Below are 57671 nucleotides of genomic sequence, written 5' to 3'. Positions count from 1 at the left end.
CAGCTCGAGTCGTTGAGCCACCCCGAACAGGAACTACTGCTGCGCTTCCGCGAAATGAGTCGTCGCCAGCAAAACGCCCTACTCGCGCTATTGGTAAGCGAAGCATCCTGACAGTAAACCTGTGAGTACCAGGCAAAAAAACCCGCTCAGAGAGCGGGTTTTTTTATGGCTGAGATAATTAACCTACGAAGGTCAACAACACACCCGCAGCCACTGCCGAACCGATTACGCCTGCTACGTTCGGTCCCATGGCATGCATGAGCAGGAAGTTATGAGGATTCGATTCCAGCCCAACGCGGTTGGAAACTCGAGCAGCCATAGGTACAGCGGAAACGCCTGCCGACCCGATTAAAGGATTGATGGCCGTCTTGCTAACGGCGTTCATCAGCTTGGCCATCAACACCCCGGCAGCAGTACCGACGCAGAAAGCAACCATACCCAGCACCAGAATGCCCAAGGTCGTCAGCTGCAGGAAAGCCTCTGATGACAACTTCGCGCCCACCGACAAGCCCAGACCAATGGTGACGATGTTGATCAAGGCGTTGCGACTGGTATCAGCCAGACGCTCCACGACGCCGGATTCGCGCATCAGGTTACCCAGGCAGAACATACCGATCAACGGCGCCGCATCCGGGAGCAATAGGCCGACCAGCATGACCAGCGCCAACGGGAAGATGATCTTCTCGGCTTTGCTGACTACGCGCAGCTGAGTCATGACGATTGACCGTTCTTTCTCTGTGGTCAAAGCGCGCATGATCGGCGGTTGCAGCAGCGGCACCAGCGCCATGTAGGAATACGCCGCAACGGCAATCGGACCCAATAGCTCAGGCGCAAGCTTGGAGGTAACGAAGATCGATGTCGGACCGTCCGCGCCCCCGATGATGGCAATTGAAGCAGCCTGTTGCAGGGTGAACTCGAAACCCGGGATGCCCCAAGCCGTCAGCGCCAATGCGCCCAACAAGGTACCAAAGATACCGAATTGCGCAGCGGCACCCAGCAGCAGCGTGCGTGGATTGGCCAGCATCGGACCGAAATCCGTCATGGCACCGACACCCATGAAGATCAGGAGCGGAAACACGGAGGTTGGAATACCCACGTCGTAGATCAGCTTGAGGATGCCCATGCCTTCCGACATGTTCGCAACGGGGATGTTGGCCAACAAACCGCCAAAACCGATTGGTATCAACAGCAACGGCTCAAAGCCTTTCTTGATCGCCAGGTAGATCAGACCGAAGCAAATGAAGATCATGAACAACTGGCCCGGCTCTATATGATAGAGACCGGTTGAGTGCCAGAGGGTGAGAAGCTTATCCATTCACGGTTCTCCTTAACCGATGGTCAGCAAAGTGTCGCCGACGTTGACCGCGTCGCCCACTTTTACATTGACCGTACCCACAGTCCCCGCCTTGCGGGCGCAGACCTCGGTTTCCATCTTCATGGCTTCGAGGATCATTACTACCTCGCCGTCCTCTACCGCGTCGCCAGGGCTGACAAGTACCTTGAAGATATTCCCGGCCAACGGAGCAGGTTGCGGCTCGCCAGCGCCAGCTGCCGGAGCAGGTGCTGATCCTGACGTTGCGGCGGCAGGCGCAGCGCCGTCCACCGGCTTGATGCCAGTGATGTCACCGCCGTCGGCGACCTGAACCACGAACTCCTTACCGTTCACCGTGACGGTGTAAACGTCCGGCTCGCCCGGCTTGGTGGTTTTGGCGACCATTTCCTGCCCAGTCGGTACCGGCTCGAAGGCGTCCGGGTTACCGCGGTTTTCCAGGAATTTCAGGCCAATCTGCGGGAACAGTGCATAGGTCAGCACATCGTCAATTTCGTTAGCGGCGAGCTTGATTCCTTTCTCCTGAGCGATGCCCTTCAGCTCAGCAGTGAGCTTATCCATCTCTGGCTCAAGCAGGTCGGCCGGACGGCAGGTGATGGCCTCAGCACCAGCCAATACACGCTGCTGCAATTCGGTATTGAATGGCGCCGGCGCTGCACCGTATTCGCCCTTGAGAATGCCCGAGGTTTCCTTGGTAATCGACTTGTAGCGCTCACCGGTCAGAACGTTGATAACAGCCTGAGTCCCGACAATCTGCGAGGTCGGTGTAACCAGGGGGATAAAGCCCAAGTCCTCACGCACGCGAGGGATCTCGGCCAGTACCTCATCGAATTTGTCGCCAGCGCCCTGCTCTTTCAACTGACTTTCCATGTTGGTGAGCATGCCGCCAGGAACCTGGGCGACCAGGATGCGCGAATCAACACCTTTCAGGTTGCCTTCAAACTTGGCGTACTTTTTCCGCACTTCGCGGAAATACGCAGCAACTTCCTCAAGCAGCAGCAGATCCAGGCCGGTATCGTGCTCAGTGTTCTGGAAGATCGCCACCACCGACTCGGTCGGCGAATGGCCGTAGGTCATCGACATCGAGGAGATAGCGGTATCGACATTATCGATGCCCGCCTCGACTGCCTTGAGAATAGCGGCAGTCGACAGGCCAGCGGTCGCGTGGCACTGCATGTGTACAGGAATGCTCAAGGAAGCCTTGAGGCGTGAAACCAGATCAAAGCCAACGTAAGGATTCAGGATACCCGCCATATCCTTGATCGCAATGGAATCAGCGCCCATGTCTTCAATGGTTTTGGCCAGATCAACCCACATGTCTACGGTATGGACCGGGCTGGTGGTATATGAAATGGTGCCCTGGGCGTGCTTGCCCTGAGCCTTGACAGCTTTAAGCGCAGTCTCGAGGTTACGCGGGTCGTTCATTGCGTCGAATACACGGAACACGTCGACGCCATTGGTAGCGGCACGCTCAACAAACCGCTCCACAACGTCATCGGCGTAATGACGATACCCGAGCAGGTTCTGCCCACGCAGCAGCATCTGCTGGCGCGTGTTGGGCATTGCTTTTTTCAGTTCACGGATGCGTTCCCATGGATCTTCACCCAGATACCGGATACAGGCGTCAAAAGTCGCTCCGCCCCAGGATTCAACTGACCAGAAGCCTACCTGGTCCAGCTTGCCGGCAATCGGCAGCATGTCCTCGAGGCGCATGCGCGTGGCCAGGATGGATTGGTGGGCGTCTCGCAGAATGACATCAGTAATGCCCAAGGGCTTCTTGGTATCGGTCATAGTTTTATGGCCTTTTGGATTTTTAGGATGAAGTTTTTCGTAAAGGTGTCAGGAAGCGCGTGAACGATGCTGGCGTATGGCAGTACTGATCACGGCAATGAGTTCGGGATCGACCGCGTCTGGAGCTGGTTTCGGCCGAGATGGTGCCTTTGGCGTGGGGATGGCATCCGGGAAATATTTACCCAGCAGCTTCGACATCAGCGTAACGATGATCACCAGCGAGATGAGGAACGTAAAGACCGCCCCCATGCCCATGACCATCAGATCAACGCCTTCCATCAGCACTTCGGTTGAATTCATTCTTGTCTCCCGCCCTCGCACGCTCGCGAAGCGAGCTGTTGAAAATTCGGTTTTATTGTTCAGAAAAAGCGACACCGGCCAGTCGAATTGACCGGTTCTGCTCGCGCAAAACCGGTGTAATGTATCCTGATGTGACATTCTTGGCAATCCAGGCGACATCGAAAGCCGCGCAGTCCGGGACGCTCAGCGGTTGCTTGTTCGTGATTCTCTGTGGGACGCATGATTCTCCCGCAGCGCGCTGGCCTAACGGGACGGGCCCAGACGGAAAGCCTGGATGCCGGGGTATTAAAGCAGGAAAATTGTAGCCAGCCCGAGGAAGATAAAGAACCCGCCACTGTCGGTTATTGCGGTGATCATCACACTCGCGCCAAGTGCCGGATCATTACCCATGCGCATCCTTGCCAGCGGAATAACCACCCCCATGATTGAAGCTAGCAGCATGTTAAGGGTCATGGCTGCGAGCAGGACGATGGCCAGCGCTACGCTTGCATATAGCCAATAGGCGATAACGGAAAGCACCACCCCCCAGAACATCCCATTGATCATGGCTACAGACGCCTCCTTGCGGATCAGACGTCGACCATGGGCAACCTGGACCTGCCCGGTGGCAATGCCGCGCACGATCATGGTAATGGTTTGGTTTCCTGAATTGCCGCCGATTCCGGCGACGATTGGCATCAATGCCGCGAGCGCGACCAATTGTTCAATTGCGTTCTCGAACAGACCGATTACCCGAGACGCGATCAAAGCGGTACATAGGTTGACAGCCAACCACGCCCAACGGTTGCGGACTGACTTCCACACTGAGGCGAAAATATCCTCTTCCTCGCGCAGACCGGCCGCGTTAAGCGCCTCTGTTTCGCTTTCTTCCCGGATATAGTCGACCATTACGCCAATGGTTAGTCGTCCTTGCAGCTCGCCCTGCACATCGACCACGGGTGCCGATACCAGATCGTAGCGTTCAAACGCCTGCGCGGCCTCCCCCGCATCATCCGTTGGCCCAAAAACGACCGGCTCGACGGCCATCGCGTCGCGCACCAGCTCATCAGGCAAGCCGACCAACAAGCGCTTGATCGGTAACACACCTTTCAGAACGCCATCCATGTCCACCACAAACAGCTTGTCGGTATGGTCAGGTAGCGCATCGAAACGGCGCAGATAACGGATCACCACCTCGAGCGATACATCATCCCTGATGGTGACCATGTCGAAATCCATCAATGCCCCGACCTGGTCCGCATCGTAGGATAACGCCGAGCGCAACCGCTCGCGCTGTTGGGCATCAAGTGTATCCATCAGCTCGCGCACTACATCACGCGGCAGATCCGGCGCCAGGTCGGCGAGCTCATCGGCGTCCAGCGTGTTGGCCGCGGCGATGATCTCGTGATCATCCATGTCCGCGATGAGGGTTTCACGCACCGCATCCGACACCTCTAGAAGGATCTCACCATCTCGCTCGGACCGTACACGCCGCCAGACCGTTAAACGCTCTTCAAACGGGAGGGACTCGAGGATATAGGCGATATCGGCCGGGTGAAGCTCATCCAGCAGAGCCTGTAAATCGACAAGCGTCTGGCGATAGGTCTCGGCATCCTCGTCATGCTCGGCACCACGGTGATCGCCGACACCAAGCCGCTCAAGCATTACCACGACCTGGTCGAGTCGATCCTGAAGGCTGTCCGGCAGATTGAGGCTGGGATCTGACATGAATACTTCCCGATGGTCTGGCGATGCGTCAGCGAGCGGGCCAAGCGAGGCGGCGCATGGCAAGCCTGGTTTCAGCCTAGCAGGAGCCTGGCAGGTTGTGGTACCCGTCTCGCCAGGGTTTGGCCGACTAAACGAGAGGCAAAAAAAAACCCACCGGGATTAACCAGTGGGCTTTTCGTTTGGTGCACTCGGAAGGATTCGAACCTTCGACCGCTCGGTTCGTAGCCGAGTACTCTATCCAGCTGAGCTACGAGTGCATTGTGGGGCGTATTATAGGGCGTTAATTTTAACTGTCAAACATTTTTTTCTTTAAAATTCAGAAGCTAACGTCTGACCACCACTACAACCACAAAGTGGCGGAGAGGGCGGGATTCGAACCCGCGATACCCTTTTGAGATATACTCCCTTAGCAGGGGAGCGCCTTCAGCCACTCGGCCACCTCTCCGTAACGCGCTGAATATTACCGATGCGCTCCGCCCAATGCAATAAAAACTTTAAGAAATTTAAACGCTTGGCTCTTCACCTTTCTCTTTTTGTATACGCTGATAAATTTCTTCGCGATGAACCGCCACTTCTTTGGGCGCATTCACCCCGATGCGAACCTGGTTACCCTTCACACCCAGCACGGTCACCGTTACTTCATCACCTACCATCAGGGTTTCACCAACCCGACGAGTCAAAATTAGCATTCCTTTCTCCTTGATTTTGATCAGCACACAGCAGTCTGCAAAAACCGGCTAGTTGCCTGTTGGCCGCCTTGCTGGCATGGATGTTGACCACACGATGCATCAGGGGTTCGATACATATACGGGGTTAACTCACACCGGGAAGCCAAGAGGGGCACGTCAGCCAAAGGAACGCGCCCTCGCAAGCGTCGCAGAGACGCTTGCGGTCAGTTTGGGAAGGGCTCAGAGATGATCGGCACCCGGTACTTCGGTATCCAGATCAAAGGCGGAGTGCAGCGAACGCACCGCCAGCTCCAGGTATTTTTCGTCAATCACCACGGAGATCTTGATCTCTGATGTCGAGATCATCTGGATATTGATCCCTTCACGCGATAATGCTTCGAACATTCGGCTCGCCACACCCGCATGGGAACGCATACCGACGCCAACAATCGACACCTTCGCTATCTTGCTGTCGCCGGCGACTTCCCGCGCGCCGATCTCGGTGGCGATCTTACGCAGAATCTCTTCGGTTTTGCGGATATCGTTACGATTGATGGTGAAAGTAAAATCGGTCGTATTATCCTTCGACACGTTCTGCACGATCATGTCGATCTCGATATTGGCCGCGCTTACCGGTCCGAGGATCTTGAATGCCACGCCGGGGGTGTCGGGCACACCACGAATAGTCAGCTTGGCTTCGTCACGATTGAACGCGATGCCGGAAATGACGGGTTGTTCCATGGATGAGGCTTCCTCAAGGGTAATTAGCGTTCCGGGACCTTCTTTGAAACTATGCAGCACCCGTAGCGGGACGCTGTACTTGCCGGCGAATTCTACTGCGCGAATCTGCAGCACCTTCGAGCCGAGGCTGGCCATCTCGAGCATTTCCTCGAAGGTAATCTTGTCCAGCCGGCGAGCGCTTTCGACAACACGCGGATCAGTGGTATAGACGCCGTCGACGTCAGTATAGATCTGACATTCGTCTGCCTTGAGGGCTGCCGCCAGGGCAACACCGGTGGTATCAGAACCGCCTCGGCCCAGGGTAGTGATATTGCCCTGCTCGTCCACGCCCTGGAATCCGGCAACGATCACGACCCTGCCAGCGTCCAGGTCAGCCCGCACCCTGGCCTCGTCGATGTGTTGAATACGCGCTTTGTTGAAGGCGTTATCGGTCACGATGCGAACCTGGGAGCCTGTATAGGAAATCGCTGGCACATCAATTTCTTTAAGCGCCATAGCTAACAGGCCGATCGTCACCTGCTCGCCAGTTGAAAGGATAACGTCCAGCTCTCGGGCGTCCGGGTAGGCCTGGACCTGGCGCGCCAGATCTATCAGACGGTTGGTCTCGCCGCTCATGGCCGATACCACAACCACAAGATCATCTCCGCGTGCCCTGAAACTCTTAATCTTCTCGGCTACCTGGCAAATGCGCTCGACACTGCCGACCGAGGTACCGCCAAACTTCTGGACAATAAGCGCCATCGTGTTGCACCAACCCTCATAGCGAAATCGGATATCCGATCAATCTCCAGGCATCAACGATGCCTGGGCCTGTACTACCGTTACTGCGTCAGCAAACCGTTTAGCGTTTCAGCCAGCGCCTCATCCAGCGCAGCAACATCGGTACCGCCACCCTGGGCCATGTCCGGACGTCCGCCACCCTTGCCGCCTACCCGGGCCGCTGTATTACGAATCAGGTCACCTGCTTTGACACGACCGGTAAGGTCCTTGGTCACACCCGCCACCAGGATCACCTTGCCGTCCAGCTCTCCGCCCAGCAGAACAACTGCCGAACCGAGTTTGTTCTTCAGCTGATCAATCAATCCCAGCAACGCCTTCCCGTCCTGTCCATCAACTCGCTTGACCAGTACTCGCCTGTCACCGACCTGCTGAGCCTCGGCAGCCATATCCGCGCCCGCCGCGCTGGCAGCCTTGGCCTTGAGCTGTTCGAGATCTTTTTCCAGCTGGCGATTGCGCTCGATGAGCCCTGCGAGCTTATCAAGCAGATTCTCGCGACTGCCTTTTACCAGCTGAGCGGCCTGCTGAAGCTGCTGTTCTGCTTCCACCATATGCTCAAAAGCCGCCTTGCCTGTTACTGCCTCGATCCGGCGGATGCCCGCTGCAATACCGCTTTCGTTGGTAATGCGCAGCAAGCCGATGTCGCCGGTGCGATTCACGTGTGTGCCGCCACAGAGTTCCACCGAAAAGCCGTCGCCCATCGTCAACACACGGACTTCATTGCCGTACTTCTCACCGAACAGCGCCATGGCGCCCTTGCGTTTGGCGGTCTCGACATCAGTCAGCTCGATTTTTACCTCGGTATTCAGACGGATCTGCTCGTTGACGATGTCTTCCAGTTGCTGCAACTGCTCAGGCGTAATCGCCTCGAAGTGACTGAAATCGAAGCGCAGACGCTGGCTATCCACCAATGAGCCCTTCTGCTGCACATGCTCACCGAGGACCTGACGCAGCGCGGCGTGCAGCAGATGCGTGGCGGAGTGGTTGAGTTTGGTTGCCTGACGCACGCCCTCCTCGACCACCGCCTTGATTGAAGCGCCGACGGTCAGGCTGCCGCTGGCAACGATACCGTGGTGCAAATGCGCACTCCCAGCCTTGGTGGTATCGCGAACATCGAAACGAACACCCGCGCTTTCCAGATAACCGGTATCGCCAATCTGGCCCCCGGACTCTGCATAAAAAGGAGTCTGGTCCAGGACCACTACGCCCTTCTCACCCTCAGCCAGCGTGTCGACTGATTGACCGTCACGGTATAGCGCCAGGATCTCGCCAGAGCCGGTAGTGCCTTCGTAACCCTGGAAACGGGTTTCAGCACTGACCTTCACCAGGCTGTTGTAATCCATACCGAACTGGCTGGCGGAACGGGCGCGTTGACGCTGGGCGTCCATAGCGGCTTCGAAACCGGCTTCATCCAGCGTTAAACCGCGCTCCCGCGCGATATCACCGGTCAGGTCCATGGGGAAGCCGTAGGTGTCGTACAGCTTGAACACCACTTCGCCAGGTACTTCGCTGCCCTGCAGACCGGCCAGATCCTGCTCGAGAATCCGCAAACCCTGCTCCAACGTTTTGGCGAACTGCTCTTCCTCGGCCTTCAGTACGCGCTCGATATGCGCCTGCTGCGCCTTGAGTTCAGGAAAGGCTTCACCCATCTCGGTAACCAGGGCGGCGACGATTTTATAGAAGAAGGCTCCCGAGGCCCCCAGCTTGTTGCCGTGGCGGCATGCGCGGCGGATGATCCGGCGCAACACGTATCCGCGTCCTTCGTTCGATGGCAGCACACCATCGGCGACCAGAAAACTGCATGAACGGATGTGATCGGCCACCACTTTCAGGGAGGCAGCGTTATCCTGCTCACACCCAATCGCAGCGGCGGCAGCGGTCAACAGGTTCTGGAACAGGTCGATATCGTAGTTGGTATGCACCTTCTGCATGACCGCGCTCACACGCTCCAGCCCCATACCGGTGTCCACGCTGGGTGCCGGCAGCGGATGCATCACGCCGTCGGCAGTCCGGTTGAACTGCATGAAAACCAGGTTCCAGATTTCTATGTATCGGTCACCGTCTTCTTCAGGGCTACCCGGCGGGCCGCCCCAGATGTGCTCACCGTGGTCGAAGAAGATTTCAGTGCAGGGGCCGCACGGACCGGTATCACCCATGGCCCAGAAGTTATCCGAGGCATAGGGAGCGCCCTTGTTGTCACCGATACGAACCATCCGCTCAACCGGCACGCCGATCTCCTTGGTCCAGATATCGTAGGCCTCGTCGTCATCGGCATAGACCGTAACCCAGAGCTTTTCAGACGGCAGGTTCAGCCACTGTTCAGAGGTCAGGAAGGTCCAGGCGTACACAATCGCATCGCGTTTGAAATAATCGCCAAAGCTGAAATTACCCAGCATCTCGAAGAAGGTGTGGTGCCGTGCGGTATAACCGACGTTCTCCAGATCGTTATGCTTGCCGCCAGCGCGTACACATTTCTGACTACTGGTGGCGCGGGTGTAGGCACGCTTGTCCAGCCCCAGGAAACAGTCCTTGAACTGGTTCATGCCGGCATTGGTGAACAGCAATGTCGGGTCGTCCGCTGGCACCAGCGAACTTGAGGCGACACGGGTGTGTCCCTGGCCTTCAAAGAAGCGAAGGAAGGCTTCACGAATTTGTGCGCTTTTCATAATCCCCTTACCGTAACAGGTCAGCCGGACAGTGAAGACGTCTACGTCTGCTCACCGGGGCAAAGCGCGCATTATATAGGTATCCGCGCCGGGCTTGCATCAGCAGCACGCTTGATAATCGCTATAGCTCTGATAGCGTTTTATTCGGCCCGCTGCGGCCAGACCCAACTGCAGCGGAACCTGTCAGGATGGGCTGGCGTATAGCGAGACTGCCCGCACAGGCGTACCTGCCCGCACACCCAGTCGCGCAGCCGTTTCGGGCGCAACCACCAGTGTCCCTGCCGCCACGCGGGCAGGCGCGCACGTGATGCGGCAGTCTTCGCGTCCACGGTTATGGATAAGAAAAGGCTCGGCGGTTTCACCAGGAGTACCGGTCGCCAGCACCAGAACACGGCTTTCGTGAATAGCCCGAATCTGCTCAAGTGGCGATTCGAGTGTTGCACCGCCATCAAAGATATCGATATAGCCCTGATAGCTCATGCCCTCTTCCTGGGCCATTTCCAGATTCGATTCCGATTCAGGGTGCACCTTGCCCATTGCATTCCGTGCTTCCTCACTGAGAAAGCATGCGTATAAGGGAAATTTGGGCATCATCTCGGCGATAAAAGCCTTGCTACCGATACCGGTAAGGTAGTTCGCCCGGGAAAACTCCATGCGGAAGAAATGCCGCCCGAGGCTCTCCCAGAAAGGCGACCGATCCTGCTCGTCGGCAATGCCGCGCATTTCAACGATCACCCGCGGGGAGAACGACTGCGGAAACTCGGCCATGAACATGAACCGCGCCTTGGATAGCAGCCTTCCGACCATGCCCTCACGGAACTGCGGTTCGAGGTACAGCGAACATAGCGCCGTCGCGCCGGTCAGATCGTTGACCAGGAACAACGTCGGGTGCTGGCGATAGACCTGCAACTCCCGGCTGGCCGTAACGGTGAGCCCGAGACGGTAGCTGTACCAGGGGTCGCGCAGACCCGCAGCGGCAAGCATGCCGGTGGTGCCGATGATATTGCCTTCCTCATCCTCAAGCACGAGCAGGTAGTCAGCGTCGGCCTTTTCCACTTCGCCACGGAAACTCGCTTCGACATTCAGCAAACGCCGTTGCAGGTCTTCCTCGCTGGCGGGCAATGTAGTCAGGACCGCGCCGGCAGTAACCGCCAGCTGGGTCAAGCTCGCCAGATCACTGACGCGTGCAGCACGAACCAGCATATCAGGCCTCCCTGACCAGTCTGAGAGTATCGCCCGCTTCCACTCTGAGCAGCTCCGACTGCTCGGGAGAAAGCACCAGGGATTGATCGGCACTGCACGCCAGACGCAGCGCGCATGCGCGATAGTCCGCCACCTTGGTATTGGCAACCAGCCACAAACCATCGGCTGGTTCAGGAATACCGATATCCACCTTTACAGTCTGGCTTTCGCCGACCGTACGCAGCGTAGCGGTGCGGGCTTGAACAACCGGTCCGCCATCAAAAATGTCCACGTAGTTGTCCGTTTCGAAACCTTCACGCATCAAAATATCGAACACCGCCTGAGCGGACGGATGTACCTGTCCGATCACCTCCTGCGCTTCGTCCGACAGCATTGGCACGTAGATGGGATAACCCGGCATCAGCTCCGCCAGAAAATTGCGGCCGCGACTGCTGCCCATCTGCTCTGCTTCGCTATAACTCACTGCAAAGAAATGTCGACCGACCGCATCCCAGAAGGGTGCGTTGCCCTGCTCATCGCTGATCCCGACAATCTCGGCAGCGGTGGCCTCGGCGAAGCGCTGCGGGTGATTTGCCATGAACAACAGGCGTCCCAGAGCGTTCAGTTCGCGTGCAGTGGATTGCGACCTGGCCGCGGGCTCCAGATGAAAGCCCGTCAGCAGACTATGCCCGGTCAGATCATGGCACAGCGACAGAACATGTATCCGGTTATGCAGGCCCAGCTCGCCCGACGCGTGCACAAAGGTCTCGTTACGAAACGTATAAAACGGCTGACTGAAACCCGCCGCCGCGATAACACTGCTGCAGCCTGCCAGGCGCCCGGACGCCTTGTCTTCCAGCACAAACAGGTAGCGCTCTTCACCGCTGAAGACCACCTCCTCCGCCATCGAAGCCTCTGACGCCTCGATGATTTCGACCAGGCGTTGGCGATCGGCCGGCAGCGCGGTAACGCCAACCGGACTGGCGCTGGCAAGACGCTCTATTTCAGGCAGGTCTGCCATGGTGCATAGACGTTGAACGAGCATTGACGACGCTCCGGCTCAGCCAACCAGATCGGTTAACGCATTGCGCAACCGCTCCAGCGCTTCCTGTATATCCTGCTGCGCGATGATCAGGCTCGGCGCAATCCGCACCACATCGGGACCCGCCTGCAGCACCAACAGACCTTCCCGCTGCGCAGCCTCCTGTATCTGCCTGGCCTGGCCCTTCCACGAGGGAGACAGCACAGCCCCGATCAACAGCCCCCTGCCACGCACCGATTCGAATACATCCAGATCATCAGCAATGGCCATCAGCCCATCGACCAACATCTGATTGCGCGCAACCACGCCGTCCAGTACCTCAGCAGTGTTGACGATATCCAGAACCCGCTCGGCGACTGCGCACCCCAGCGGATTACCGCCGTAGGTACTGCCGTGCGTACCGACGCCAAAGTGTTGGGCAATGCGATCGAAGGTCAACATGGCCGCGATGGGAAACCCACCCCCCAAGCTCTTGGCGCTGGTGAGGATGTCCGGTTGGACACTGCTGTGCATGTAGGCGAACAATTTTCCTGTACGTCCCATGCCGGTCTGGACCTCATCAAAGATCAGCAAGGCATCGTGCTCATCACACAACTGCCGGGCAGCTTCAAGGTATTCATCGCTGGCAAGAATGACCCCGCCCTCACCCTGAATGGGTTCGATAACGACCGCACAGGTACGCTCAGATATCTGTGCACGCAGCGCATCGATGTCGTTGTAGGGTACGTGGCTGATCCCCTCGATAGCAGGACCGAAACCCTCTGAATATTTCGGCTGACCTCCAACACTCACGGTGAACAGGGTACGACCATGAAAACTGTTGGTGCAGGCGATGATTTCGTGTTTCTGCGGCCCCACAATTTCATGCGCGCGCCGCCGCGCCAGCTTGAACGCAGCCTCGTTGGCCTCGGCGCCGGAGTTGGCGAAGAACACCTTTTCCGCAAACGTCGCTGCGATCAGCTTGGATGCAAGACGCAGCGCAGGCTCATTGGTCAGCACATTGGACACATGCCACAGCTTAGCGGCCTGTTCGGTCAGCGCCTCAACCAGGCCGGGATGCGCGTGGCCCAGCGCGTTGACAGCAATACCGCCCGCCAGGTCGACGTATTCTCGGCCCTGCTGATCCCAAACGCGGGAACCCGCCCCCCGTACCGGGATCATGTCCACCGGAGAATAATTTGGCACCATGACCCGATCGAAATCGGACCGGCTGACCTGCGTCGACTCTGTCATTCCGTTCTCTCCTGCTGCCGTTAGGTACGGCGTGAACACCTAGGTGATGAATCCGCCACCACACCGGGCGGCGGTCAAGATTTACTTGGCAGCCACGTCGGCCGCCTGCTGTGCCCGGCGCTGATTGCGATCCTCCCGGGGCGTGACACCAAAACAATTACGGTAGGCGCTTGAGAAATGCGGACCGGAAGAGAAACCGCAGGACAAACCAACCTGGATGATCGACTTACTGGTTTGCAACAGCATTTGCCGCGCCCGGTTCAAGCGCAGCTCCAGATAATACTGGGACGGTACGCTATTGAGATATTGCTTGAAGATGCGCTCCAGCTGACGCCGCGATACGCACACATGCCGGGCGATCTCATCGGTCGTGAGCGGCTCCTCGATATTCGACTCCATCAGGATCACCGCCTGCGTCAGCTTCGGATGCGTGCTCCCTAACCGGTTACGGAGCGGCACGCGTTGGCGCTCACTGCCATCACGGATGCGCTCGACTACCAGATCCTCGGCAACCAGCGCGGCCAGCTCAGCGCCGTGGTCCTCGGCGACCAATGTCAGGAACAGATCAGCAGTAGCCTGCCCCCCGCTACTGGTGAGTCGGCCACTGTCCTGCTCGAACAGCTGGGTGGTCGCCTGTACCGCAGGGAACCGTTCGCGAAACTCATCGATAACCCGCCAATGCACAGCGCATCGGTGCTCGTCCATCAATCCGGCCAAAGCCAGCGGAAACACCCCGCCTTCTATCCCGCCAAGCACCACGCCTTCGCGAATCATCTCGCGCCAGCGCAAAATCATGGAGGGAGCCAGGGATTCCGGCGGAACAAACAGGTCGGCGACGATCCAGAAGCGATCAAACACCATATCTTCGGACCAGGGCGCCGCGGGCAGCTGCCAGCCTTCTTCGCTGACAATCGGCTCTTCATTCAGCGTCAGGCATTGCGCGGTATAGCACTCGAATCCGGCCATCCTGTTTGCGGACCGCAAAACCGACAGACCAGCCATCATCGCCGCAGGGTGGCTACCCGGCCACATCAGAAAGGCGATTTTCCGCTGCTCAGATGACATCAGCCGACCTGCGCGCACTCGTCAACACGAATAAACTCCGCTCGAATCTCAAGCAACGCATTGTGCCACAAGCGCTTGAAACTGGCACAGCGCAGGCAACGAAAAAAGGCGCACCCGCGCGGGTACGCCTGCCGTTGAACCGCTGTGCGAAACCCTCAAGAGGAAGCTGCTAATCGCTTTTCCATCAACCGGGTCATTTCAGCGTAAACAGCCTCCGGATTGGCTTGCTTCAATGCCCAGGCCTGTCGGCCACTTTCGTGCGGCAGGATCATGAATTGTCCTGCTTCGCTCTGGGTATAGATGTTGTCCGCCACCTCTGCAGCCGAAATCGGCGAGCTCTGCAGCAGTTTGGCGATCTGATCTCTGGATGCCTGGTCCGGCCCACGGTATGAGTCCAGCAGGTTCGTCTGAAAGAAGGAAGGGCAGGCTACGCTGACCTCAACTCCCAGGGGCTTGAGCTCCGCGAGCAGGCTTTCAGATAGCGCCACCACCCCTGCTTTCGCCACGTTATAGTTGCTCATGCCCGGCGACTGCATCAGCGCCGCCATCGACGCAATATTGATGATGCGACCGCTGCGCTGCTTGCTGAACATCGGAACGAATGCCTTGCATCCCTTCACTACCCCCATCAGGTTGATACTCAGCTGCCATTCCCAATCTTCCAGGGTGAGATCCCAGAACAACCCTCCGGAGGCCACGCCAGCATTATTGATGAGGACATCGAGACCCTCCATGCGCTCCTGACAGCTCTGCGCCAGCGCCGCCAACTGGCTGAAATCACGCACATCGCAACGCTGGGTGAATGCCCACCCACCTGCCTCACGTATCATTGCAAGTGTTTCAGCCAGGCCGTCGTCGTGAATATCCGCAAGCGCCAGCTGTGCGCCTTCCCGCGAATAGCGCAGCGCCAGCTCGCGCCCCAGACCGCTACCCGCCCCAGTTATGACTACCCGTTGCCCTGCATTCTGCATAATTGCTCCCGGTTCCAGGCGGCGCTGCGCCAGAACGCTCCGTTGCCCTGTTGTTGTTATTTGCTGCAGGTTCAGTTTAGCGTCACGTGGCCCGGGAACTCCTGCCAAGTGACCCAAAATAAACGCGGCGAATAGGCGGCACGCAGTCAGACGCTAGAACGGTAGTTCCTGTTGAAACGCTCATCGCCCATCGCCTCGATCTGACCCTCGATCAATGCCTCGAATGGCGTGAGCAGCAGACTGAAGTCGCTCCCCGGCTCGATGATACCCAGCGCCGTTACGCCTGCCTCGATAGTCGATAACGCGCCCTCCATCGGCGCCTTGCGTATGCGATAGCGGCTGTGCAACCCGGCCGGCAGCGCTACCCGCGGCAACTGCTGCAGTATCGGATTCAGATGCAGAATCCTGCGTGCCTTGCGCCAGGTCCCGTCCAGCAACACCAGCCGGCGGGGCCGGTTGTCGGCTGGAGCAGCGAGGAGCAACGTCGAGTCAGCGCCGGGAAATAACAGTTCAGTGCGCCACGCAGAATCCTGCAGTTGTTGATACACGTCGCTTTGCTCGGACAGTTGCTCAGCAATCAGCAGCTGCGCATTCCTCAAACCGCGAACCAGCAACCGTGCAGTATTGAGCGGATGCCGTCGTTCACTCGGATGCTGAATGACCAAAAGGTGGGTGCGCGAATCCAGGTCAGGGATCAGTTGGCACAAACAATGGCTGACCGGCCGTTCACAGGCTCGACACCAGGGTCTTCGATCGGATTGGCTGTGCGTCATGAGTGTAACCGGCGTCATGAGGGGAATTGATGGTAACCCGGCCCAGCCTATAGCAGAGCCATTTGTGATCCGGGCGGTGCGAACAGACTGCAGTCAAGGTCCATGTTCAACTCGGAGCGATTCAGCCCAAGCCGCTTGACCGCCAGGGCGAACCGCTGCGACAGCAGCGTGGCGAACACGCCTTCACCTCTGTAACGTTTGCCAAAGCTCGCGTCATACAGTTCGCCACCCCGGCACTGGCGGATCAGGCTGAGCACGTGCTCCGCCCGTAACGGCATATGCGTATCCAGCCATTCTTCGAAGAGCGGACCGACCTCCCGGGGCAACCGCAACAATATATAGGAAGCACTGCTTGCTCCGGCATCGCTGGCCACCTCAAGCAATCGCTCCAACTCGACGTCATTGACCATCGGGATAATAGGTGCGAGGAGCACGCCTACTGGCACGCCACGTGACGACAGCGCGCGGATGATTCTGAGTCGGGCGGCCGGGGCCGCGGCGCGCGGCTCAAGCGTGCATTTCACTTCGTTATCCAGGGTCGTCAGGCTGATCATGACCCGAACGAGCCGGTGGCGAGCCAACTCTTCAAGCAGATCCAGGTCGCGGAGGATCAGAGCCCCTTTGGTTACCAGCGTCACCGGGTGCCGGTACCGCAACAGCACCTCAAGGCATTCCCGCGTCAGCCTGTACTCCCGCTCCACAGGTTGGTACGGATCGGTATTAGCGCCAATATTAATAGGCGCACATTGATAACCCGGCTTGCTGAGCTCCCGCTCGAGCAGGCTGGCAGCGTTGACGCGGGCTATCAACCGGGTCTCGAAGTCCAGCCCCGGTGACATATCCCAATAGGCGTGACTGGGCCGGGCATAACAATACACACAGCCATGCTCACAACCGCGATAGGGATTGATCGAGCGGTCAAATGGAAGATCGGGCGACTGGTTACGGGTGATGATGCTTTTAGATTGTTCGATACGCACTTCGGTCGCTGCGGTCAGCGGCGCATCCTCCGTCCAGCCGTCATGGTCTGCTTCGCTGACTGTACGGGCGAAGCGATTGGCCGGATTGGTTAGCGTACCGCGTCCACGCAGACTGCGAACGGGTATAAGGCTGGCGTCTTTACTGTTCATGCATACAGTATATCCACCCAGCCAGGTTTCAGCGAACCACCGATCAGGCAAAAAAAAGCGATCTGTCCGAAGAAAGATCGCTAAAAGGCCTTGCGAGCCATGCTCTTGCCGGGCCGAGCGCACTCGACCCTCAATTCGATAAATCCGTTACAGCGCTTCAGGGACGTTTGATCGTCCGCGCTGGCTTACGGCTGTCGCGCCAGATAAACAAACCCACTCCCCCCAGAAACACGACCATCAGACCAACAGTCAAAATTCCTGCGATTACGGCTTCGTCGATAAACATGATAGGTGCTCCTGAACCTGATCCAGACTCAAGAATACACAGAGGTAGTAGAGGAACTATTGACCCGGATCAAGATTGGGTCGGTTATGCAAGTGCGGTAGGCGTGGAGCTATCCAGGACTCAGCGTTTCGGCTTTTTCTTGCGGGCTTTCCTGGACTTGGGTTTGCCGGATCCGGAAGATAACGGCAGAGCCTGCTCGAACCGGGCCCGCATGTTGTTGAGCCGCGCCTCATACAGGTCATGCCGGCGGCGCTGACGCGCCTCGACGAGGTCTATTACAGGAGTAGGGTCTGGTTCATTCGACATGGCGAATACGATATCAGATTTCGATATCGATCAGCAGTCCCTTGGCGGGCAGCTCAGGGGCCATCTCAGGCACGCCCTCCACTGAATACTCGGTCGGCTCAGTAAAACTGGCGCGCTTACGGCCGCGGCGGCGATCAGGCACCCGCTTTTTGTTGCGACGACGACGCTCCACCGGCTCGGCCAGCGTTTCATGCACCACTGGTGATTTTTCAGTGGGCGTAACGCCGCGCTTTGGCCTGGTAACCTCGGGTTGTGCGCCAAGGGGCGGGAGCCCTGGAATAAGCATGCTGTACCTCACGTGACCCTGATCAGGGATAGCCATGTCCATATTGAAGCTATTGACCATCGGATACCGCAGCTGATTCCCTGATATGAGAAATCGTTCACGCTTAAGTTATACGCCGCATCGGAACCATTCGCACGCCTGCCCTTCAGAGCGGCTTACGGCAACGACCCGCTGGCCTCGCTCGGACGGCTCAGGCGGCCCCATCCAAACCGTGGCCGGGCGGAGCCCGCCCGCTTACCGGTCAGCTCACCAAAATTTAATCCTGACCGGGAAAACGGAGCCGTTTTCCCGGCTGCTTGAGGTTTGTGAGGACTGCTGCATCAGTTAATATAGCGGCCTTTTTCAGCACGGCAGGAGTAAGGCATGACGGTATTCACCCCAGGACAACGCTGGGTCAGCGATAGCGAATCAGAACTCGGCCTGGGTACGGTGCTGTCGCAGGACGACAGACTGGTCATCATCCTGTTTCCTGCCAGCGGCGAAACGCGCCACTACGCACTGCGCAACGCGCCCCTTACCCGGGTGCGCTTCACCCCCGGCGACAGTATCAGCCATCACGAGGGCTGGGTTCTGACCGTCAGCGACGTGGTGGAAGAGAACGGGCTGCTGTTGTATCGCGGCCTGCGCGAGGACGGCACCCCTGCCGAATTCTCCGAAACCATGCTTGATAACTTCATCCAGTTCCGTCTGGCCAGTGATCGCTTGTTTGCCAGCCAGATTGATCCGCTACCCTGGTTCGGCCTGCGCTATGAAAGTCTGCGTCATTATTGCCGCATTCAGCGCTCTCCCCTGCTCGGCCTGGCCGGTGTCAGGACCCAGCCGATTCCCCATCAGCTGCATATTGCCCGCGATGTGGCCGACCGCATCGCTCCCCGTGTCCTGCTGGCAGATGAAGTCGGCCTGGGCAAAACCATCGAAGCGGGCCTGGTCATCCATCGGCAGATCCGTACCGGCCGCGTGCGCCGCGTGCTGATCGTGGTGCCGGAAAACCTGCAGCACCAGTGGCTGGTCGAGATGCGTCGTCGATTCAATCTGCGTTTTGCATTGTTCAATCAGGAACGCTGCGCCGGCGCCGAGGACAATCCCTTCGAAGAAGAGCAACTCGCCCTGGTCTCGCTGGAAATACTGCTCGAAGATGACAAGGTCCGCGACTATCTGCTTGCCTCCGATTGGGACATGCTGGTGGTTGATGAGGCGCACCATCTCGTCTGGCAGGAAGACGCTCCCAGTCCGGAATACGCGCTGGTTGAACAGCTAGCAACCCGGATACCCGCGATACTCTTGCTGACCGCCACGCCGGAGCAGCTCGGACAGGCCAGCCATTTCGCCCGCTTGCGCCTGCTCGACCCCGACCGCTTCCATGATCTGCAAGCCTTCCGCGAAGAAACCGTCCGCTATCAGCCGGTCGCCGAAGCGGTGCAGCAATTGATGGACGGTGGCGCACTGGCCCAGGCTGACCGCCAGGCAATCAGCGATTGGCTGGGCGGTAGCGCAGAGCAACTGCTTGATGCACTCGGACAACCCGGCGCACAAGCCGAGCAAGCGCGGTCCAGCCTGATCCGTCAGTTGCTCGACCGTCATGGAACCGGCCGCGTACTGTATCGCAATACCCGCGCCGCGATTGCCGGCTTTCCCGAGCGCGAGCTGCATCCTCATCCCCTACCCTGCCCGGACATTTATGCGGACCTGGAAGGCCGCACCGCGCTATATCCCGAAGTGGGGCTACAGGACGAATTCGAGCCGGTCGAAACGGCCTGGTGGCAGGACGACCCGCGCGTCGACTGGTTGATCGACACTCTGAAACTGCTCAAACGCAGCAAGGTGCTGGTGATTTGTGCCCACGCCGAAACGGCGCTGGATCTGGATGATGCGTTGCGCGTGCGCAGCGGCATACCCGCCACCGTGTTTCATGAGGGTATGAGCATTGTTGAACGGGACCGGGCTGCCGCCTTCTTCGCCGATGAAGAGTTTGGCGCCCAGGTAATGATCTGTTCGGAAATTGGCAGCGAGGGCCGCAACTTCCAGTTTGCCCATCACCTGGTGATGTTCGATCTGCCGACCCACCCCGACCTGCTTGAACAACGCATCGGGCGACTCGATCGTATCGGTCAGCGCGAAGTGATCCAGTTGCACATTCCCTACCTTGAAGGCACTGCCCAGGAAGGCTTGTTCCACTGGTATCACGATGCGCTCAATGCGTTCCAGGCCACCTCGCCGACTGGCAGTGCGATCCAGCATGAATTTGGCGCCCAGCTGCTGCACCTGCTGGATCACCCTGACGACGCCGCCTGGTCAAGCCTGATCGAGCAGGCGCTGGCGCGTCGCATGGCGCTGGAAGAAGAGATGCACAACGGTCGCGATCGCCTGCTGGAGCTGCATTCGCGCGGTCACGGCGACGCTGAAGAAATGATCGAAACCATTGAGCAGCAGGACAACGATTTTCAGCTGCCTATCTATATGGAGCGGTTGTTCGATGTCTTCGGCGTGGACAGCGAAGACCATTCGGATAATGCGCTGGTTCTGCGACCGGGCGAGCGGATGCTGGATGCCGGCTTCCCGCTGGGCGACGATGAAGGCGTCACCATCACCTACGATCGCGAAACCGCGCTGACCCGTGAGGACATGCAGTTCATCACCTGGGAGCATCCAATGCTCGAAGGCGGAATGGATCTGGTGCTGTCCGGCAGCATGGGTAACAGCTCAGTCGCGTTGCTGAAGAACAAGGCCTTGAAGCCAGGGACCATGCTGCTTGAATGCCTGTTTGTCAGCGAGGCTATTGCACCGCGCGCGCTGCAGATGCAACGGTACCTGCCGCCAACACCGATCCGCTGTCTGCTGGATATCAACGGCACCGACCTCGGCGCCAAGGTTGCCTTCGAGACACTGGAGGCGCAGGTGGAAAACCTGCCCAAGCACCTGGCGAGCAAGATTGCCAAGAGCCAGCGCGACGTCGTCGAACGGCTGCTGGACCGCGCCGAAGCATTGGCCGACGTGCAGCATGCCGAACTGGTTGAGCAAGCCAGCCAGCGCTTTGCTTCCGATCTGGATGAGGAGATCAATCGACTCAAGGCGCTACAGCAGGTTAATCCGCTGGTACGCGACAGCGAGATCGAGACCCTGGAGAAACACAAGGTCGAAGGCAGCGTCGCGTTGCAGCATGCCAAGGTCCGACTGGACGCACTGCGGATGCTGGTGGCTGGGTAATAAAGAGGAAGTACTGACGCTTGGTTGCTGCGACGAAGCGTCAGTTATTCTGAATCGGGCAAACCAGTCCGAGAAAGCGTTGCAACGCGTCACGTTTGGCCAGCGCGTCCCGCCGGCCAAGAGCGATCAGCTCATTGCAGTATTCCGCTTCGAACAGCAAGTAGCTGACCACGCTGCCACCCGAGGCACGGGTGACGCCGCTACCGCGCAGAAACAGCTTCAAACCCGCAGGTAATGCCTTGCGGTGACGGCTTGCAATCAAGTCCAGCGGCTCGCTGGGAGATATCGTCAACACCTCAACCGGGCGGATTCCCTTGCCGGATATCCCTGAAGCGTGGGGCATCAGCGCTGTCAGGCGGTTCATGCGCTCGATCTGCTCCATGTCTGCCTCGAGGTTATCGACGAAGGTGCTATTGAGCAGATGCCCGCCGATTTGCGCCAGACTGGGCGGCGGCGGAGTCCGTCTTCGCCCGGGCCTGCTGGTAGCAGGCTCATTGACCGGATTGTCCGACACGCCAATCACCAATACCCGGTTTGCGCCGAGATGCAGCGCCGGGCTGATCGGCGTCCGCTGCCGCACGGCGCCGTCGCCGTACCAGTTGCAGTCCAACAGGACCGGCTCGAACAACAGCGGTATCGCCGCGGACGCAACCAGGTGATCAAGCGTCAATGGCGTCTGGATGCCGATACGACGGTGACGATTCCAGGGCTCGATGCGTTGATGCCCCTGATAGAAACAGACCGACTCGGCTGCCTGATAATTGAATGCACTCACCGATACCGCGCGCAACTGGCCCATCATCAGCGCCTCGTCGATCTTGCCAAACTGCAGGAGATTCCCCAACAGCTGCCGCAGGGGGCGGCTGTCGAGCAGCGAGGTCGGCTGCGCCCGGCCCAGTCCCAACAGATTGACGCGGGTCCAGCGCCAGGCCTGGGCAACCAGCCCGGGCCAATCGGTCCGGTACACCTGGTTGCAGCGAAATCCGCCCCAGACTTCGCGCATGCGCTCGACCCCGGCGTTGAAGTCCGAAGCGTTTGTGGCAAGCGCCACCGCGTTGATGGCGCCGGCAGAGGTGCCGCAGATAATCGGAAAGGGATTTTGCGAATGATCAGGCAGCAGCTCGGCAATAGCACTCAACACACCGACCTGATAGGCCGCCCTCGCCCCACCGCCAGAGAGAATCAGCGCAGTGCAGTCGGCTGGCCTGGTCCATGGCTGCGCCGTCATCAGCCGGACCTGGCAGTACGGCGGCGTTTGCGGCGCTGCCGCTTCGGGTATGGCCGCTCCTCACCTTCCGGACGCGTTTTGAATCGGCGATGAACCCACATATATTGCTCGGGCTGCTCGAGGATCGCCTGCTCAACCCATTGATTGATGCGCAGCGCGTCGGCCTCTTCATCGCCCACCGGAAAGCCTTCAAGCGGGGGATGGACCGTCAAACGGTAACCCCGGGCGTTAGGTAAGCGGGTCTGGGTAAAGGGAATGACCTCCGCTTTTCCCAGGCGGGCAAAGGTGGCGGTTGCGGTAACCGTGGCGGCCTGGACACCGAAGAAAGGGACGAACACGCTCGCCTTGCGGCCATAATCCTGGTCCGGGGCATACCAGATGGCGCGGCCTGATCGCATGGACTTGAGCATGCTGCGAACATCCTCCCGCTCTATTGCAAGCGCATCGGCGTTGTGACGCTCACGGCCGCGGCGCTGGATGAAATCGAAGGTGGGATTGGCGTGCTCGCGGTACATCCCGTCAATGGTCGCCTGCTGACCAAGCAGCGCTGCGCCGATTTCCAGCGTGGTGAAGTGCAACGACATCAGCAAAACACCCTGCCCTTGCGCTGCGGCATTCTGCAGATGCTCCAACCCTTCGATGCTAGCCAGCTTCGCCAGCCTGCGCGGCGGCCACCACCAGGCCATCGCCATCTCGAACAGCGCTATTCCGTTCGAGGCGAAGTTTTCCCGCAGCACCTGCTCGCGCCGCTCCGCCGTCCAGTCGGGGAAACACAGCTCAAGATTGGTCGCGGCAATCAGCCGGCGCTCGGGCATCAAGTGATACATGGCTCGACCAACCAGCCGCCCAACTGAGAGAATAGCCGGATAGGGAAGTTGAACCAGTAGCCATAACAGACCCATGCCCATCCATAGCAACCAGAAACGAGGGTGCAGCATGGCGCTGCTGAAACCGGGACGTTGCATACACCAACCATAACGGCGAAAACCGCATTCTACCTAAGCCGGGCGCGGCTTGCGATCAACGCGGCCAATCTATATAAGTGTGCCCACTAAACTGTGCTCCTGGATCCCACATGACTGCTGAAACTCACTCCGACAAGCTCGATAATGATCTCGCGTTCAATCTGAAGGGCGGCATGCTCACCATGACCGTGATTGAACTGATACGGCAGGAGCCTGAACGTTTTGCCCGTCAACTGGCGGAAAAGGTCAGGCAGGCGCCGAATTTCTTCAAGGACACCCCGGTCGTCTTCAGCCTGGACAAGCTGAGCGACAAACTGGACGCCAGCACGCTGTCCGAATTGCTCCAGATCTGCCGTGACAGCGGCATGCAGCCCATGGCACTACGGGGCAACGAATCCTTCAGACCACTGGCACAACACTGCGGGCTTGTATTGATGCTGCCCGGCCGTGTGCGCGACAAGAGCGGCGACGGTGAGCGGCGCGCATCGCCTCCCCCGAAAAAACCAGAGCCGGCCAGACACGAGGCACCCGCCGCCACGGCTCCCGCACCGGCGGCTGCCGAGGGCATGCCCAGCAAGGTCATCACCCAACCGGTTCGCTCCGGCCAACAGGTGTATGCGCGCGGTGGGGACTTGGTGGTGCTGGCCTCCGTAAGCCCGGGGTCGGAACTTCTAGCCGATGGCAACATCCATGTTTATGGCCCGCTACGTGGCCGTGCCTTGGCAGGCGTAAGGGGGAATACCGAGGCACGTATCTTCTGTCAGTCGCTAGAAGCTGAACTGGTGTCGATTGCCGGACAGTACAAGGTCGCGGAGGATCTGCGTCGCCATCTTTGGAAAGAGTCCACACAAATTAGCCTTGACGGGGATAGCTTGAAGATAGTGCCCCTTTAACCGATACTGTCTAGCCATCCGAGGAAGCCCGATATCCGTGCTCTATGGCCGTTTCAGGCTCCTCAATAATTAGGTCTCGAATACGCCGGAATTCACTCCCGGAGTGTTCTTTTTTTTACTCATCTGCGCTCCGACGGGAAGGTCATCTTGGCAAAGATCATAGTCATTACATCAGGCAAAGGCGGCGTCGGCAAAACGACTACCAGCGCTGCCATCGGTACCGGGCTCGCCCTTCGCGGGTTCAAAACAGTGATTGTCGACTTTGACGTCGGCCTGCGTAACCTGGATCTGATCATGGGCTGCGAACGCCGCGTCGTTTATGACTTCGTTAACCTTATCAACGGCGATTCCAATCTCAATCAGACGCTGATCAAAGACAAGCGCTCTGACAACCTCTACATCCTTCCCGCTTCCCAGACCCGGGACAAGGATGCGCTGACTCTTGAGGGCGTCGAAAAGGTACTCGAAGAGCTGAAACAGACCTTCGACTACATCGTCTGTGACTCCCCGGCGGGCATCGAGAAAGGCGCTCACCTGGCCATGTATTTCGCGGATGAAGCCGTGGTTGTGACCAACCCGGAAGTGTCTTCAGTACGTGACTCCGACCGCATCCTGGGTCTGCTCTCAAGCAAGTCCCGCCGTGCCGAAAGTGGCGAGCGCATCAAGGAGCACCTGTTGCTGACCCGCTACAACCCTGTTCGGGCAGAGTCTGGTGAAATGCTGACCGTAAGCGACGTAGAGGACATTCTCTCGATTCCGCTACTGGGCGTTATTCCTGAATCGCAGGCGGTACTTAAGGCGTCCAACCAGGGCGTGCCTGTGATCATGGATGAAATCAGCGATGCCGGGCAGGCATACGGCGATGCCGTAGACCGTCTGCTGGGCGAATCCAAACCGCACCGTTTCCTCGAAGCCCAGAAGAAATCATTGCTGCAGCGACTGTTCGGAGGTCGATAATGAGCCTGTTCGACTATTTCCGAGACCGGAAAAAGCCTGCAAAAACCGCTTCGGTCGCTAAAGAGCGTCTTCAGATCATCGTTGCTCATGAACGCGGTCAGCGTTCACAGCCCGATTACCTGCCGAAGTTGCAGCAGGAAATCATCGATGTGATCAGCAAATACGTTCAGATCGACCGGGATCAGGTGCATGTCGCGCTGGATAACCAGAACGACTGTTCCATCCTGGAACTGAACGTAACCCTTCCCGAGCGTCCCTGACCCGACCGGCGCCCCTGTTCGGGGGGCGCCATGGAATTCGAATGCCATTAACCGATATCGGCATCCTCCATGAGGATCCGACCTTTCTGATCGTCAACAAACCTACGCTGCTTCTATCGGTCCCCGGCCGCGCCGAGGACAACAAGGATTGCCTGATTACGCGTCTCCAGGATAACGGCTACCCTGAAGCCCGTATCGTGCACCGTCTCGACTGGGAAACCTCAGGCCTGCTGGTTATCGCCCGCAACCCGGACAGCCACCGCGAGCTGTCGCGGCAGTTCCACGACCGCGAAACCGAGAAGACATACATAGCCCTGTGCTGGGGTCAGCCTGATCACGACTCGGGACACATCGATCTGCCTTTGCGCTACGATCCTCCGAACAAACCGCGGCATATCGTCGATCATGAGCTGGGAAAGTCCGCGCAAACCTTCTGGCGCGTACTTGAACGTCTTGACGACCACTGCCGTGTCGAGCTGACTCCGATTACCGGTCGATCACACCAGTTGCGGGTGCATATGCTTGCTATCGGGCATCCGCTGCTCGGCGACCGACTCTACGCCGAGGACGAGGCGCTTGCAGCCTGCCCGCGGTTGGCTCTGCATGCGGCCCGTCTGGGATTGAAGCATCCGTTGAACGGCGAGCGCATGGTATTCGAGAGCCCCGCACCCTTCTGACAGCCGCGGGATCAGCACAGGATTCCTTACAGGAGTTTTTTTCATGCATCAGCATTCACTCAATCAAGCCCTTGCCGATTTTATTCAGGCTTCGCCGACGCCCTTTCACGCAACCGAAAACCTGACCCGGCAATTGCTGGCAGACGGATTCCAGCAGCTGGATGAACGTGACGAATGGACGCTACAGCCCGGCGGCAAATATCTGATCACTCGCAACAGCTCGTCTCTGATTGCATTCAATTTGGGCGACAGCGGCTCCTTTGATCAAGGCATACGGATAGTCGGGGCCCACACTGACAGTCCCTGCCTGCGTGTCAAACCGCAACCCGAACTGAACCAGCTTGGACTCTGGCAACTGGCCGTTGAAGTCTACGGCGGCGCTCTGCTGGCGCCCTGGTTCGACCGCGACCTGTCCATAGCCGGCAGGGTTACCTTCCGCACCCGCGAAGGCCGGCTCGACAGCCGTCTGATCAATTTCGAACGCCCGATAGCAGTGATCCCCAGCCTAGCAATCCACCTCAATCGCGGCGTTAACGACGGGCTGGCTATCAATGCCCAGACGGATCTGCCGCCGATTCTTGCGATGGCGCTCGAGCCGCAACGTGATTTCCGTGCGCTGCTTGGCGCTCAGCTGGCACAGGAACATCCCGACTGCCAGGCGGATCAGGTACTGGATTACGAACTGAGCTTCTTTGATACCCAAGCGCCCGCCACTATCGGGCTGGAGAACGACTTTTTCGCTTCGGCACGCCTTGATAATCTTCTGTCTTGTCACGCAGGCCTGCAGGCGCTGCTGAAAAGCAGCGGCAAGCAGCCTTCGCTGCTGATATGCACCGATCATGAGGAAGTGGGTTCGACCTCAGCCTCCGGCGCCGACGGACCCTTCCTGGAAGACGTATTGAGCCGGCTGATTCCGGACGCGAGCAAGCGCATCCAGGTGATTCAGCGGTCGATGATGGTTTCCGCAGATAATGCCCACGCCGTGCACCCGAATTTCGCTGATCGTCACGACACCAATCATGGCCCCAGACTGAATGCCGGGCCGGTCATCAAGATCAACAGCAACCAGCGCTACGCCACCAGCAGCGAGACCGCCGCCTATTTCCGTCATCTGTGTAACGAAGCCGATGTACCGGTACAGAGTTTTGTGGTGCGTAGCGACATGGGGTGCGGCAGCACCATCGGGCCGATTACTGCCAGCCGGCTCGGCGTGCGGACAGTGGACGTGGGCGTGCCTACGTTTGCCATGCATTCCATTCGTGAGCTGGCCGGCAGCCGGGACGCCGAGTATCTGATTACTGTGCTGACCCGCTTTTACGAGAGCGAGCAGCTGTTCTAGGCGCGCCCCGCGACACCAGGGCCCAGTCATGGACTGGGCCCGTTTGCTTACTGGTTGACCAGAATGATCTTGCCGATCACCTTGTCCGATGCCAGCTCGGCGAAGGCCGATTCTGCGTCCTCAAAGGGGAAGGTTCTTGCCATTAGCGGCTTCAGCTCTCCTTTGGCGAACAAGGGCCACAGGCGCTGCTCCATACGGCTCAATAGCTCCGCCTTGAAATCGGCGTCCCTGCTACGCAGCGTTGAACCAATCAATTTGATGCGCTTGGCCAGTATCTTGGCCAGATCCAATGTCGCCTCGCGTCCCCCCAAAAGCCCGATCAGCACCCAGCGCCCGTCCCCTGCCAGCAAGTCGAGATGATCTTTGGCGTAGTTTGCGCCGACTGGATCCAGCGCCACATTGAACGGCCCGCTTTCTTTCAGACTGGCAATCCCATCATGACGCAACGCGCCACCGCTGGCACCGAGCTCCCGGCAAGCCCTCAGTTTTTCCTCGCTGCCTAGCGTAACCCAGCAAGGATTACCCATGGCCTTGCACAGCTGGATCGCTGCGGTTCCGACGCCACTGGCACCGGCATGTATCAATATCTTCTCACCTGGCTGAGCGGCACCCAGCTCGAAGATGTTCAACCAGGCAGTGCTGAACACTTCCGGTATGGCCGCAGCCTGCGCCCAATCCAGCCCGTCCGGGACCGGCAAGGCATGCCGGCCATCCACCACCACCTCTTCTGCCATGCCGCCTCCGGCCAGCAGCGCGCAGACCCGGTCGCCAACGTTCCATCGGCTTTCGCCCTTTGTCTCGCAAACTTCGCCTGCGCATTCAAGGCCCAACACGTCGGTCACACCAGGGGGCGGCGGATACATTCCGGCCTTCTGCAACAAATCGGCACGATTCAACCCGGCCGCCTTGACGCGGATTCGAATCTGACCCTCCAACAGCTCTGCGCTGGGCTGTTCGGCCCAGGTAAGGGCCTTCCCCTCAACTTGCAATCCTCTCATGCTGCCTCCATAGTGCATTTGTCAACAATTGAAAAGGGAACCCATGATCCCTTATAAGACCTAACAGCATACTTCCTATCTATCTCTCCGGACACGATACCTACATGAGACTCCCTCAACCCCTGCGCAATACCTGCCTGGTTGCACTGCTGACCCTCGGCGGCAGTGTATACGCGGCCGAGAAACTCCCGGTTCTTGACGTGGAGAGCCTGCAACCCACCCGCGAGCAGCGCATCGCCAGCCTGAATACTGTCGAACTGCTCCGTCGCCATCATTACAACAAGATCGAACTGAATGATGCACTGTCCAGTGAGATATTCGACACCTATCTGAAGCAGCTTGATCCGCAACGCAGCCTGTTTACCGCAGAGGATGTCCAGGCGTTTGAAAAGCACAGAGTGAATCTCGACGACCTGCTTCTCAGCGGCGATCTCAGCGTTGGTTTTGATATACACCGCACGCAGATCCAGCGCGCCAACGAGCGTGTGATTTATGCTTTGAGCCTGCTGCACCAAGGGCTTGAAGATATGGACTTCGAAAGCGACCAGCAGATTCGCCTGGACCGTGAAGATGCAGAGTGGGCGGCTAACAAGACTGCACTCGAGGAGCTCTGGTACCGCCAGATCAAGGATGAAGTCCTTCGACTGAAACTCGCCGGACGCGATACCGATGCGATCGCAGAGCTGCTTGAGAAACGCTACAGAAGTCAGCAGACCCGCCTGTCCCAAACTCGCAGCGAAGACATTTTCCAGAATTACATCAACGCGTTCGCCCAGGTATTCGACCCGCATACACAGTACATGTCGCCCGAGAACGCGGAAAACTTCGACATCAATATGAGTCTGTCACTGGAGGGAATCGGTGCGGTACTGCAGAGTGATGATGAATACACCAAGATCGTTCGGCTGGTGCCGGCCGGCCCCGCCGAGAAAAGCAAGCAGCTTTCGCCCGCTGACCGTATCGTCGGCGTCGCGCAGGAAAAAGGTGAAATGGTGGACGTCGTAGGATGGCGTCTGGATGAGGTTGTAAAACTCATTCGCGGACCGAAGGGCTCCAGCCTGACTCTTGAAGTGATACCGGCCAGCAACCCGACTACCGATCTGACCAGCCGCCAGGTCAAGCTGACCCGCGAAGCTGTGAAACTCGAAGACCAAGCGGCCAAAGCCGAGGTGCTGGATGTCCGGGAAGGCACCAAGGACTACCGCATCGGAGTCATCGAGGTTCCCGGCTTCTATATCGACTTCAAAGCCTATCGCCGTGGCGACCCGGACTACCGCAGCACGACACGGGACGTCCGTCGATTACTGGGTGAGCTGGCAGAGAAAGAAGTCGACGGCATCGTACTTGATCTGCGCAACAACGGTGGCGGCTCCCTGCAGGAGGCTACCGAGCTGACCGGCCTGTTCATCGATCAGGGCCCGACCGTACTGGTGCGCGATGCGCAGGGACAGGTGCAGGTGCTGGATGATCCGGAATCCGGCTCGACCTACACCGGCCCGCTGGCGGTGATGGTCAACCGGTTATCCGCATCGGCCTCTGAGATTTTTGCAGGCGCCATGCAAGATTATGGTCGCGCCGTGGTGATAGGCGAACCTACATTTGGCAAGGGCACCGTGCAATCCATTCAGCCGCTGAATCACGGTGAATTGAAGCTTACGCTCGCCAAGTTTTACCGTGTGTCTGGCCAGAGCACGCAGAACCGCGGTGTCATTCCTGACATACAGTTTCCCTCGCTGATGGAAACGGCCGAAATCGGCGAAAGCAATCTTCCCCGCGCCCTGCCCTGGGACACCATCCCGCCAGCGCGCTACCGTATGGCAGGTCAACTTGGGCCACTCATCGAACCGTTGAACGAGCAACATCAGAAGCGCGCTGCGAAGGATCCCGATTTTGCCTATACCATGGCGCGTATCGAACTGAATCGCACGATGAAGGAACAGCAGTTTCTGCCTCTGAATGAAACCAAGCGTCGTGAGCAGAAGGATAAGTTCGAGAAACAACTGCTTGAGCTGGAAAATAAACGGCGGGCGGCGCGTGGTGAAGAGTTGATAACCTCGCTCGAGGAAGACGACCCGTTACTTGAACAGGGGATTTCTGCGCTGACTGCAGAGCAGGATGAAGAAGACGATGAAACTGACCCCTTCCTCGCCGAAACAGGCCATATCCTGATAGACCTGCTTCGCCTGCATGAGCAAGTAGCAGCCGCCAGCTGACATAACAACCGCAACAGCAGCAACCTGACCGCCAGCGTCTCCCAAAGGACGCTGGCGGTTTTGCATTCGCCTTTCAAAGGTCTGCAGCCAATTGCTGGGTTCGTAATACCGAGGTCAGCTGCCGCGAGGAAGCCCCGAAAGCGGAACGCTTTTAAACTCCACTTCACGCCAATGCCCGCTCAAGCCAGCCGGCTGCCAGGGTGGAGCAAGTATTGAAAACAGGGACGTTTTCACCAAGCCCTTAGGACGGGTTCATGGCGTCTTGCGCAGTCCTGACAGGTGGCGGGCGAACTGCCCCGCCATTCGGTGACAACATCTCACACAGCGCAATCAATGCACTATTGGTTTGGTTCTGACGCGGAGTCAGCTGCCGCGAGCCGGCAGGGCCGCGCCGACACGCTGCAAGTACGTCCCTGTAAGCTCGTCGATGACGTCCCTGTCATCGCACGGTCGGCTCAACCCTGTCGCCTCGCTTCGCGGAAAGTATAGAGTTGCCGGATAGGTCGGATCGGGGCTCTTTGTCTCTGCGCTATACCGATGCTCGACCAAGCCAGCCGGCTGTCAGGGTGGAGCAAGTGTTGAAAACAGGGACGTTTTCGCCAAGCCCCCAGGGACGGGTTCACGGCGTCTTACGCAGTCCTGACAGCTGGCGGGCGCCTGCTCCGGCCATATCGGCGGCCAAATCCACGTAATCCAAACAGCTTAAGCAATTCAACCATTCTTCTGGTTGTGTTCCGAAGTCAGCTGACGCGAACCGGCAGGGCTGCCCCGACACGCTGCAAGTACATCCCTGTAAGCTCGTCGATGACATCCCTGTCATCGCACGGTCGGCTCAGCCCTTCCGCCTCGCTTCGCATGAATATGGGAGTCGTCTGATAGCAAGACGGGAAGCGGTTTTAATTTCTGCCTCACGCGATGCGCGACCAAGCCGCCCGGAACTCGATGATATCAGTAACCCAACTCGCGGCTGGCTCCGGATTATCTGAGCAATCCTGACGCGCGCGGTTTAGCGGATCATCCCCACTCGAACCGTGCATTAACGAAACGTGACGGGTTACCCACATAATCTGTGGATAAGTCTGTGAACAAGGTATGGGAAACCGTGGCAAACGCCCGTTTAAACTAGGCCGAAGTCGAAATGGGTGAATTTTGATCAAACAAAAAGCTTTATAAATCAGTGCTTTACAGTTCGTCTGGAAACAGGCGGAAGGAAGGGAAACGTGCTTGAGTGTTACTTAAGAATGTGCATAACGGTAACAACCAGAGCCCCGACACGTCTGCAGCGGGGCTCGGAAGTGTTACTTTGACATTACTCGGCGGGAGCCGTTTCGGCGGCTTGATCGTCAGCGTCGACATCTGCGTCGGCTTCATCAATACCCAACAGTTCCATTTCGAACACCAGAATGGAGTTTGGAGGTATGACAGGGCTTGGGCTGCGCTCGCCATAAGCCAGATCGCTCGGAATGGTCACGCGCCATTTATCGCCCACACGCATCATCTGTAGCGCTTCTACCCATCCGGGAATCACACCGCTCACAGGTAGATCAACAGGCTCGCCACGGCTGATTGAACTATCGAATACCGTGCCGTCCAGCAACTTGCCCTCGTAGTGCACCGATACCGTATCGGTGGCAGCAGGCTGGGGGCCATCTTCCGGACCAGACTCCAGCACCTCATATTGCAGCCCGGACTCGGTAGTGATGACGTCGTCTTTTTCAGCGTTCTCGGCAAGATACTTGTCGTTAGCTTCTCGCGTTTCGGAAACCAGCGCCGTAGCCCTTTCCTCAGCGCGGCTCTGCAGCTCGGTGAAAGCGGCACGAAGCTCCTCTTCACCCACGCGAGGTGGCTGCTTGGACAGAGCGTCCTGCATACCCAGGGCAAGCGCATTGGGATCAATGTCGTCTAGACCGTCCTGTAACAGGCTCTCGCCCATGTTCAGACCGATACCATAGGACGCTTGCTGAATTGGGGTGCTGATGTCGATTTCCGTTTCCTTGTCGCCGCCACAACCAACAAGAGTGAGAATACTCAGGGCAACGCCTGCTGCCAGCAGATTACGCTTCATGCTTACCTCAATTGACAAGCCCTATCGGGCGGAAATAAAGCAGGAAGCTTAACAGGGGAATACAAGCCAATCTACCGGCTGGCTGGCAAAGTTTGAGCAAAGAAGAAGGTAATATGGAACGGGTTACAACAAGGGGGGAGGTAAAAAATGGCGCAGCGGACGGGACTCGAACCCGCGACCCCCGGCGTGACAGGCCGGTATTCTAACCAACTGAACTACCGCTGCGCGTAACCTCGAGTGGTGGGTGATGACGGGATCGAACCGCCGACCCTCTGCTTGTAAGGCAGATGCTCTCCCAGCTGAGCTAATCACCCGTTTGCTCTCGAAGTGGGGCGCATTCTAGGCAGCTTTTTACCTTCTGGCAACACCTTTTTTGAAAATAAATTCACTCTTTTTCAATATCTTACTCGTAGCCCCCGAGAAGACTGGTTCACAGCCGCGCTGTCAGGCAATATTGCCCGGCTTCGTGCCCCGGTGCGATGAACAATATGCCCGGCCGGCCAAACGTACAGGTAACCAAGGACTGCATAATGTGGTTTCGTAATCTTCTTCTCTACCGCTTCAGCCAAGACATCCCCTTTGGCGAAACCGAATTACTCACAGCGCTGGAACAGCGCCCTGCTCGTCCCTGCGCCAGCCAGGAGACACATACGCTAGGTTGGACAACCCCCTTCGGCAGACACTCCGAAAACCTTCTTCAGGTCGCAGAAGGCTACTGGTTGCTCTCCATGCGCAAGGAAGAACGCATATTGCCGGGCAGCGTCGTCAAGGATGCGCTGGCAGAAAAAGTTGAGGAAATCGAAGCCAGAGATGCCCGCAAGATATACAAGAAGGAGCGCGACACGCTGAAGGACGAAATCGTCATGTCGTTGCTTCCCCGCGCTTTCACTCGCACCCAGACTACGCTTGCCTGTATCGCACCGGCCGAAGGCTGGATTGCCGTGGACAGCTCTAGCAGTAAACGCGCCGAGGACTTGCTCAGCCTTCTCCGGGAATGCACCGGGAGCCTTCCGGTTCGGCCTATGAACGTGAAAATGGCTCCGGCTGCAGCCATGACCGACTGGGTGAAAAACGGCGAAGCGCCGGAGGGACTGGTAGTTCTGGACGAGTGCGAACTGCGCGACACAGGGGAAGACGGTGGAGTGATACGTTGCAAACGCCAGGATCTGGCTAGCGAAGAAATACAACAGCACCTCACGGTCGGCAAACAAGTCAGCCAGTTGACCATGGCCTGGCATGACAAGCTTGTCCTGACACTTGATGACAAACTGACAGTCAAGCGCCTGCGTTTCGAGGAACTGCTACGGGATGAAGTTGACGACCAAGGCGGAGACGATATGGCGAGTCAGCTGGATGCCACATTCATCATCATGTCAAAAACGCTCAGCGAACTGATTCCGGCACTGACAACGGCGCTGGGCGGTGAGGATATTCCACAGGGAATCTGACTGAAAAAGCTATCCACAGATTCTGTGGACAACTCTGTGGGTAGCTTCTCGATAACCTCTCCCGATGCACAGAAGGCGGGCGGCCGAGTCAGAATGATCAAAATTTGATCATCTATTTTATCGTTTAAAATCAATACGTTACGAATATCAAGCCCAATTGCTACCGTTATAAGTCTTTAACTGTATATAACTTGGGCTCGTTATCCCGCTGTGCACAATGTCAACCCTCAAACACCAGAAAAACTCTTCAATAACTACGCTGAGAGCCTATTTGAACCAACCGGGCGCCAATGTCATCACGATCACCGACGATTATGTTCCAGCCAGCGTGCTGCATCCTTTGCGGCCGCACTGCGAGGATAGGTCTTCACGACATAACGTAACCGGGACTCGCCAGTCTCGAGATCATTCGCCTCGATAGCATTCTGGGCTAATTGATACTCCGCTCTTGCCATACCTTCATGCAGTTGCTGCAGCCGCGGAGCGATCTCATGGCGATAGCTTGATTCGGGGTAAGCCCGGACGAAACGCGCCATATGATTGTGCGCCTGGCGCCCCAGAGACAAGCGTTGTTGTGCATCTCCGGCGGAAGACTCGAACCGTACGAAATCGGCCAAGGCTAGTAGGTAAGCAGAATAATCCGGGAATGGCGGGTCGACATGCCGCGAGTCATAATCGCTCAACACGTGTTTCACTGCGTCCACGTCGCCTTGTTGCAAACAGAGAAATGCCGTTTCCTGCTCCAGCGCAGGCTCTTTAACCTCTACCACTTGACGAGCAAGGGCCATGTTGCAGCGTCCCATGCTCAACTTCGCTCTGGCGTCGGCGATAGCTTCGGCGCGCTGGCTGTCTTTCTGGCTCATGCTCGAGCAACCGGTAAGAGTAGCCAGCAGTAGCACCATCATGAATTTACGACTCACTATAATTACTCCTCGGATGAACGCGAATATTCGCTATTGCAACTGGGCACGCCAGCCAATCCAGCCCTGCGCGTCGGGCTTCCCAAGCATGCCCAGGCCGCCTGCGAGCGCGTCTTCCGCACTTGCACGAGCCTGAAGGCGCGAATCGATCTGCATTGCCTGACCGGGACGCCAGCGCGCGTCGCCGCGCAGGCCGAGAGGGCCTCCCTGATCTCCCAGATTGAACACCAGCCAATCGTCTTCCCCGGACAACGCCGCGGTCAGATCCCCGAGCTCCATCGGTCTGGGCAAGCCCCCAGCCGCGTTCTGCCAAACCAGCTGACCCTCCGCCCGGGCAACATTCTCGAAATCCTTCAGCTCGAGCACCGGCACATCCAGCAGCCAGGTTCCACGCAAGACAAAGGGCGCTTTATTGATAGCCGCCATACTTGCCGCATCCAGCCGGCCGTTTACGTGCTCAAGCCTGACTGATCCAAAGCCGAGCTTCATGGTCGCGTCGACATGGCCGTTCCGGGGCTGCCAGGTCAGGTCAAGCGCAATGCGTCCGGTAAATATATGTCCGGGCTTCCAGTCCCAGTGAAGAGCGCCCTGATCTATGCCGCTGACGTCCATGCGCTGTACGTGACCGGACCATAAGGTTCCTGACAAGCCATGCAGCGTCACCTCGGCGGGTAGCTGACTTGACATGCGATTCCAGACGAAGGCTGCCGGCAAGTTCCAGATGAGACTTAGCAGGTAAATGACCACCGCCGCGATCAGGGTATTCCTCAGGGTCAGCCATTTCAGCATCAGCGTGGCTCCACCATCAATCGCGCAGAGACCATTCCGGGGCTGCTGCTTACATCCACTGCCAGCTGGCTTATCTGTAAGCCGTGGCGATTTTCAAGATCGTTCAGCCAGCCAACAAGGGAATCAAAACCGACTTCCTCAAACGAAAGCCTTGCCCCGCTTCCTTCCGGCTGAACGCGTCCGAGCGCCTGCTTGATGCCTGCCGCATTGGCAGAGACCTCTATTAACGTGAGGACTGAACCGCCTGCCCCTGCGGACGGCTGACCACGCTGCTGAGCGCCGCGGCGCCTTACCTGATCCGATACCTGCTGCATCCACGCCAGGTCGGTCGACAATGCGCTGACTTCCGAGCGTAACTCCGCACGGTTCGATGCGAGGGGCTCCCACACCCCCAACCAGAGGAACAACACCACCAGCGCTACCAGCCCTGCCAGCACTATCCGCTGCTCACGCGGGACCAGCCCTGCCCACCAAGCCTTCATGACTTACTCCTTTCAACCTTGAGACGCGCCGTGACGCCTTCAGTACCGGAATCAGCGCCCTGTAAGGTTTCACGCAGCTCTGGCTTGGCAGCGAGGCTCGCCCGGATCGTTTCAAGCTCGGCGAACGAGGCCACATGCAGCTCTATTTCCATATCCACTGGCGTAGCTCTGAACTCGCGAATTTCGGCCTTGCCGTCTTTGCTACTAACTGCCAGCACCTCATACAACAATCCACCCATGCCACCGTTGCCGCTGCTTCCGCCGCCCTCCAGCGCCTCGCGGAATTGCGTGACCGGATCAACTCGCCGACTGGTCGGCAAGGTCGTATCGAACAGGCTGTTGATCTCGGCCTGCAGACGGTCACGCTCGCGGGCCAACGTCCAGGTTTCCAGGCCAAACTGTGTCGCCATCACAGCCAGCAGCACCCCGGCAGCGATCATGGTGGTGCGCATCTTGCGCCATGGCGGCGCGGCCATACCCGAAGCGTAGGGGCCCGTCAGCAAATTGAATACCGGTCGCGTATCGGTGGCGCGGCGCAGCGCCGGCTCAAGCAATTCCGAGCTTAGATCCGGGCCAGGAATAACCTGCGCATCCTCTCCCAGATTCAATGCGCCCGCGTCCACCCCGTACAACTCGAGAATGCGATCTTCCGGATCACGATCAGCCAGACGGCGCTGGAGCCAGATACCAAGCAGGCTCTCCTCCATCATCACCGGCTCCTGATCAGCAGCGGTTACGATGACCAGCGGCATATCAGTCGGCCAGGGCGATTGCTGAACGCGCAAAACCCCGGCCGGTGGCAATTCGGCATGCAGTTCCGACAGCGGCATCAAAGCTTCGAGGCGCCAGCCTGCCTGCTCGAACAGCTCCTGCCAGAACACCATATTGGATTGCTCGACCACCGCCGCAGCCACACGATCATCCGGCCGGCGTGGTCCGGCGGCAAAGTGCAGTTCATCTAGTTCCTGACTGAGGAAGTCTTCCAGGGCGAACGGCAATGCCGCCCTGACCGCAGAGGCCTTGCGTACCGGCACTCTTACTCGGTACAGCGTTACCGCAGAGGGCGGCACCAATGCGCGCATCCGTTCCGTCGGATACTGGCCATGCAACGCCTCGAGCGTGTCATGTCCGGTATCAAGGAGACTGCCGTCACGGTCGGTATGCCACCAATGCATTCGAACCGGGCCCGGACTGTCAGGCTGCAGGTGTTCTGGTAACAAGACTATCAACATGATCAGATCCGTTTTTGTTCAGGGCTCGCAGGCCGTTTGTTCGCGCAGAATGACATTACCGCTGGCAGCATCCAGCGTCGTGCACTGATAGAATCGGCGTTCGCCAAATTCCGCAGTCAGCTGTAGCCGCATGAACCAGGGTGCTTCAGCGGAGGCGCCGCGCTCGGCAAAGACTTCCTGCATCAGTTCAGAGCTGCGTTCCATGTCGATAGGGCTGGCAGTACCGGGATACGCCGTGACGTACGGAGCCAGCGCCTGCCAGGCTTCATCAGTCATGCCGGAAACCGCCGTTATTTCCGAAGCCAGTAACATGCTCCGGTTACCGGATACCCGGGCCGGCTTCGCCAGACGATATACCGGGTCATCCGTCTCCGGGTTCATCCAGTCGCTCACAGCCAGGGCCAACTCGGCACCGGATGGCATCGTCACGCCACTTTCCTGGGAGACTCTGTCAACCAGACGAGCAAAAAAGCCCTGCTCAACTTCGTCAGCCCCCGCCAGAGCATTCAGGTTGTAACGACACTGCATATTGTCCAACGTCGCCAACATACGAATCCCATCGACTTCAAAGGGCAGCACAGGTGACAGGCACGTCTCCCATAAAAGCTCGTCCGGCCCCTCGGTTTGTTCCAATAACTGCAGCACCATTTTCTCAGCGCCCATGGTGATGTGCCGCGACAGGTCCCGCTCGAACACAGCGCTGGTGCGGCGAATATCTGCCTGGCTGCGCAAGGCCATCGCCACAGACGCGGTTACGGACAGCGCCACCACCAACAGCGCGGTGATCAATGCAACCCCTTGCTGGCCCGCCCGCGACTTCACAGCCCCACCGCCATCAACCGGCGAATCACGCCCAGACCCGGGAGGTCAATAACTACTTCTACGGCCATGGGCAATGCGCTACTTTCTTCATCTGCATCGGCGGGCGGCCAGGATTCGAGTCGCTCCAGCCCTGAGGGCGTACGTACCACAAACAAGAATCCACTCTCCACGCCGAGCTTCTCGTCTTCACCCACCAGCTCGGCAAAGGGTCGGGTGCGCATGCTGTCGGGGTCCACGACGTCGAGGCCATCCCACATGCGGCGCTCCAACCCGCGCTCGGTTATCTCCCAGGCAGTACGGCGCAGCCGATGATCGCCACCCGCACCGGCCCGGACCAACTCGAGCAGTGTCTCGTCACCACCGGGTCTCAAGCGAAGCGGCGGCAGCCGATCTCCGTATTCATCGCGCGACTCGATATCCACCAACTGCGCCAAATCACGCTCCAGCACGCTCAATGTAACTTGTAGATCCGCCAGTTTTTGCGCCTGGGTTCGCGTGATGTGATCAGCATCAAGAACAGCGCGTAAGCCCTGGTATGCAACCAGACTCATGATCGCAAACACGACCATGGCGATAAGCATCTCGAGCAGGGTGAAACCGCGCTCGCTTCGCCGGCTATTCATGGCAGCACAAACCCGCTGACTGAGGCACGTTGATGCGTTTCACCCCGTTCCGCCAACCAAAGACGAATATCGATACGCTGGACTGGCGGTAAAGGGATAGGCGAGTCGGGCGTGAACTCTCCTATCTCTATCTTGTACGCAAATTGATACGGCCCCATTTCTACCTCGCCCGAACGTTTTCCATCGGACAGTGGTCGCATGCCCGTCTCATATTCGGCAAGCAGATTCTGTCCGGCCCAATGTGCAAGCGTCCGTTCCTGGAGGTACGCCGTGTTACGTGCATGGTCCGCACCGCCCTTTACCAGCGCACCCAGGGCGACGCCGAGAATCGCCAATGCGACCAAGACTTCCAGCAAGGTGAAGCCGCGATTACTCTTCCTCGAGCTCATTCAGCACCTCGACGCTGCCTTCCAGGCCTACCCTGATATATTGCTCCAGCTGGTTGCCGGGGATCCTCAAAGTGATAACCGCCGGCGTCATCTCACCCGTTGCGCCCAAGCGTATGTGGGGCTCCCAGCCGTCGGTCTGACGTAGCCCTCGGCGCTCACCTTCGATTTCAAGGTCCAACTCCATGAGTCCTTGTTCCAGTTGTCGAGGGCCAAGCTGAGGATCTGTAACCGGCTGCCACTCTCGCGTGGCATCGTCCAGAATCACCAGTTCGAGAAAACTATAGGCATCGTGGCGAAGACCCAGCGCCCGATCGGCCTCCCCTGTTATCAACAATTCATCGCGCGCCAGCCGCAACGCTCCGGCGAGTCGTTCGGCTTCGGTCCGCAATTTACGCTCAGCGCCGTCACCCACCGAGAGTGTTGCCAGGCTGGCAACCACCCCCACCAACACCAGCACAACCAGCAATTCCATCAAGGTAAAGCCGTGATGCTTTTGCCGCTCAGGATGCCGGTGCCGGTGCATGATCAGCGCCGCTCGTCCTGTTCAGGGTCCCAGTTTCCGATATCAGCATTGGCGTCTTCACCGCCCGGCCGTCCGTCCGCGCCGAGACTGAACAGATCGTACTCCCGGTCGGCTCGACCTGGGCGGCGGTACTGGTATTCACGACCCCACGGATCTTTCTGCAAACGATCGATGTAGCCGCCAGTACGCCAGTTGCGTGCCGTCGCGTCACCCGATGGCCGGGTTACCAGCGCTTGCAGGCCCTGCTCGGTAGTGGGGTAATTGAAATTGTCGAGGCGGTAGAGGTTGAGTGCACTTTCCAGCGCGCGTATATCGTTTTCAGCTTTGGTAACGCGCGCCTGATCCGGACGATCCATTACACGCGGGACAACAACCGCCGCCAGGATGCCGAGAATTACAACCACCACCATGACCTCGATCAGAGTGAAACCGCGCTGCAGCGCTCTTGTGTTTTTCATAGTCTTGAGCATGTCAGTTAACCAGTTGATTGAGTTCGAAGATCGGCAGAAGAATGGCCAGTACAATGATCAGTACTACGCCGCCCATCGCCAGAATCAGCAGGGGTTCGAAAACACCCATCACGATTGCTATACGCGCCTCCAATTCGCGTTCCTGTGTTTCGGCAGCTCTTTCCAGCATCTGGTCCAGCGTGCCGCTGCTTTCGCCACTCTTGATCAGGCTCAGCGTCATGGGTGGAAAGTATCCGCTTCGCTCCAGCGAAGCCCCCACCCCGGCGCCTTCCCTGACCCGCTTCGCCGCATCGCTTACGGCGTCGCGCATAGGTACATTGGAAATCACGCTGGCGCTCATATTCAGAGCCTCTAGCAGCGGCACCCCGCTGCCGGCAAGAATATTGAGCGTCCGGGCGAAGCGGGCCGTATTCAAACCGCGGATCAAGCGCCCAAGCAAAGGTAACCGAAGCAGCCAGGCGTGCCAGCGGTACAATGCCCTCGGTCGCTTGAGTACTTCTTTGGCGGCAAAAAAGGCGGCAACCAACCCTCCAGCCATCAGCAACCCCCAGTTACGCAGGGCATCGCTGGTGGCGATCAGCGCACGGGTTAGCCAGGGCAGTTGTTGATTCATGCCGGTAAAGACCTGCACCACTTCGGGGACTACGTAGGTGAGCAAGGCAACCGTCACCAACAAGGCAACCACGGTGAGCACCCCGGGATAGAACATGGCCAGCTGGATCTTCTGACGCATCGCATTTTGCGCTTCAACGTTGTCTGCAAGGCGCTCCAACACCAGATCCAGACGACCGGCCGATTCCCCCGCAGCGATCGTTGTGCGATAGATTGATGGAAATACCGAAGGGAATTCGCCCAGCGCATGCGCCAGCGGCAGCCCTTCCATGACCCGGGTACGTACAGCGGATAACGTCGATCTCACCTTGGGCGTTTCGCTTTGCCGAGCCACCGTGCCAAGTACTTCCTCGATGGGCATACCGGCCCGGGCTAGCGTCGCCATCTGTCGTGTTGCAAGTGCCAGTTCAAGGGGCTTCACCCGCGGCTGGAATACCGGCATACGCAGGGCAGCGTGACGCTCCGCGACCTGGTTCACCGACATCGGCATTAGCCCCTGGTCACGCAACCGGCCCCGCACCTGACGACTGGAGTCGCCCTCTTCCACGCCTTTACGGGTCTTGCCCGCCTGATCCAGCGCTACATATTCGAAAGCAGGCATGTTCAGTCCTCCCTGGTGACGCGAAGAACTTCTTCCAGCGTGGTGTCGCCCATCAACACGCGGCGCAGCCCATCCTGACGAATACCGAGTTGCTCGATACGCGCATGCCTGACCATCGCCTGCTCGCTCGCTCCGTCATGGATCAGGCCCCGCAGGGTGTCGTCAATTTCGATAAGCTCGTAGATACCGGTTCGCCCCTTATATCCGCTTTGATTACACGCGGCGCAAGCGCCCGGACGATACAGGGTGGGCGGATTGGTCGGATCGACATTCATCAGCTTGCATTCACTTGCCGTGGCGATATGCGGCGTACGACACGAGGGGCACAGTGTTCGCACCAGGCGCTGCGCGAGCACACCATTGAGCGTGGATGAGAGCAGGAAAGGCTCGATGCCCATGTCGCGCAGACGCGTAATCGCGCCCACAGCGGTGTTGGTGTGCAAGGTCGAAAACACCAGGTGACCGGTCAAACTGGCCTGAATGGCGATCTGCACGGTCTCGATATCCCGTATTTCCCCGACCATCACGACATCGGGATCCTGACGCAGAATGGCGCGCAGACCACGAGCAAAGGTCATATCCACCTTGGAGTTGATCTGGGTTTGCCCGATACCGTCCAGGTAGTATTCGATCGGATCTTCAACGGTGAGGATGTTGCGAGTGCGGTCGTTAAGACGCATCAGTGCAGAATACAGCGTGGTCGTTTTACCCGAACCTGTCGGCCCTGTTACCAGCACGATCCCGTGGGGCTTGTTGATTACGCGTTCCATCGCCTCGTAATGCTGCTCACACATCCCCAGATGGCGCAGTTCCAACCGTCCAGCCTGCTTATCCAGCAGACGAAGAACGACCCGTTCCCCGTGGCCTGAAGGCAGCGTGGACACCCGCACGTCGACCGCGCGGCCGACCAGCTTCAAACCTATCCGACCGTCCTGCGGCAGACGCTTTTCGGCGATATCCAGCTTCGCCATGACCTTGATACGGGAGACAATTACCGGCGCCAATGCGCGGGGCGGCTCCAGCACCTCGCGCAACACCCCATCGACCCGCAGACGAATCGACAAGCGATTCTCAAAGGGTTCGATATGGATATCCGATGCGTTTTCCTTCACTGCTTCGGAGAGCAGAGCATTGATCAGGCGGATGATCGGCGCTTCGTCCTGGGATTCGAGCAAATCCTCCGGCTCGGCCAACGACTGAGCGACCGACATCAGATCACCGTCATCCAGGCCTTCGACAAGCTGCATGGCATCGTTTGCCGAACGCTCATAGCGATCCCGCAAGCGAGCGGCAAAGGCGTCATCATCAAGCATCAACGGACGCAGCGGGTGCCCCGAACGGCGGCGCAGCTCCAGCAATGCTTGCGGATCACAGTCCGAACGTACGAACACATCGAGCAAACCATCCTGGAGATTCCCGGTAAGCACGCCGAAACGACGGGCAAAGCGGTACCCGGTTTCGGCCTGTTGGCCGGAATCTGCAATAGCGTCGCTGATCTCGCTGATTTCGCTTTCGCTCATGTCAGCCGCCTCAATTCGCTTTCGGAGGAGCAGGAATGGCTGTCTTGACAGGCACGCCGCCCTGAACTGCGTTTTCAAACGGTGGCGGCAGGCTCAACAGATAATTCCAGTCGGGCAATACCGGCATGCTGTCGCTGGGCAGGATACGGTCGCCGCGATCCTGCTCCTTGAGCTGCTGGTCACGAATGTAGGTGTATTTTGAATGCGTCACGCTTTCCGCCACAGCGGTATCGCGAATAATGACCGGCCGCAAGAAGACCATCAGGTTGCGCTTCTCAAGGCGACCCGTGTCATAGCGGAACAACCTGCCCAGGCCCGGGATATCACCCAGTCCGGGGACTTTATCGCGGGTCTCGACCATCTGATCATCAATCAGGCCGCCGAGTACGATGAGCTCATTGTCATCGACCATCACGGTCGTCGTCAGACTACGCTTGTTGGTGATGATATCAGCTGCACCGCTGGCACCCGGAGCGATCTGCGAGACTTCCTGGGCAATCTCCAGGCGTACCGCGTTACCTTCGTTGATTTGCGGGCGGATCTTCAATTTGATACCGACGTCCTCCCGCTCAATGGTATCGAAGGCTTGACCGGAATCCTCAACTGAACGCCCGACAATAAAAGGTACGTTCTGACCCACGACGATTTCGGCCTCTTCGTTATCCAACGTCAACAGACTCGGCGTGGAAAGGATATTGCTCGAACTGTCGCCCTGCAGGGCGTTTACCAACATGGCAATTTGCGTGCTACCTATACTGCCTGCGGCACCGAAGGTTGCTCCATCTGCCAGCGAAGGCGGTGTAGTGACATTGCCCTCAAGGAAGTTATCGACCCCAGCGGCGAGATTAACGATGCCGCGACCGCCCCGGTTGAAGTTGATGATGCCCACTCCACCGTTGTCGCTACCGATACCCCACTGCACGCCCAGCTCCTTGGCGCGATCGTAGGACACTTCCGCGATCACGGCCTCTACCAGCACCTGTGCCCTGCGGATGTCCAGCTGGGTAATAATCCCGGACAGATCACGCGTCAGTTCTGCAGGACCAAAAATCACCACCGAGTTAGTGCTCTCATGCGCCTGAATCCGCACGCGGGATTCGTCCGCACCGGTCATGCCACCGGTGGCGCCATCTTCGCTGGTTTGAACGTTGTTGCGGTCACGTCCCTCTGCAATACCGCGCAGCAGTTCAGCTACGTCTTCGGCCTTGGCGTAGCGCAAATAATGCACCTGGCTGTTGCCACTATCGCCTGGCACATCCATCTGATACACCATCTTGCGCAGGGATGCGCGGCGAGCTGCCTCCCCTCTCAAGATGATGGTATTGGTGCGCTCGTCAGCAATGATTCGGGTGCGTTTGTTGAACTCATCTCCAGTGTTATCGCCTTCGAGGCCCTGTACCATTCGCATGATGTCGACCGCAGAGGCGTGCTCCAGGGCGATGATCTCGAAATCGTCCATTGATTCACGGTCGATGCGATGAATGAGTCCCTCGATGCGGCGCACGTTCGCTGCCGTGTCTGCAATGACCAGAGTATTTGACTCTGCGGCGGCGGCCAGATGGCCTCCCTTCGGCACCAGCGGACGGAGAATCCGGACCAGCTGCCCCGCATTGATATGCTTGACATTGATTACATGGGTGATGACTTCGTCGCCACGGCTGTTGTCGTTCAACCCCGCAACTTCGTTTTCCTTGGCCTGTACCTCGGGCACAATGCGAACAACCCCTTCCGAACCTTCTACCGCAGCGAATCCGTAGGATTTCAGCACACCGAGAAACAGATCGTACAGCTCGCCCCGACGCACCGGTTTACCCGATACCACATTTACCTGGCCACGAACGCGCGGATCAACGATGAAGTTGATACCGGTTTCCAGGCTCACTATTTCGATCAGTCCATTGATATCCGCGTCACGCAGATTCAACACCAATTCCTCGTCGGGATTACCCACTGGGGTATCCGGCGACTGCGCAGCAATAGAAGAAGCCAGCAGACTCAGACTCAATGCCACGGGAAGGGTATAACGGTTAAATGAGAACAACGTCGGCATCGTGTCTTAGTCCATCGTTATAGTAATTTCGGTCGGCTGGCCATCACGCTCCAGCGAAACCGATACGGAGCTAGAGCCGCCAAGCTCTTGGAGTATGTCGCGGTAATCCTGGATTTCCGAAACCGGAGTGCCCTCCACCGCGAGGATTACATCGCCCGGCATAAGCCCTGCTGCTTCGAACTCAGCAGCCTGACGGCCGGGATTAACTTCCAGTCCATACATCTCGCCATCCTGCATAACCGGGCTGGCGCTGATCACTTCAAGGAAACGCTGCGGATCGTTCGCCCAGGCCTCTCGGTCAATGGTTGCCACCCCGCCATCGGGTGTCAGGGTGGCATTGGACGCGCCAGGTTTGGGGCGTGACGGCGCTTTCTTGCTACTGGTCGCAGCTGAGTCGCGTTTCAATCGAAGTGTTTCCAGCTTGCCGTCCCGAGCAAGGATTACCCGGTCCGACAGGATCTGTTCGAGCCGCACATTGCCCGGCAACGAGGCGCCAACTCGATAGAGTTTTTCAGGTTGGCCCTGCGGGGAAAGGATGGCTGAGCTACGCTCTGGATCACGATCGGATAGCACCCCTTTGAGCACCCAGCTCAGCGTCGTGTCTGGCGCATTGACGACAGAGGACCGGGGATTGTTGGATGCGCCAAAAATTGAAAGCGAAGCCAACTCACGAAACCCGCCCTGTGATCCATTGCCCGAACTGGTTGGCAGCGGCTGGGCAGAAGCGGCTTCAGCGCTCGGGAGGATGCTCGACGGCTCAATCAAGGCCCAGCTGAGGCGCCCCAGCACCACTGCTGTGATCGCAACCAGGATGAAAGTGGCGATTTTCAGCGCAGGGTCTAAAGTTAAACGGGCGACCAAGGGCATGCTTTCTCCGAAGGCAAGGAAGGCTCCGATCCGGAAGCCATGATCAGATGCTTACACATTACTGACTTTTCTTTGCAAAAATATTGTTATAAGCCGGCGGAGGCTTGTAATGATCTGGATTGTCACGAATTTGCTATACCCCAGCAACCCCCCCTGAATGGGTGAGAATCAGACGAACAGACCGCAAGTCTGGCGGCGTGGCAGTCCCGATATAGCCTCAATCACCCGTCCGGGTGTAAGCCCCTCTACACGAAACTGTGAGCAGCTTCACTTCCATTCAGATCGTGGGGAGACGTAACCGGTGCTCGCATCGCGATAATCTGGATCGAAACAGGCGGAGGCCGAGGCTGCGCTTACCAAGCGTTAACCGGCTCTGAAACCTACCGGGCAATTATGACAGCAAAGTTTCAATCGCCGTGAGACCTGAAACAAAATAACAACGATTGCCCAGGCCGAAGTTGTTCTGGGCGCCACCGCGCAACGCGAAGACGGGCTTCGCTGGGCTCAAACAAGCAATGGTGGTTTGATGTCCTGAAGCACGCACTGCGCGATTAAATCGGTTGACAAGCATACCGTGGAGCTGTCGGGAGGCGCGGCGGAAGCAGGAAGTCAGGACTCGCTGGCAGAACGCTGGACCCGAACGACCCGGCCCCATCTTATCTACTGAGGAAGTTCGCCGAGGCTCGTTTTGCAATGATCCAATGAGAACGCATAGGCATTTGACCATCTGGCGATGATCTACCGATCCGGTGTAATGGTAAACACAGGATTCGCCCGGGCATTAATCGCGGCTGTTTCCCACAAACACTCACGCGTGTGCTCATGCCGAGCCACGCTGCCATAGGCGCGCAACGCTGGGCAGTGACCCTAGCGCTGCCCGCTGCCAACCGCGAGCTCCACAACTTTTTTCTTTACGTTTGAAGGTCGCAGCGCCTGCACATTATCCTTGAGCAGCTCCACCTCGTCCGTGGGCAGATCCTTTTCGACCTGTTGCTGAACGTCAGCCAACGCAGCCTTCGCCTTGCCCAGCATCAGTCCGGCCATCTTCATCGTGGTCAGGGTGCGCTGGGGACCCAATACCAGCAACGCCACCAGCGCCACCACCAACCACTCGGTCATCCCGCTATCGAACATGGCCGCGCCTCACTCAGGCTGCGGAGCGATCAGCGCGAACTGTCGAACCCTGCGTATCCTGATGCTCCACCGTTGCGGCGAGCGCTTCGCGGGTGTCATCGCTTTCCTTCACGGCCTTGCGAAAACCGCTAAGCGCACCGCCCAGGTCACTCCCGATGCTACGCAGCCGTTTGGTGCCAAACAGCAACATCACGATGACCAGAACAATCAATAACGACCCGATGCTGATTCCGCCGATTCCCATAACCATTCTCCACAAGTAAATGCTCTGGCTTTATATATCACCACAGCGTCAAGCAACTTGACCAAGGTCAGATTCGGCCGAGAAACGTCCCGGCCGGCGCCTACAGACATTCAGGTTCCGACTATGCCGCCGTCATCCTTCCAAATCGCTACGGTCGCCGATCGCGGCGGTACGGACGGATCGTAATCAGGCCACTCACCGCCGGGGTGTTGAACGTTGATAAAGAGCGTGCGCTGATCCGGCGTCATGCTGATACCGGTTATTTCCTGCCCCACCGGTCCGACGAGGAAGCGTTTCAGTTCGCCTGTTGTCGGATCGGCCACCAGCATCGCGCAGTTGCCGAACGGATCAGTATCGCCTGAATCCATCTGAATCCATACGCGGCTGTCGGGATCAATCCACATGCCATCCGGGGAGCTCAGGATGTTATCGGCGGTCAGCTTTTCGCCGTTCGGGTCATAGCCGATACTGGTCGGCTTGCCACTTTCGCCACTGTCGCCTGCAAACAGGAAGATATCCCACTCGAATGAAGTCGCTGCATGCTCACCGCCGGCCTCAGCCCAGCGAATGATGTGGCCATGAGTGTTTGGTCCGCGCGGGTTGGCTTCGTTGGTATCGTCTTCCCCGCGTTGACTGTTGTTGGTCAGCGTGAAATACACGTCACCGTTGGCCGGGTCGATGGCACCCCATTCAGGGCGATCCATCGGCGTTGCGCCCATCAGATCCGCAGCCAGACGCGTGTTGACCAGTACATCCGCCTGACTGGCGAACGCATGCTTTTCGTTCGACTCATCCAGACCATTCTGGCCATACACCAAAGGTAACCATTCGCCGCTGCCATCAGCATTAAAGCGCGCTACGTACAGCGTTCCGTTGTCCAGCAATTCTCCCGAGGCGCTGGTCTGGTAGTAAGTATCGCGGCTGACGAACTTGTAGATATATTCAAAGCGAGAGTCATCGCCTGAATAGCAGACCACTGGTTGGCCTTCGACTACCGGGGCGAACACCACACCCTCATGTCCGAAGCGGCCCATGGCGGTGCGCTTGACCGGTGTGCTTTCAGGGTCAAAAGGATCGATTTCGACCATCCAGCCAAAGGTATTCGGCTCGTTGCGGTAGTCTTCCTGCGCCGTCGCCTCGCTAGCCGTAGCATTGAAACGCACATACTCATCGTTACCGGATTCGGCCAGGTGCCACTCGTACTTACCCGAAGCGCGCTCGCCTTCTTTCTTAGGGCGCGGCACACCGTACCGCTCATGTTCACGCGGGTAGGTTCCCTCGTTGACGAAATACCCGGCCCAGTTTTCTTCAGCAGCCATGTAGGTATTCCACGGCGTTACGCCACTGCCACAGTTGTTGAGGGTGCCGCGCGTTTTGGTACCGGTTGGACTGTATTTCGTCTTGACCAGGTCGCTGCCAGCGACCGGGCCGGAAAGCTTCATTTCCGTCAGCGCTGTGACTCGACGGTTATATCCGTCAGGCTGAACCTGCCACTCGCCGTTCACGCCCCGGATAATCCGCACCACTGTCACGCCATGCGCGTTCATCTCTTTCAATACTTCGTCGTCTACCCGTTTTTCATCCGAGCTAAGCAGCACTGCACCTGAACTCAAATCCTTACCAGCATAGGCAGCATGCATCAGGCGCGGCTCGACGTACTCATGGTTGAGCACAAGCAGCCCATCTTCCGAGCTACCATCGATCGGGAAGAAATGCATGCCGTCATGGTGCGAACCCACCTGATCGGCCTGCTCTTCACCGGTGCTTTCAATCCTGAAACCTGTATCGCCATCCAAAGAAGTGCCCCACGGAATCAGGACCTGGTGGCTGTAACCTTCAGGGAGCGAAATCTTATCTTCAAAGCTGACCGGGACAGCGTCAAAACCGAGCAAAGCTGAGGGCTGCTCTTCACCTGGCGCCAACTCCGGCTCGTCATCATCACCGTCAGAACCGCTGATACAGCCGGCAAGCCCCAGACCCATGAAACCGATCGCAGCGGCACCAGCACTCCCCTTGAGTATCTGGCGGCGGCCGAGACGGGCTTCGAGAATGCTTGAAAAAAGCGGGTTCATCTCGCGGGTGCTAAGCGGCTCGTCGGCATCGCCGTTGTCGACCATGATCACGTGACGTTGCAAATCCGTGGACATCCGGTGTTCCTCATCAAGTTTGTTTGAATGCCGGCACATGATGAGGAGCCAGGGTGACAAGCTGCGGACAAACGAATGAACGATTTGTGAAATAAAAATGGCGACTTGGAATCAGACGTCAATTTTGTGACGAGGCGCGCTTCTCTGTGCGGTCTAACGGAACATTGAGCTGGCCCTGCGTTCTCACAGAGCTGAGAAGGTTCGCTGCCAGACCTGGCACCGGAATCCACCCTGTATTTCTCGCATTACCCTATACAGTCGCGCGTCATGCTGCCTCATAAGCCGGGCTTGGCTCATGTCAGGACGCAGCGGCGCATGGCGCGAAACGCCTGTCTGTTTGCACCACCTCACCCGCTCCCGAATTACCAATGCGGCTACCGAACAGACGGGTGATCACGCGTAGCCATACGCAGACCATACGTAATCATCGGCCGTTGTCCTGTCGCTCAGAGGGCCTTGCAGACTCGAGAGCACACTGCAATGCAACCGACGCATGCCCGCACCATCACATACCGCGCCGAGATAGACGGCTTACGTGCTCTGGCAGTTATTCCCGTCATCTTCTTCCATGCGGGGTTCGAAGCCATGGCCGGCGGGTTCGTGGGCGTCGACGTATTCTTTGTAATCAGCGGCTACCTGATCACTTCGATCCTTTATAACGAGATACACAACGGTAGTTTCAGCCTGACGCGTTTCTATGAACGGCGCGTTCGTCGCCTTTATCCCGCCCTTACCCTGGTCACCCTGTGCTGCATTCCCTTCGCCTGGTGGTGGATGCTCCCCTCGGAGTTTCGCGAATTCCTCTACAGCATTGCTGCCATCCAGCTGTTTGCATCCAATATCTACTTCTGGTGGGACACAGATTATTTCAGTACCGGGGCTGAGCTGACGCCCCTGTTACATACCTGGTCGTTGGCCGTCGAGGAGCAGTTTTATCTGTTCTTTCCTCTGTGTCTTCTACTAGTAAGGCGGCTGGACAAACGAGTGCTGGTTCTCGGCATCGCGCTCGCTATCATTGGCGGAATCATTCTTGCGACACGACTGACTGTCACGCACCCCTCCGCCAGCTTCTACCTGCTCCCCTCCCGCGCATGGGAATTGCTTGCCGGTGCCTTAGTGGCTCTGACCGCGCAATACTGGTCCAGCGCCACACGCTGGCTTGCCGAGGCCTTATCTCTGACAGGTGTGTCGCTGATCGTCTTTGCTATCTTCGCTTATGACGCCCAGACGCCGTTTCCCGGCGTCTATGCGCTCGCCCCCGTTGTAGGGACGGCATTGATCATTGCGTTCGCCGATCATCGAACAGTCGTCGGAAAGCTACTGGCGCTGCCACCCGTCGTACTCGTTGGCCTGATGAGTTACAGCGCTTACCTGTGGCATCAACCGCTCTTTGCCTTTGCGCGGATACGTACGCTCAACAATCTCGACGTGGTGGATTTTCTCTGCCTGATTACGCTGACGTTTGTGCTGGCGTATCTCTCCTGGCGATATGTAGAAAATCCTTTCCGCGAGCGCCGCAAATTTCCTCGCAGAACCGTCTTTGCCGGAGCCCTGGCCTTGTCAGCTACCCTGTTCATGGGCACCGTCTTTGCCTCCTTTTATCCCGCTCCCATTCAAATGCACGAGCAGAAACTGACCGGCCATCAACTGCGGGCTCTGGAACTGGTCGAAAGCAATGAACCCAAGCAGTATCCACGGCTGGATGAACCCTGCAATTTTGCACGCGAGCTGATCACCCCCGCCATGACAGACCGGATACTGAAATGCCGAGAGATGCACGGCCCCGGTCTCGCGATTCTGGGGGACTCACACGGTATGAACGTATTCAATGCGCTGTCAGTAAACATGGACGAGCAGTTCATCGTCGGCTTTCTGCAGAACGGCTGCATCCCGTACCCACACCAGGACAGATGTCAGTACGAAGGGTTTCGTGAGTTGCTGCAGCAGCATCCGGATCTTTTCCATACCGTGATATTCAACGAAGCCGGCTTTTATCTGCTGCAAACACCAGAAGGCCGCACCGTTTCACGCGCAGCCCTGAGTGAACAGAGTCACTCGGGTTTCCAGCCAAACGAGCACTATATAGACGGAACGCTGCAATACCTGCACCAGCTCAAGCAATACTCACGTGTCGTCTGGCTCGGCCCCTGGACTGAACCACATATCCTGCCCAGGGAATATGTTCTCCACGGCTGTGAATCACCACCTGAAATCCGCAAATCCCTTCGCGATACGTTCGAACAGCTTGATAACCGAATCGCCAACACAGCACGGAGCTATGAAGGGATCGACTACCGCTCCTCCATCAAGACACTCAACCTCAGCGGAGGCAATCAGCTGATCGACTGTCAGAACCTGTATTTTCGCGACGGTGACCACTGGACCATCGCTGGCGAGCTGCGTTTCGGCAAGGTACTCAAAGCAGAGCTCGAACGGGACCTGGATAAGCACACGACGCCGGTGGCGAGCGCCGATGCGCCCATCAACTAGAACCGTGCGCCGGATGGCGGCGAACAGCGAAGTCCTGACGTATTGTTCAAACCGCCACCGGCACCGCCCCGCTCCACCTTTGCAGTTGTGGAAACAAAAAAGCCCAGCTTTCGCTGGGCTCTTGAGGCAGATCTGGCGGAGAGTCAGTCCGCCGCTAAGCGAGCAGCCACACGCACTTACGCGCACTTTCGTTCTGCATCCTATTGTTTCTAATAGCTTTTTTCGGAACCAGTCCTTGCATGGCGTCTCATACCGTGTCGCCCAATAGCAGCGCTTATGTGGGGTAGGATGTTGGGTAAGATTATCCAGCGGCACTGGTGAAGGCGCCTAATAACGAGAACGGTGGAGGACTGGAAACCGTCTCGGTTTTCAGAGCGGCGAAATCAACAACGAATGCGCTAAGCGAAGGCATAAGGCATAAGGCAAACGCGGGCCCCGTCCGGTTTCAGTTGACCTGCAGGTTGCGACAATGGCTTGGTATAACGATATCGCCATAGGGCGAAGAGCGCCCCTCAAAGGCTGCCATTGCCCCTTCCCTGTACCGACGCTTCAATGTGCGACATTCTTCTTTGATCTCAAACGCTCTACTTTCTTCAGCGCTCAACGGTGTAAATGGTTTTTTCTCGGGGATCGAGGCGACGAAGATGGCGTAGCCTAGAAAAAATAACATTACTGTCCCGTAGCAACCGGAAACCACGTTTATTGATCGATGAGGGAAGCTTTTTGAAGTAAGGACGACTAATGCACTCACTGTCATCCCTAACATTAATGCCACTGCAGGGGCATAGGCTTCGACGTGGTCCCAAGTGAAGATCAGCCATACGAAGGCGCTTATCGGCAAGATCGACATTGCCGCTGCAACCAAGCCAAGCAACACCAGATATAGCTTTTGAAGGAAATGGCCGAGATAGGTAGCGCTTTTCATCTTGCCTCCATGCATGTGATGAACTGGCCGTAGCCAAGAAAGGTAATCTCTGGCTGCGCGCGGCTATTCTAATAACAATCGATCGCGGCTGTGGCCCCCAACAGTGGGAGAACCTCCACCGTCTAACCCCGACAAACCGACCAAACGATCAAATCCACCCAGATGATCCAACGTCAGCGAACTCATAGCCTCTTGGGTTAGAATGCCCCCCAAGCGCTGCAACGTAAATAATATCGGCAAGCGTCAAGCTCAGCTCATATGCAGCCGATGCGATTGTGAAATAGCACGTGCCGTGGCAGGCTGCACTGCACTGCACTGCACTGCACTGCACTGCACCAACGTTTTGCCCCAAGAGTACGAAAGCTACGGGCGCCGTGGTTCAAAAACCCATGATAGTCGTGCTTTTTCTTAGGAGCGGGGTGCGCTTTCTGCGCCACCAAGGATCGGAAGATGGACAAGAAATCGCTTTCAGAGCGGGACATCTGCAGTAAGTACATTTTTCCCGCCATTCAACGCGCCGGCTGGGATATGCACCGGCAGGTGCGTGAAGAGGTGAGCTTCACCAAGGGCCGAATCATCGTCCGAGGAAAGCTGCATAGCCGTGGCGAGTCCCGCCGAGCAGACTTCATCCTCTATCACCAGCCCAACCTGCCTTTGGCTGTTATCGAAGCCAAAGTGAACAAGCAGTCAATAGGCTCCGGCATGCAGCAAGCCCTGGGTTATGCCGAGTCGTTGGACGTTCCTTTCGTGTTCTCCAGCAACGGCGACGGTTTCCTGTTCCATGACCGCAGCGGCACCGGCAGCCAAGTCGAAACCCAGCTCAGCCTAGATCAGTTCCCCAGCCCTCAGGAGCTGTGGCAACGCTACTGTCAATGGAAGGGGCTGGATCATCAGGCACGGCAGAAGGTCGAGGCGCCCTACTACGACGACGGCTCCGGCCGCATGCCGCGGTACTACCAGACCAACGCCATCAACCGCACCATAGAAGCCATCGCTCGCGGTCAAGATCGTATTCTACTGGTCATGGCCACTGGTACAGGAAAGACCTACACCGCCTTTCAGATCATCTGGCGGTTGTGGAAATCACGGCAGAAGAAACGCATCCTGTTCCTGGCCGACCGCAATATTCTGGTCGACCAGACCAAAAACAACGACTTCAAGCCCTTCGGCCAGGCGATGACCAAAATCGCCAAGCGCCAGATCGACACCTCATACGAGATTTATCTCTCCCTCTATCAGGCCGTGACCGGCTCTGAAGAGGAAATGAACATCTACAAGCAGTTCTCCAGGGACTTCTTCGACCTGATCATCATCGACGAGTGCCACCGCGGCAGTGCAGCGGAAGATTCCGCGTGGCGGGAGATTCTCGAGTACTTTTCTAGCGCCACCCATGTTGGTCTCACCGCGACACCGAAGGAAACCAAAGAGGTCTCCAGCATTACCTATTTCGGCGAGCCTGTTTACAGCTACACCCTCAAGCAGGGCATCGAAGACGGCTTCCTCGCCCCTTACAAAGTCGTTCGCATCGATTTCGACAAGGACCTCCAAGGCTGGCGGCCGCCCAAGGGCATGCTCGACAAGAACGGAGAGCTGATAGAGGACCGTATATACAATCTCAAGGATATGGATCGCACCCTGGTGATCGAGGCGCGCACCCAACTGGTAGCGAAGAAGGTTACGGATTTTCTCAAAGCAACTGATCCTTTCCAGAAAACCATCGTGTTCTGCGATGACATCAACCATGCCGAGCGCATGCGTCAGGCGTTAGTCAATCTCAATCCCGAACGAGTCGCAGAAAACCGCAAGTACGTGATGCGGATTACTGGCGATGACCAGGAGGGCAAAGCCGAGCTGGATAACTTCATCGACCCGGAATCCCGCTATCCGGTCATCGCTACTACCAGCAAGTTGATGACCACCGGTGTAGACGCACAGACCTGCAAGTTGATCGTGCTGGATCAACACATCAAATCCATGACTGAATTCAAGCAAATCATCGGTCGGGGCACGCGCATCAACGAAGATTTTGAAAAGTACTGGTTCACCATCATGGATTTCAAAAAGGCCACTGAGCTGTTCGCCGACCCGGCCTTTGATGGTGAACCCGTAGTGATCTTCACACCAGGTGGTGATGACTCCCCTGTGCCACCGGACGACATTATCGATGGCGGGGACTGGCTGAACCCTGAAGACCCCGGGCAGCCAGACGTCTTCGATTTTCCCGAAGGGGAAGAAGGCGGTAGGCGGATCAAATACGTCATCGATAACATACCCATTTCTGTGATAGCCGAGCGGGTACAATACTACGGCCCGGATGGCAGACTGATCACCGAGTCACTGCACGATTACACCCGCACATGCGTGATGAAACAGTTCGCCTCGCTGGATGATTTTCTGCGCCGTTGGAGCAGTGCTGACCAGAAGAAGGCCATCATTGACGAAATGGCTGCGCAAGGTGTGATGTGGGAAGCATTGGCCGAGGAGGTCGAGAAGAAAAAGGGTACTCCGCTAGATCCGTTTGACCTGATTTGTCACGTCGCCTTTGATCAACCCCCGCTATCTCGTAAAGAGCGCGCCGAACAGGTGAAGAAGCGCAACTACTTCGCTAAATACTCCGGTGCCGCCCGCCAGGTTCTGGAAGCGTTGCTGGAAAAGTACGCTGACACCGGCATAGAACACATTGAAGATATCAAGATCCTTCAGCTCGACCCCTTTAGCCAGATTGGGGCTCCAGTGGAGCTGGTCAAAGCATTTGGCGGTAAGGCCGGTTACAGCAAGGCCATTCATGAGCTGGAAGACGAGCTGTACGCTTCATGACTCTACGCCCGCTTGGGTATACCGATCGAGTAACACACATGGATATGAGTAAAGTCGCATGGCGCGCGCTTCTCGCGGAAAAGATGGAAACCGCACCACCCATCATTCGGGGCAGAGCCTCCGCCAAGCGTTATGCCATGGCGCTTAGGCAGATTGAGAACGAGATGAGTCATGCGCAACGCGCTATGCTCATAGGGCACGCATCTGCGCCAGAACAAACGCTTTGTATGCGTGAGATTGCGCAGCTCGGCGGCTACGAGACCTATAACACCGGCAATTTGAAGTATGGCGAACTCGCACATGAGCTCGCCGACGCCCTAGGCATTACAAGCCTCGATTATTGGGTACATTGTTTAGCGACGTTCTATGGTGCTCCGGGCAAACCAGAAACCCAGGCGACAATGCACCCGGAACTGTACGAGGCGCTTGTCCAAATTGGATGGATACCGGACTCGGCACAGAAAGTTTCCGCTATTGAATTAAGTGAGACGGAGCAAGCGTTACCGGTAACTGAGCGCACAGCTCTAATCAAGGCCCGCGTAGGTCAATCCAGCTTTAGGTTACAACTTATCGAATACTGGAACGGCTGCGCTGTGACTGGCTGCGGTGACACCAGATTGTTACTCGCCTCGCATATCAAGCCTTGGTGCGTCGCGAGCGGCGCTGAGCGGCTCGATCCGTTCAACGGCCTTTTACTGACACCAAACCTCGACCTAGCCTTCGACCAGGGCCTGATCAGTTTCGACGATATCGGTCAGATATTACTCCGCGATGACCTCGACCCTGACAGCGCTCAAACGCTCAATATTACCCCCAAGCTTCGACTACGCCAGATCGATTCGCGTCATCATGGTTACTTGGCGTGGCACCGCGAACACCTCTTCAGGAAGTAGTCATGTCTATCAGCTCCACCATCAAATCCATCCAGGACATCATGCGCAAGGATGTCGGCGTTGATGGCGACGCGCAGCGTATCGGTCAGCTTGTCTGGTTGTTGTTCTTGAAGATTTTCGACGACCGCGAGTTGGAATGGGAGCTCATGGATGACAGCTACCGTTCACCGATCCCCGAGCGCTGTCGCTGGCGCAACTGGGCTGCCGACCCGGAGGGGATGACCGGTGACGAGCTGAAGGAATTCCTCGACCGCCAACTGCTCCCTACCCTGCAGAACCTGCATGAGTTCAGCACTACCCCGGCCGCCTACGTGGTGCGCGGCGTCTTTGAAGACGCCTACAACTATATGAAGTCCGGCCAGCTGATCCGTCAGGTGGTGAACAAGATTCAGGAAGGTGTCGATTTCAACAAGGCGCAGGAGCGCCACGAGTTCGGCAACCTTTACGAGCAGTTACTGCGCGACCTGCAGAATGCTGGCAACGCTGGGGAGTTTTATACGCCGCGCCCGGTCACCGAATTCATGGTGCGCATGGTCGATCCCAAGCTGGATGAAAAAGTCATGGACCCGGCATGCGGTACCGGCGGTTTCCTTACCTGTACCATCGAGCATAAGCGCAAC

The 57671-nt window shown here is 57.7% G+C and carries 51 protein-coding genes and 4 tRNA genes (2 of these 55 running past the window's edge); 13 read left to right on the top strand and 42 right to left on the bottom strand.

Annotation, left to right across the window (positions count from 1 at the left end; genetic code table 11):
• Positions 1–111, top strand: the end of a protein-coding gene (locus HG264_RS01420) for an Arc family DNA-binding protein (protein WP_150300416.1). It extends 207 nt beyond the left edge of the window; only the last 111 of its 318 coding nucleotides appear in the window; its start codon lies beyond the left edge, outside the window; it ends in the stop codon at positions 109–111.
• Between the two features lie 67 nt (positions 112–178).
• Here the strand turns inward: HG264_RS01420 and HG264_RS01415 are convergent, their stop codons facing one another.
• The 19 genes from HG264_RS01415 to HG264_RS01330 all read right to left on the bottom strand — a co-directional run bounded on the left by HG264_RS01415 (position 179) and on the right by HG264_RS01330 (position 18254).
• Entirely contained in the window at positions 179–1315 is a 1137-nt protein-coding gene (locus HG264_RS01415; protein ID WP_169405985.1) for a sodium ion-translocating decarboxylase subunit beta, read from the bottom strand.
• 12 nt (positions 1316–1327) lie between these two features.
• A complete protein-coding gene (gene oadA, locus HG264_RS01410) occupies positions 1328–3121 on the bottom strand; it encodes a sodium-extruding oxaloacetate decarboxylase subunit alpha (protein WP_169405984.1) in 1794 nt (597 codons plus the stop codon).
• Between the two features lie 48 nt (positions 3122–3169).
• Positions 3170–3421, bottom strand: coding sequence for an OadG family protein (locus tag HG264_RS01405; protein ID WP_169405983.1), 252 nt, complete (start codon positions 3419–3421; stop codon positions 3170–3172).
• Between the two features lie 285 nt (positions 3422–3706).
• The gene (gene mgtE, locus HG264_RS01400; RefSeq protein ID WP_169405982.1) at positions 3707–5128 is read right to left on the bottom strand and encodes a magnesium transporter; all 1422 of its coding nucleotides are present in this window, start codon (positions 5126–5128) and stop codon (positions 3707–3709) included.
• Between the two features lie 180 nt (positions 5129–5308).
• Positions 5309–5385: transfer RNA gene (locus HG264_RS01395), tRNA-Arg, on the bottom strand.
• A gap of 97 nt (positions 5386–5482) precedes the next feature.
• Positions 5483–5573, bottom strand: a tRNA-Ser gene (locus HG264_RS01390).
• Positions 5574–5631: 58 nt separating this feature from the next.
• Positions 5632–5817 (bottom strand): carbon storage regulator CsrA, encoded by a 186-nt coding sequence (csrA, locus tag HG264_RS01385; RefSeq protein WP_150300421.1) that lies wholly within the window; start codon positions 5815–5817, stop codon positions 5632–5634.
• A gap of 219 nt (positions 5818–6036) precedes the next feature.
• Positions 6037–7278: an aspartate kinase gene (locus HG264_RS01380; RefSeq protein ID WP_169405981.1), complete on the bottom strand. Its 1242-nt coding sequence runs from the start codon at positions 7276–7278 to the stop codon at positions 6037–6039.
• An 80-nt stretch (positions 7279–7358) separates the two neighbouring features.
• Positions 7359–9980 carry an alanine--tRNA ligase gene (gene alaS, locus HG264_RS01375; protein WP_169405980.1) on the bottom strand — a complete coding sequence of 874 codons (2622 nt, stop codon included), beginning with the start codon at positions 9978–9980 and terminating at the stop codon, positions 7359–7361.
• A gap of 183 nt (positions 9981–10163) precedes the next feature.
• Entirely contained in the window at positions 10164–11183 is a 1020-nt protein-coding gene (astA, locus tag HG264_RS01370; protein ID WP_169405979.1) for an arginine N-succinyltransferase, read from the bottom strand.
• A 1-nt stretch (position 11184) separates the two neighbouring features.
• Positions 11185–12207, bottom strand: coding sequence for an arginine N-succinyltransferase (locus HG264_RS01365; RefSeq protein ID WP_169405978.1), 1023 nt, complete (start codon positions 12205–12207; stop codon positions 11185–11187).
• A gap of 15 nt (positions 12208–12222) precedes the next feature.
• Positions 12223–13437: an aspartate aminotransferase family protein gene (locus HG264_RS01360; RefSeq protein WP_169405977.1), complete on the bottom strand. Its 1215-nt coding sequence runs from the start codon at positions 13435–13437 to the stop codon at positions 12223–12225.
• Positions 13438–13518: 81 nt separating this feature from the next.
• The gene (locus HG264_RS01355) at positions 13519–14502 is read right to left on the bottom strand and encodes a GlxA family transcriptional regulator (protein WP_169405976.1); all 984 of its coding nucleotides are present in this window, start codon (positions 14500–14502) and stop codon (positions 13519–13521) included.
• 155 nt (positions 14503–14657) lie between these two features.
• The gene (locus HG264_RS01350; protein ID WP_169405975.1) at positions 14658–15473 is read right to left on the bottom strand and encodes an SDR family oxidoreductase; all 816 of its coding nucleotides are present in this window, start codon (positions 15471–15473) and stop codon (positions 14658–14660) included.
• A gap of 146 nt (positions 15474–15619) precedes the next feature.
• A complete protein-coding gene (locus tag HG264_RS01345; RefSeq protein WP_169405974.1) occupies positions 15620–16246 on the bottom strand; it encodes a tRNA-uridine aminocarboxypropyltransferase in 627 nt (208 codons plus the stop codon).
• Between the two features lie 47 nt (positions 16247–16293).
• On the bottom strand, positions 16294–17376 hold the full coding sequence (locus HG264_RS01340) for a PA0069 family radical SAM protein (RefSeq protein ID WP_169405973.1): 1083 nt from the start codon (positions 17374–17376) through the stop codon (positions 16294–16296).
• A gap of 157 nt (positions 17377–17533) precedes the next feature.
• Positions 17534–17662, bottom strand: a complete 129-nt coding sequence (gene ccoM / locus HG264_RS18540; RefSeq protein WP_256663735.1) for a cytochrome c oxidase subunit CcoM — start codon at positions 17660–17662, stop codon at positions 17534–17536.
• A gap of 120 nt (positions 17663–17782) precedes the next feature.
• Entirely contained in the window at positions 17783–17968 is a 186-nt protein-coding gene (locus tag HG264_RS01335; RefSeq protein WP_169405972.1) for a hypothetical protein, read from the bottom strand.
• A gap of 13 nt (positions 17969–17981) precedes the next feature.
• Positions 17982–18254 (bottom strand): hypothetical protein, encoded by a 273-nt coding sequence (locus HG264_RS01330; RefSeq protein ID WP_169405971.1) that lies wholly within the window; start codon positions 18252–18254, stop codon positions 17982–17984.
• Positions 18255–18617: 363 nt separating this feature from the next.
• Between HG264_RS01330 and rapA the strand changes: the two genes are divergently transcribed.
• Positions 18618–21458: an RNA polymerase-associated protein RapA gene (rapA, locus tag HG264_RS01325; RefSeq protein WP_169405970.1), complete on the top strand. Its 2841-nt coding sequence runs from the start codon at positions 18618–18620 to the stop codon at positions 21456–21458.
• A 40-nt stretch (positions 21459–21498) separates the two neighbouring features.
• On the opposite strand, the gene HG264_RS01320 is transcribed toward rapA, so the two are convergent.
• A complete protein-coding gene (locus HG264_RS01320; protein WP_169405969.1) occupies positions 21499–22686 on the bottom strand; it encodes a patatin-like phospholipase family protein in 1188 nt (395 codons plus the stop codon).
• Positions 22686–23651: a lipid A biosynthesis lauroyl acyltransferase gene (locus tag HG264_RS01315; RefSeq protein WP_169405968.1), complete on the bottom strand. Its 966-nt coding sequence runs from the start codon at positions 23649–23651 to the stop codon at positions 22686–22688. The genes HG264_RS01320 and HG264_RS01315 overlap by 1 nt, the downstream gene beginning before the upstream one ends.
• A gap of 110 nt (positions 23652–23761) precedes the next feature.
• Here HG264_RS01315 and minC point away from each other — a divergent pair, with 110 nt between their 5' ends.
• The 5 genes from minC (at position 23762) to HG264_RS01290 (ending at position 27777) form a co-directional block, all read left to right on the top strand.
• Positions 23762–24544, top strand: a complete 783-nt coding sequence (gene minC, locus HG264_RS01310; protein WP_169405967.1) for a septum site-determining protein MinC — start codon at positions 23762–23764, stop codon at positions 24542–24544.
• Between the two features lie 147 nt (positions 24545–24691).
• Positions 24692–25501: a septum site-determining protein MinD gene (gene minD, locus HG264_RS01305; protein WP_169405966.1), complete on the top strand. Its 810-nt coding sequence runs from the start codon at positions 24692–24694 to the stop codon at positions 25499–25501.
• The gene (minE, locus tag HG264_RS01300) at positions 25501–25761 is read left to right on the top strand and encodes a cell division topological specificity factor MinE (protein WP_169405965.1); all 261 of its coding nucleotides are present in this window, start codon (positions 25501–25503) and stop codon (positions 25759–25761) included. Before minD ends, minE begins: the two co-directional genes overlap by 1 nt.
• Before the next feature lie 41 nt (positions 25762–25802).
• The gene (locus HG264_RS01295; protein WP_169405964.1) at positions 25803–26438 is read left to right on the top strand and encodes an RluA family pseudouridine synthase; all 636 of its coding nucleotides are present in this window, start codon (positions 25803–25805) and stop codon (positions 26436–26438) included.
• A 43-nt stretch (positions 26439–26481) separates the two neighbouring features.
• Complete coding sequence (locus tag HG264_RS01290) at positions 26482–27777, top strand: M18 family aminopeptidase (RefSeq protein WP_169405963.1); 1296 nt, start codon at positions 26482–26484, stop codon at positions 27775–27777.
• A 47-nt stretch (positions 27778–27824) separates the two neighbouring features.
• On the opposite strand, the gene HG264_RS01285 is transcribed toward HG264_RS01290, so the two are convergent.
• Positions 27825–28775 (bottom strand): NAD(P)H-quinone oxidoreductase, encoded by a 951-nt coding sequence (locus HG264_RS01285; protein ID WP_169405962.1) that lies wholly within the window; start codon positions 28773–28775, stop codon positions 27825–27827.
• Between the two features lie 104 nt (positions 28776–28879).
• Here HG264_RS01285 and HG264_RS01280 point away from each other — a divergent pair, with 104 nt between their 5' ends.
• Positions 28880–30988 carry a carboxy terminal-processing peptidase gene (locus HG264_RS01280; RefSeq protein ID WP_169405961.1) on the top strand — a complete coding sequence of 703 codons (2109 nt, stop codon included), beginning with the start codon at positions 28880–28882 and terminating at the stop codon, positions 30986–30988.
• A gap of 1309 nt (positions 30989–32297) precedes the next feature.
• Here HG264_RS01280 and HG264_RS01275 read toward each other — a convergent pair.
• The 3 genes from HG264_RS01275 to HG264_RS01265 form a co-directional block, all read right to left on the bottom strand.
• Complete coding sequence (locus HG264_RS01275; protein WP_169405960.1) at positions 32298–33053, bottom strand: FKBP-type peptidyl-prolyl cis-trans isomerase; 756 nt, start codon at positions 33051–33053, stop codon at positions 32298–32300.
• A 148-nt stretch (positions 33054–33201) separates the two neighbouring features.
• Positions 33202–33278: transfer RNA gene (locus HG264_RS01270), tRNA-Asp, on the bottom strand.
• Between the two features lie 13 nt (positions 33279–33291).
• Positions 33292–33367 (bottom strand) — tRNA-Val (locus tag HG264_RS01265).
• Between the two features lie 216 nt (positions 33368–33583).
• Here HG264_RS01265 and rdgC point away from each other — a divergent pair.
• Complete coding sequence (gene rdgC, locus HG264_RS01260; protein WP_169405959.1) at positions 33584–34501, top strand: recombination-associated protein RdgC; 918 nt, start codon at positions 33584–33586, stop codon at positions 34499–34501.
• Positions 34502–34803: 302 nt separating this feature from the next.
• Here rdgC and bamD read toward each other — a convergent pair whose 3' ends face one another.
• The 16 genes from bamD to HG264_RS01180 all read right to left on the bottom strand — a co-directional run bounded on the left by bamD (position 34804) and on the right by HG264_RS01180 (position 49926).
• Positions 34804–35421 carry an outer membrane protein assembly factor BamD gene (gene bamD, locus HG264_RS01255; RefSeq protein WP_169405958.1) on the bottom strand — a complete coding sequence of 206 codons (618 nt, stop codon included), beginning with the start codon at positions 35419–35421 and terminating at the stop codon, positions 34804–34806.
• Between the two features lie 33 nt (positions 35422–35454).
• A complete protein-coding gene (locus HG264_RS01250) occupies positions 35455–36210 on the bottom strand; it encodes a type II secretion system protein N (RefSeq protein ID WP_169405957.1) in 756 nt (251 codons plus the stop codon).
• Positions 36210–36692 (bottom strand): type II secretion system protein GspM, encoded by a 483-nt coding sequence (gspM, locus tag HG264_RS01245; protein WP_169405956.1) that lies wholly within the window; start codon positions 36690–36692, stop codon positions 36210–36212. Before gspM ends, HG264_RS01250 begins: the two co-directional genes overlap by 1 nt.
• Entirely contained in the window at positions 36689–37924 is a 1236-nt protein-coding gene (gene gspL, locus HG264_RS01240) for a type II secretion system protein GspL (RefSeq protein WP_169405955.1), read from the bottom strand. Before gspL ends, gspM begins: the two co-directional genes overlap by 4 nt.
• Positions 37925–37942: 18 nt before the next feature.
• Positions 37943–38746 carry a general secretion pathway protein GspK gene (locus HG264_RS01235; RefSeq protein ID WP_169405954.1) on the bottom strand — a complete coding sequence of 268 codons (804 nt, stop codon included), beginning with the start codon at positions 38744–38746 and terminating at the stop codon, positions 37943–37945.
• A complete protein-coding gene (gspJ, locus tag HG264_RS01230; RefSeq protein WP_169405953.1) occupies positions 38743–39369 on the bottom strand; it encodes a type II secretion system minor pseudopilin GspJ in 627 nt (208 codons plus the stop codon). The genes HG264_RS01235 and gspJ overlap by 4 nt, the downstream gene beginning before the upstream one ends.
• On the bottom strand, positions 39366–39758 hold the full coding sequence (gene gspI, locus HG264_RS01225) for a type II secretion system minor pseudopilin GspI (RefSeq protein ID WP_169405952.1): 393 nt from the start codon (positions 39756–39758) through the stop codon (positions 39366–39368). The genes gspJ and gspI overlap by 4 nt, the downstream gene beginning before the upstream one ends.
• Positions 39739–40281, bottom strand: a complete 543-nt coding sequence (gene gspH / locus HG264_RS01220; protein WP_169405951.1) for a type II secretion system minor pseudopilin GspH — start codon at positions 40279–40281, stop codon at positions 39739–39741. Before gspH ends, gspI begins: the two co-directional genes overlap by 20 nt.
• 2 nt (positions 40282–40283) lie before the next feature.
• Complete coding sequence (gene gspG / locus HG264_RS01215) at positions 40284–40739, bottom strand: type II secretion system major pseudopilin GspG (RefSeq protein ID WP_169405950.1); 456 nt, start codon at positions 40737–40739, stop codon at positions 40284–40286.
• A 13-nt stretch (positions 40740–40752) separates the two neighbouring features.
• Positions 40753–41964, bottom strand: coding sequence for a type II secretion system inner membrane protein GspF (gene gspF / locus HG264_RS01210; RefSeq protein ID WP_169405949.1), 1212 nt, complete (start codon positions 41962–41964; stop codon positions 40753–40755).
• Between the two features lie 2 nt (positions 41965–41966).
• On the bottom strand, positions 41967–43484 hold the full coding sequence (gspE, locus tag HG264_RS01205) for a type II secretion system ATPase GspE (protein ID WP_169405948.1): 1518 nt from the start codon (positions 43482–43484) through the stop codon (positions 41967–41969).
• Between the two features lie 10 nt (positions 43485–43494).
• Positions 43495–45534: a type II secretion system secretin GspD gene (gene gspD, locus HG264_RS01200; protein WP_169405947.1), complete on the bottom strand. Its 2040-nt coding sequence runs from the start codon at positions 45532–45534 to the stop codon at positions 43495–43497.
• 6 nt (positions 45535–45540) lie between these two features.
• Complete coding sequence (gene gspC, locus HG264_RS01195) at positions 45541–46401, bottom strand: type II secretion system protein GspC (protein WP_169405946.1); 861 nt, start codon at positions 46399–46401, stop codon at positions 45541–45543.
• An 867-nt stretch (positions 46402–47268) separates the two neighbouring features.
• A complete protein-coding gene (locus HG264_RS01190) occupies positions 47269–47535 on the bottom strand; it encodes a twin-arginine translocase TatA/TatE family subunit (RefSeq protein WP_169405945.1) in 267 nt (88 codons plus the stop codon).
• A 13-nt stretch (positions 47536–47548) separates the two neighbouring features.
• Positions 47549–47779, bottom strand: coding sequence for a Sec-independent protein translocase subunit TatA (locus tag HG264_RS01185; RefSeq protein ID WP_169405944.1), 231 nt, complete (start codon positions 47777–47779; stop codon positions 47549–47551).
• A gap of 110 nt (positions 47780–47889) precedes the next feature.
• A complete protein-coding gene (locus HG264_RS01180) occupies positions 47890–49926 on the bottom strand; it encodes a PhoX family phosphatase (RefSeq protein WP_169405943.1) in 2037 nt (678 codons plus the stop codon).
• A 480-nt stretch (positions 49927–50406) separates the two neighbouring features.
• Here HG264_RS01180 and HG264_RS01175 point away from each other — a divergent pair, with 480 nt between their 5' ends.
• Entirely contained in the window at positions 50407–52416 is a 2010-nt protein-coding gene (locus tag HG264_RS01175) for an acyltransferase family protein (protein ID WP_218573029.1), read from the top strand.
• 445 nt (positions 52417–52861) lie between these two features.
• Here the strand turns inward: HG264_RS01175 and HG264_RS01170 are convergent, their stop codons facing one another.
• Complete coding sequence (locus HG264_RS01170; protein WP_169405942.1) at positions 52862–53341, bottom strand: hypothetical protein; 480 nt, start codon at positions 53339–53341, stop codon at positions 52862–52864.
• A gap of 450 nt (positions 53342–53791) precedes the next feature.
• On the opposite strand from HG264_RS01170, the gene hsdR reads away from it, so the two are divergent.
• The 3 genes in view from hsdR to HG264_RS01155 are tightly spaced (at most 38 nt apart) and all read left to right on the top strand, a layout consistent with a single transcriptional unit that may run on beyond the window.
• Positions 53792–56158 (top strand): EcoAI/FtnUII family type I restriction enzme subunit R, encoded by a 2367-nt coding sequence (hsdR, locus tag HG264_RS01165; protein WP_169405941.1) that lies wholly within the window; start codon positions 53792–53794, stop codon positions 56156–56158.
• A gap of 38 nt (positions 56159–56196) precedes the next feature.
• Positions 56197–57051, top strand: coding sequence for an HNH endonuclease (locus HG264_RS01160; protein ID WP_169405940.1), 855 nt, complete (start codon positions 56197–56199; stop codon positions 57049–57051).
• A gap of 2 nt (positions 57052–57053) precedes the next feature.
• Positions 57054–57671, top strand: the 5' end (the start) of a protein-coding gene (locus tag HG264_RS01155) for a class I SAM-dependent DNA methyltransferase (protein ID WP_169405939.1). Its footprint extends 852 nt past the window's final position; only the first 618 of its 1470 coding nucleotides appear in the window; the start codon lies at positions 57054–57056; its stop codon lies off the right edge, out of view.

The organism is Pseudomonas sp. gcc21, assembly GCF_012844345.1.
GTDB lineage: Bacteria > Pseudomonadota > Gammaproteobacteria > Pseudomonadales > Pseudomonadaceae > Halopseudomonas.
This window is presented reverse-complemented; position numbering and strand designations above follow the sequence as displayed.

Excerpts from the sequence above, each read along its gene's own strand:
- gspI (WP_169405952.1), bottom strand. The coding sequence starts at position 39,758 with ATGAGCTCGAGGAAGAGTAATCGCGGCTTCACCTTGCTGGAAGTCTTG.
- gspF (WP_169405949.1), bottom strand. The coding sequence starts at position 41,964 with ATGCCTGCTTTCGAATATGTAGCGCTGGATCAGGCGGGCAAGACCCGT.
- HG264_RS01340 (WP_169405973.1), bottom strand. The coding sequence starts at position 17,376 with ATGAACAGTAAAGACGCCAGCCTTATACCCGTTCGCAGTCTGCGTGGA.
- HG264_RS01320 (WP_169405969.1), bottom strand. The coding sequence starts at position 22,686 with ATGACGGCGCAGCCATGGACCAGGCCAGCCGACTGCACTGCGCTGATT.
- HG264_RS01405 (WP_169405983.1), bottom strand. The coding sequence starts at position 3,421 with ATGAATTCAACCGAAGTGCTGATGGAAGGCGTTGATCTGATGGTCATG.
- HG264_RS01185 (WP_169405944.1), bottom strand. The coding sequence starts at position 47,779 with ATGGGAATCGGCGGAATCAGCATCGGGTCGTTATTGATTGTTCTGGTC.
- HG264_RS01295 (WP_169405964.1), top strand. The coding sequence starts at position 25,803 with ATGCCATTAACCGATATCGGCATCCTCCATGAGGATCCGACCTTTCTG.
- HG264_RS01285 (WP_169405962.1), bottom strand. The coding sequence starts at position 28,775 with ATGAGAGGATTGCAAGTTGAGGGGAAGGCCCTTACCTGGGCCGAACAG.
- HG264_RS01190 (WP_169405945.1), bottom strand. The coding sequence starts at position 47,535 with ATGTTCGATAGCGGGATGACCGAGTGGTTGGTGGTGGCGCTGGTGGCG.
- HG264_RS01175 (WP_218573029.1), top strand. The coding sequence starts at position 50,407 with ATGCAACCGACGCATGCCCGCACCATCACATACCGCGCCGAGATAGAC.
- HG264_RS01160 (WP_169405940.1), top strand. The coding sequence starts at position 56,197 with ATGGATATGAGTAAAGTCGCATGGCGCGCGCTTCTCGCGGAAAAGATG.
- HG264_RS01280 (WP_169405961.1), top strand. The coding sequence starts at position 28,880 with ATGAGACTCCCTCAACCCCTGCGCAATACCTGCCTGGTTGCACTGCTG.
- HG264_RS01365 (WP_169405978.1), bottom strand. The coding sequence starts at position 12,207 with ATGCTCGTTCAACGTCTATGCACCATGGCAGACCTGCCTGAAATAGAG.
- gspL (WP_169405955.1), bottom strand. The coding sequence starts at position 37,924 with ATGTTGATAGTCTTGTTACCAGAACACCTGCAGCCTGACAGTCCGGGC.
- csrA (WP_150300421.1), bottom strand. The coding sequence starts at position 5,817 with ATGCTAATTTTGACTCGTCGGGTTGGTGAAACCCTGATGGTAGGTGAT.
- minE (WP_169405965.1), top strand. The coding sequence starts at position 25,501 with ATGAGCCTGTTCGACTATTTCCGAGACCGGAAAAAGCCTGCAAAAACC.
- oadA (WP_169405984.1), bottom strand. The coding sequence starts at position 3,121 with ATGACCGATACCAAGAAGCCCTTGGGCATTACTGATGTCATTCTGCGA.
- hsdR (WP_169405941.1), top strand. The coding sequence starts at position 53,792 with ATGGACAAGAAATCGCTTTCAGAGCGGGACATCTGCAGTAAGTACATT.
- HG264_RS01360 (WP_169405977.1), bottom strand. The coding sequence starts at position 13,437 with ATGACAGAGTCGACGCAGGTCAGCCGGTCCGATTTCGATCGGGTCATG.
- gspE (WP_169405948.1), bottom strand. The coding sequence starts at position 43,484 with ATGAGCGAAAGCGAAATCAGCGAGATCAGCGACGCTATTGCAGATTCC.
- rapA (WP_169405970.1), top strand. The coding sequence starts at position 18,618 with ATGACGGTATTCACCCCAGGACAACGCTGGGTCAGCGATAGCGAATCA.
- HG264_RS01250 (WP_169405957.1), bottom strand. The coding sequence starts at position 36,210 with ATGCTGAAATGGCTGACCCTGAGGAATACCCTGATCGCGGCGGTGGTC.
- gspD (WP_169405947.1), bottom strand. The coding sequence starts at position 45,534 with ATGCCGACGTTGTTCTCATTTAACCGTTATACCCTTCCCGTGGCATTG.
- ccoM (WP_256663735.1), bottom strand. The coding sequence starts at position 17,662 with ATGTTTATCGACGAAGCCGTAATCGCAGGAATTTTGACTGTTGGTCTG.
- HG264_RS01330 (WP_169405971.1), bottom strand. The coding sequence starts at position 18,254 with ATGCTTATTCCAGGGCTCCCGCCCCTTGGCGCACAACCCGAGGTTACC.
- HG264_RS01415 (WP_169405985.1), bottom strand. The coding sequence starts at position 1,315 with ATGGATAAGCTTCTCACCCTCTGGCACTCAACCGGTCTCTATCATATA.
- gspM (WP_169405956.1), bottom strand. The coding sequence starts at position 36,692 with ATGAAGGCTTGGTGGGCAGGGCTGGTCCCGCGTGAGCAGCGGATAGTG.
- gspC (WP_169405946.1), bottom strand. The coding sequence starts at position 46,401 with ATGCCCTTGGTCGCCCGTTTAACTTTAGACCCTGCGCTGAAAATCGCC.
- mgtE (WP_169405982.1), bottom strand. The coding sequence starts at position 5,128 with ATGTCAGATCCCAGCCTCAATCTGCCGGACAGCCTTCAGGATCGACTC.
- gspH (WP_169405951.1), bottom strand. The coding sequence starts at position 40,281 with ATGCACCGGCACCGGCATCCTGAGCGGCAAAAGCATCACGGCTTTACC.
- HG264_RS01275 (WP_169405960.1), bottom strand. The coding sequence starts at position 33,053 with ATGAAGCGTAATCTGCTGGCAGCAGGCGTTGCCCTGAGTATTCTCACT.
- alaS (WP_169405980.1), bottom strand. The coding sequence starts at position 9,980 with ATGAAAAGCGCACAAATTCGTGAAGCCTTCCTTCGCTTCTTTGAAGGC.
- HG264_RS01355 (WP_169405976.1), bottom strand. The coding sequence starts at position 14,502 with ATGTCATCTGAGCAGCGGAAAATCGCCTTTCTGATGTGGCCGGGTAGC.
- HG264_RS01315 (WP_169405968.1), bottom strand. The coding sequence starts at position 23,651 with ATGCAACGTCCCGGTTTCAGCAGCGCCATGCTGCACCCTCGTTTCTGG.
- HG264_RS01345 (WP_169405974.1), bottom strand. The coding sequence starts at position 16,246 with ATGACGCACAGCCAATCCGATCGAAGACCCTGGTGTCGAGCCTGTGAA.
- HG264_RS01290 (WP_169405963.1), top strand. The coding sequence starts at position 26,482 with ATGCATCAGCATTCACTCAATCAAGCCCTTGCCGATTTTATTCAGGCT.
- gspG (WP_169405950.1), bottom strand. The coding sequence starts at position 40,739 with ATGAAAAACACAAGAGCGCTGCAGCGCGGTTTCACTCTGATCGAGGTC.
- HG264_RS01170 (WP_169405942.1), bottom strand. The coding sequence starts at position 53,341 with ATGAAAAGCGCTACCTATCTCGGCCATTTCCTTCAAAAGCTATATCTG.
- HG264_RS01335 (WP_169405972.1), bottom strand. The coding sequence starts at position 17,968 with ATGTCGAATGAACCAGACCCTACTCCTGTAATAGACCTCGTCGAGGCG.
- HG264_RS01350 (WP_169405975.1), bottom strand. The coding sequence starts at position 15,473 with ATGCAGAATGCAGGGCAACGGGTAGTCATAACTGGGGCGGGTAGCGGT.
- rdgC (WP_169405959.1), top strand. The coding sequence starts at position 33,584 with ATGTGGTTTCGTAATCTTCTTCTCTACCGCTTCAGCCAAGACATCCCC.
- HG264_RS01180 (WP_169405943.1), bottom strand. The coding sequence starts at position 49,926 with ATGTCCACGGATTTGCAACGTCACGTGATCATGGTCGACAACGGCGAT.
- minC (WP_169405967.1), top strand. The coding sequence starts at position 23,762 with ATGACTGCTGAAACTCACTCCGACAAGCTCGATAATGATCTCGCGTTC.
- gspJ (WP_169405953.1), bottom strand. The coding sequence starts at position 39,369 with ATGAATAGCCGGCGAAGCGAGCGCGGTTTCACCCTGCTCGAGATGCTT.
- astA (WP_169405979.1), bottom strand. The coding sequence starts at position 11,183 with ATGCTGGTTCGTGCTGCACGCGTCAGTGATCTGGCGAGCTTGACCCAG.
- HG264_RS01380 (WP_169405981.1), bottom strand. The coding sequence starts at position 7,278 with ATGGCGCTTATTGTCCAGAAGTTTGGCGGTACCTCGGTCGGCAGTGTC.